This window comes from Arenibacter latericius DSM 15913 (assembly GCF_000424985.1).
Lineage (GTDB): Bacteria > Bacteroidota > Bacteroidia > Flavobacteriales > Flavobacteriaceae > Arenibacter > Arenibacter latericius.
In genome coordinates, this window is record NZ_AUKX01000004.1 from 57,672 (window position 1) to 115,342 (window position 57,671).

General features: G+C 36.0%; 51 protein-coding genes (1 of these 51 only partly in view). 27 read left to right on the plus strand and 24 right to left on the minus strand.

From position 1 onward, the window contains the following. A protein-coding gene (locus H344_RS0102645; RefSeq protein WP_026808865.1) for a dipeptidyl-peptidase 3 family protein crosses the window boundary here: on the plus strand, positions 1-1,536 show its 3' portion. 510 nt of this gene lie to the left of the window's left edge; the window shows 1,536 of its 2,046 coding nt (coding positions 511-2,046); its start codon lies beyond the left edge, outside the window; its stop codon occupies positions 1,534-1,536. A 115-nt stretch (positions 1,537-1,651) separates the two neighbouring features. Here the strand turns inward: H344_RS0102645 and H344_RS0102650 are convergent, their stop codons facing one another. The 6 genes from H344_RS0102650 to H344_RS0102675 form a co-directional block, all read right to left on the minus strand. Next, positions 1,652-3,457 carry an acyl-CoA dehydrogenase family protein gene (locus H344_RS0102650; RefSeq protein ID WP_026808866.1) on the minus strand — a complete coding sequence of 602 codons (1,806 nt, stop codon included), beginning with the start codon at positions 3,455-3,457 and terminating at the stop codon, positions 1,652-1,654. A gap of 134 nt (positions 3,458-3,591) precedes the next feature. Then, positions 3,592-4,782, minus strand: a complete 1,191-nt coding sequence (locus tag H344_RS0102655; RefSeq protein WP_026808867.1) for an acetyl-CoA C-acyltransferase — start codon at positions 4,780-4,782, stop codon at positions 3,592-3,594. A gap of 65 nt (positions 4,783-4,847) precedes the next feature. After that, complete coding sequence (locus H344_RS0102660; protein WP_026808868.1) at positions 4,848-5,195, minus strand: four helix bundle protein; 348 nt, start codon at positions 5,193-5,195, stop codon at positions 4,848-4,850. A gap of 43 nt (positions 5,196-5,238) precedes the next feature. Further along, positions 5,239-7,644 (minus strand): 3-hydroxyacyl-CoA dehydrogenase/enoyl-CoA hydratase family protein, encoded by a 2,406-nt coding sequence (locus H344_RS0102665; RefSeq protein WP_026808869.1) that lies wholly within the window; start codon positions 7,642-7,644, stop codon positions 5,239-5,241. A 12-nt stretch (positions 7,645-7,656) separates the two neighbouring features. After that, positions 7,657-8,109 (minus strand): MarR family winged helix-turn-helix transcriptional regulator, encoded by a 453-nt coding sequence (locus H344_RS0102670; RefSeq protein ID WP_026808870.1) that lies wholly within the window; start codon positions 8,107-8,109, stop codon positions 7,657-7,659. A 134-nt stretch (positions 8,110-8,243) separates the two neighbouring features. Beyond that, positions 8,244-10,016 carry an AMP-dependent synthetase/ligase gene (locus H344_RS0102675; RefSeq protein WP_026808871.1) on the minus strand — a complete coding sequence of 591 codons (1,773 nt, stop codon included), beginning with the start codon at positions 10,014-10,016 and terminating at the stop codon, positions 8,244-8,246. 325 nt (positions 10,017-10,341) lie between these two features. Between H344_RS0102675 and H344_RS0102680 the strand changes: the two genes are divergently transcribed. Next, positions 10,342-11,451, plus strand: a complete 1,110-nt coding sequence (locus tag H344_RS0102680; RefSeq protein ID WP_026808872.1) for a glycoside hydrolase family 10 protein — start codon at positions 10,342-10,344, stop codon at positions 11,449-11,451. A 137-nt stretch (positions 11,452-11,588) separates the two neighbouring features. Here H344_RS0102680 and H344_RS0102685 read toward each other — a convergent pair whose 3' ends face one another. From H344_RS0102685 to H344_RS19625, 4 genes are all read right to left on the minus strand, one after another. Then, positions 11,589-12,305, minus strand: a complete 717-nt coding sequence (locus H344_RS0102685; protein WP_026808873.1) for an AAA family ATPase — start codon at positions 12,303-12,305, stop codon at positions 11,589-11,591. Between the two features lie 160 nt (positions 12,306-12,465). After that, positions 12,466-13,266 (minus strand): class I SAM-dependent methyltransferase, encoded by an 801-nt coding sequence (locus H344_RS0102690; RefSeq protein WP_026808874.1) that lies wholly within the window; start codon positions 13,264-13,266, stop codon positions 12,466-12,468. Between the two features lie 249 nt (positions 13,267-13,515). Further along, positions 13,516-17,184, minus strand: coding sequence for a phosphoribosylformylglycinamidine synthase (purL, locus tag H344_RS0102695; RefSeq protein WP_026808875.1), 3,669 nt, complete (start codon positions 17,182-17,184; stop codon positions 13,516-13,518). A gap of 230 nt (positions 17,185-17,414) precedes the next feature. Next, the gene (locus H344_RS19625; RefSeq protein WP_051254069.1) at positions 17,415-18,326 is read right to left on the minus strand and encodes a cation diffusion facilitator family transporter; all 912 of its coding nucleotides are present in this window, start codon (positions 18,324-18,326) and stop codon (positions 17,415-17,417) included. A 479-nt stretch (positions 18,327-18,805) separates the two neighbouring features. Between H344_RS19625 and H344_RS0102705 the strand changes: the two genes are divergently transcribed. Further along, entirely contained in the window at positions 18,806-19,246 is a 441-nt protein-coding gene (locus H344_RS0102705) for a hypothetical protein (protein ID WP_026808876.1), read from the plus strand. Positions 19,247-19,318: 72 nt separating this feature from the next. Here the strand turns inward: H344_RS0102705 and H344_RS0102710 are convergent, their stop codons facing one another. Continuing rightward, on the minus strand, positions 19,319-20,536 hold the full coding sequence (locus tag H344_RS0102710) for an RsmB/NOP family class I SAM-dependent RNA methyltransferase (protein WP_026808877.1): 1,218 nt from the start codon (positions 20,534-20,536) through the stop codon (positions 19,319-19,321). A 72-nt stretch (positions 20,537-20,608) separates the two neighbouring features. On the opposite strand from H344_RS0102710, the gene H344_RS0102715 reads away from it, so the two are divergent. Then, positions 20,609-21,640 (plus strand): WD40/YVTN/BNR-like repeat-containing protein, encoded by a 1,032-nt coding sequence (locus tag H344_RS0102715; protein WP_026808878.1) that lies wholly within the window; start codon positions 20,609-20,611, stop codon positions 21,638-21,640. Positions 21,641-21,797: 157 nt separating this feature from the next. Here H344_RS0102715 and H344_RS0102720 read toward each other — a convergent pair whose 3' ends face one another. From H344_RS0102720 to H344_RS0102730, 3 genes are read right to left on the minus strand one after another with little or no spacing between them, the layout of a single operon-like run. Next, on the minus strand, positions 21,798-22,247 hold the full coding sequence (locus H344_RS0102720; RefSeq protein WP_051254051.1) for a hypothetical protein: 450 nt from the start codon (positions 22,245-22,247) through the stop codon (positions 21,798-21,800). After that, positions 22,240-22,752: a hypothetical protein gene (locus tag H344_RS0102725; RefSeq protein ID WP_026808880.1), complete on the minus strand. Its 513-nt coding sequence runs from the start codon at positions 22,750-22,752 to the stop codon at positions 22,240-22,242. The genes H344_RS0102720 and H344_RS0102725 overlap by 8 nt, the downstream gene beginning before the upstream one ends. Before the next feature lie 33 nt (positions 22,753-22,785). Then, positions 22,786-23,331, minus strand: coding sequence for an RNA polymerase sigma factor (locus H344_RS0102730; protein ID WP_034256066.1), 546 nt, complete (start codon positions 23,329-23,331; stop codon positions 22,786-22,788). Between the two features lie 231 nt (positions 23,332-23,562). Here H344_RS0102730 and H344_RS0102735 point away from each other — a divergent pair, with 231 nt between their 5' ends. Continuing rightward, complete coding sequence (locus H344_RS0102735) at positions 23,563-24,228, plus strand: uracil-DNA glycosylase (RefSeq protein ID WP_026808882.1); 666 nt, start codon at positions 23,563-23,565, stop codon at positions 24,226-24,228. Between the two features lie 110 nt (positions 24,229-24,338). Then, positions 24,339-24,761 (plus strand): response regulator, encoded by a 423-nt coding sequence (locus tag H344_RS0102740; protein WP_026808883.1) that lies wholly within the window; start codon positions 24,339-24,341, stop codon positions 24,759-24,761. Positions 24,762-24,790: 29 nt separating this feature from the next. Here H344_RS0102740 and H344_RS0102745 read toward each other — a convergent pair whose 3' ends face one another. The 5 genes from H344_RS0102745 to H344_RS0102765 form a co-directional block, all read right to left on the minus strand. Next, on the minus strand, positions 24,791-25,645 hold the full coding sequence (locus H344_RS0102745; RefSeq protein ID WP_026808884.1) for a substrate-binding domain-containing protein: 855 nt from the start codon (positions 25,643-25,645) through the stop codon (positions 24,791-24,793). 105 nt (positions 25,646-25,750) lie between these two features. Then, positions 25,751-26,623 carry a nucleoside phosphorylase gene (locus tag H344_RS0102750; RefSeq protein ID WP_026808885.1) on the minus strand — a complete coding sequence of 291 codons (873 nt, stop codon included), beginning with the start codon at positions 26,621-26,623 and terminating at the stop codon, positions 25,751-25,753. Between the two features lies 1 nt (position 26,624). Continuing rightward, a complete protein-coding gene (locus H344_RS0102755) occupies positions 26,625-27,557 on the minus strand; it encodes a hypothetical protein (protein WP_026808886.1) in 933 nt (310 codons plus the stop codon). 74 nt (positions 27,558-27,631) lie between these two features. Next, positions 27,632-27,961, minus strand: coding sequence for a translation initiation factor (locus H344_RS0102760; protein ID WP_026808887.1), 330 nt, complete (start codon positions 27,959-27,961; stop codon positions 27,632-27,634). Between the two features lie 100 nt (positions 27,962-28,061). After that, positions 28,062-29,012, minus strand: coding sequence for an isopenicillin N synthase family dioxygenase (locus H344_RS0102765; protein ID WP_026808888.1), 951 nt, complete (start codon positions 29,010-29,012; stop codon positions 28,062-28,064). 125 nt (positions 29,013-29,137) lie between these two features. Between H344_RS0102765 and H344_RS0102770 the strand changes: the two genes are divergently transcribed. The 13 genes from H344_RS0102770 (at position 29,138) to H344_RS0102830 (ending at position 42,496) form a co-directional block, all read left to right on the plus strand. Continuing rightward, positions 29,138-31,114 (plus strand): alpha-ketoacid dehydrogenase subunit alpha/beta, encoded by a 1,977-nt coding sequence (locus tag H344_RS0102770; protein WP_026808889.1) that lies wholly within the window; start codon positions 29,138-29,140, stop codon positions 31,112-31,114. Positions 31,115-31,128: 14 nt separating this feature from the next. Then, positions 31,129-32,232: a sensor histidine kinase gene (locus H344_RS0102775; RefSeq protein WP_051254055.1), complete on the plus strand. Its 1,104-nt coding sequence runs from the start codon at positions 31,129-31,131 to the stop codon at positions 32,230-32,232. A 7-nt stretch (positions 32,233-32,239) separates the two neighbouring features. Then, entirely contained in the window at positions 32,240-33,574 is a 1,335-nt protein-coding gene (locus tag H344_RS0102780; protein WP_026808891.1) for a sigma-54-dependent transcriptional regulator, read from the plus strand. Between the two features lie 369 nt (positions 33,575-33,943). Further along, entirely contained in the window at positions 33,944-35,227 is a 1,284-nt protein-coding gene (locus tag H344_RS0102785) for a Glu/Leu/Phe/Val family dehydrogenase (RefSeq protein ID WP_026808892.1), read from the plus strand. A 281-nt stretch (positions 35,228-35,508) separates the two neighbouring features. Continuing rightward, a complete protein-coding gene (locus H344_RS0102790) occupies positions 35,509-35,928 on the plus strand; it encodes a GreA/GreB family elongation factor (protein ID WP_026808893.1) in 420 nt (139 codons plus the stop codon). A gap of 373 nt (positions 35,929-36,301) precedes the next feature. Then, on the plus strand, positions 36,302-36,790 hold the full coding sequence (locus H344_RS0102795) for a lipocalin-like domain-containing protein (RefSeq protein WP_026808894.1): 489 nt from the start codon (positions 36,302-36,304) through the stop codon (positions 36,788-36,790). A 4-nt stretch (positions 36,791-36,794) separates the two neighbouring features. Then, complete coding sequence (locus H344_RS0102800) at positions 36,795-37,487, plus strand: OmpA family protein (RefSeq protein WP_026808895.1); 693 nt, start codon at positions 36,795-36,797, stop codon at positions 37,485-37,487. Between the two features lie 74 nt (positions 37,488-37,561). Further along, positions 37,562-38,686 (plus strand): NAD(P)/FAD-dependent oxidoreductase, encoded by a 1,125-nt coding sequence (locus H344_RS0102805; RefSeq protein ID WP_026808896.1) that lies wholly within the window; start codon positions 37,562-37,564, stop codon positions 38,684-38,686. After that, a complete protein-coding gene (locus H344_RS0102810; RefSeq protein ID WP_026808897.1) occupies positions 38,683-39,408 on the plus strand; it encodes a methyltransferase domain-containing protein in 726 nt (241 codons plus the stop codon). The genes H344_RS0102805 and H344_RS0102810 overlap by 4 nt, the downstream gene beginning before the upstream one ends. After that, positions 39,401-40,456 carry a type III polyketide synthase gene (locus H344_RS0102815; RefSeq protein ID WP_026808898.1) on the plus strand — a complete coding sequence of 352 codons (1,056 nt, stop codon included), beginning with the start codon at positions 39,401-39,403 and terminating at the stop codon, positions 40,454-40,456. Before H344_RS0102810 ends, H344_RS0102815 begins: the two co-directional genes overlap by 8 nt. Positions 40,457-40,521: 65 nt before the next feature. Then, complete coding sequence (locus H344_RS0102820; protein WP_026808899.1) at positions 40,522-40,968, plus strand: 3-hydroxyacyl-ACP dehydratase FabZ family protein; 447 nt, start codon at positions 40,522-40,524, stop codon at positions 40,966-40,968. Continuing rightward, the gene (locus H344_RS0102825; protein ID WP_026808900.1) at positions 40,965-42,242 is read left to right on the plus strand and encodes a beta-ketoacyl-[acyl-carrier-protein] synthase family protein; all 1,278 of its coding nucleotides are present in this window, start codon (positions 40,965-40,967) and stop codon (positions 42,240-42,242) included. Before H344_RS0102820 ends, H344_RS0102825 begins: the two co-directional genes overlap by 4 nt. A 2-nt stretch (positions 42,243-42,244) precedes the next feature. Then, positions 42,245-42,496, plus strand: coding sequence for a phosphopantetheine-binding protein (locus H344_RS0102830; RefSeq protein ID WP_026808901.1), 252 nt, complete (start codon positions 42,245-42,247; stop codon positions 42,494-42,496). A gap of 6 nt (positions 42,497-42,502) precedes the next feature. Here H344_RS0102830 and H344_RS0102835 read toward each other — a convergent pair whose 3' ends face one another. The 5 genes from H344_RS0102835 to H344_RS0102855 all read right to left on the minus strand — a co-directional run bounded on the left by H344_RS0102835 (position 42,503) and on the right by H344_RS0102855 (position 47,090). Then, positions 42,503-43,456 carry a TerC family protein gene (locus H344_RS0102835; protein WP_026808902.1) on the minus strand — a complete coding sequence of 318 codons (954 nt, stop codon included), beginning with the start codon at positions 43,454-43,456 and terminating at the stop codon, positions 42,503-42,505. Positions 43,457-43,683: 227 nt separating this feature from the next. Next, the gene (gene hpf / locus H344_RS0102840; protein WP_026808903.1) at positions 43,684-43,983 is read right to left on the minus strand and encodes a ribosome hibernation-promoting factor, HPF/YfiA family; all 300 of its coding nucleotides are present in this window, start codon (positions 43,981-43,983) and stop codon (positions 43,684-43,686) included. A 106-nt stretch (positions 43,984-44,089) separates the two neighbouring features. Continuing rightward, positions 44,090-45,640 (minus strand): M20/M25/M40 family metallo-hydrolase, encoded by a 1,551-nt coding sequence (locus H344_RS0102845; protein ID WP_026808904.1) that lies wholly within the window; start codon positions 45,638-45,640, stop codon positions 44,090-44,092. Between the two features lie 302 nt (positions 45,641-45,942). Beyond that, positions 45,943-46,077 (minus strand): hypothetical protein, encoded by a 135-nt coding sequence (locus H344_RS22260; RefSeq protein WP_262482269.1) that lies wholly within the window; start codon positions 46,075-46,077, stop codon positions 45,943-45,945. Next, positions 46,074-47,090 carry a M4 family metallopeptidase gene (locus H344_RS0102855; protein WP_026808905.1) on the minus strand — a complete coding sequence of 339 codons (1,017 nt, stop codon included), beginning with the start codon at positions 47,088-47,090 and terminating at the stop codon, positions 46,074-46,076. Before H344_RS0102855 ends, H344_RS22260 begins: the two co-directional genes overlap by 4 nt. Positions 47,091-47,404: 314 nt before the next feature. On the opposite strand from H344_RS0102855, the gene H344_RS0102870 reads away from it, so the two are divergent. The 8 genes from H344_RS0102870 to H344_RS0102905 all read left to right on the plus strand — a co-directional run bounded on the left by H344_RS0102870 (position 47,405) and on the right by H344_RS0102905 (position 57,464). After that, positions 47,405-48,763: a DEAD/DEAH box helicase gene (locus H344_RS0102870; RefSeq protein ID WP_026808907.1), complete on the plus strand. Its 1,359-nt coding sequence runs from the start codon at positions 47,405-47,407 to the stop codon at positions 48,761-48,763. 49 nt (positions 48,764-48,812) lie between these two features. Further along, positions 48,813-49,037 (plus strand): VF530 family protein, encoded by a 225-nt coding sequence (locus H344_RS0102875; protein ID WP_026808908.1) that lies wholly within the window; start codon positions 48,813-48,815, stop codon positions 49,035-49,037. 246 nt (positions 49,038-49,283) lie between these two features. Then, positions 49,284-50,276, plus strand: coding sequence for a UDP-3-O-(3-hydroxymyristoyl)glucosamine N-acyltransferase (gene lpxD / locus H344_RS0102880; protein ID WP_026808909.1), 993 nt, complete (start codon positions 49,284-49,286; stop codon positions 50,274-50,276). A 120-nt stretch (positions 50,277-50,396) separates the two neighbouring features. Continuing rightward, positions 50,397-51,956 (plus strand): DEAD/DEAH box helicase, encoded by a 1,560-nt coding sequence (locus tag H344_RS0102885; protein WP_026808910.1) that lies wholly within the window; start codon positions 50,397-50,399, stop codon positions 51,954-51,956. Positions 51,957-52,314: 358 nt separating this feature from the next. Beyond that, positions 52,315-53,763, plus strand: coding sequence for a membrane dipeptidase (locus H344_RS0102890; protein WP_034256070.1), 1,449 nt, complete (start codon positions 52,315-52,317; stop codon positions 53,761-53,763). Positions 53,764-54,217: 454 nt separating this feature from the next. Beyond that, complete coding sequence (locus tag H344_RS0102895; RefSeq protein WP_026808912.1) at positions 54,218-54,778, plus strand: LemA family protein; 561 nt, start codon at positions 54,218-54,220, stop codon at positions 54,776-54,778. Next, positions 54,778-56,466 (plus strand): DUF2207 domain-containing protein, encoded by a 1,689-nt coding sequence (locus tag H344_RS19630; protein WP_051254057.1) that lies wholly within the window; start codon positions 54,778-54,780, stop codon positions 56,464-56,466. The genes H344_RS0102895 and H344_RS19630 overlap by 1 nt, the downstream gene beginning before the upstream one ends. 71 nt (positions 56,467-56,537) lie before the next feature. Continuing rightward, the gene (locus tag H344_RS0102905) at positions 56,538-57,464 is read left to right on the plus strand and encodes an EamA family transporter (RefSeq protein WP_026808913.1); all 927 of its coding nucleotides are present in this window, start codon (positions 56,538-56,540) and stop codon (positions 57,462-57,464) included. Positions 57,465-57,671 lie beyond the last annotated feature (207 nt).

Sequence of the window (57,671 nt, forward strand, 5' to 3'; positions counted from 1 at the left end):
AGTAAAAAGGTGACAAAGAAGAAGGGGGTAGATATTGTAGCCTCTTCAGCGGTTAATTTCTATGATCCTTCAATTACCGATGCAGAAGTGGAAGCATTCTATAAAACTGCTTACAAAGGTCCTAAAGGGATGCCTATTGAAGCGGGGTTAAACTCTAAGCTCGTTAAAGAAAATGGAAAATTGGTTGAAAAGGTCTGGAAATCTGGCGGACTCTATGGAGAAGCAATAGATGAGGTTATTAAATGGTTGGAAAAAGCACAAGGTGTAGCTGAAAATGAAAAACAGGCTAATGCTTTGGGACTTTTAATTGAATACTACACAACTGGAAGTTTAGATACCTGGGATAAATATTGTATTGAGTGGGTTACCTCTACTTCTGGAAATATAGATTGGATCAATGGCTTTATTGAAGTTTATAACGATCCTAAAGGATATAGGGGATCCTATGAATCAATTGTACAGATTAAGGATTTTGAAATGTCTAGACAAATGGCAGTATTATCTGAAAATGCACAATGGTTTGAGGATAATGCTCCTTTACTTCCAGAGCATAAAAAAGACAAAGTAGTGGGTGTATCCTATAAAACGGTGAATGTTGCTGGGGAAGCAGGAGATGCCTCGCCAAGTACACCAATAGGAGTAAACCTACCCAATAATAACTGGATTAGACAACAACATGGAAGTAAATCGGTTTCTCTAGGGAATATTATCAATGCCTACAATCATGCTGGTGGTACAGGAAGATTGAAAGAATTTGCACATGATGCTGAGGAGATTGAGTTGGAGGTAAAATATGGAGAAATTGCAGATAAGTTGCATACTGCATTACACGAAGTTATTGGGCATGCCTCTGGTAAAATCAATCAAGGAATTGGTCAGCCAAAAGAAACGCTAAAAAACTATGCTTCTACTATAGAAGAGGGGAGAGCCGATTTAATTGGGCTTTACTATTTGATGGATCCTAAATTACAAGAACTAGGATTGGTAGATGATTGGGAAAAATTAGGAAAGGCAGCCTATGATGGGTATATCAGAAATGGATTAATGACCCAATTGATTCGTATTAATCTTGGGGATGATATTGAAGAAGATCATATGGTGAACCGCCAATGGGTTTCTGCTTGGGCTTTCGAAAAAGGAAAGGCAGATAATGTGATTGAAAAAATTACCAGAGAGGGTAAGACGTATTTCAATATTAACGACTATAAAAAATTACGTGAGTTATTCGGTCAATTACTACAAGAAACGCAAAGAATGAAATCTGAGGGCGATTTTAAAGCTGCTCAAGATTTAGTAGAAGGTTATGGAGTAAAGGTAGATCAGGAAGTGCACGCTGAGGTCCTTGAAAGAAACTCTCAATTTAAATCTGCTCCTTACAGCGGTTTTGTGAATCCTGTTTTAGTTACCGAGGTAAATGCCGATGGTGAAATTACCGATGTTAAAGTAACTCAGCCTGAGAATTTTGAATCTCAGATGTTAGAGTATGCTAAGAATTTTAGCTTTTTAACTACACGAAATGCTGAAGCAGTTAATTAAGTGATAAGCTTTATGTAACAGTAAATCAGTAATTTGTAATAGTATAAAAACTAAAAAGCCGTTCCTTTTGGGAACGGCTTTTTGCATTTGCTTCATTACGAAGCGACAACTTGAGTTAGTCAAAGGTATAACCATTATCAGCAGCTACTTTATCGGCAATTTGTATGCGTAAAGCTACTACGTTAGGTTGATTTGTATATTTTGTAAAACGTTTAAGTCCCATTAGCATCATACGTTGTTCATCGCCTTCAGCAAAAGATACAATGGCTTCTTTTCCTTTTTGGATGATGGTGTCTACGGCATTGTATAAATACAATTTAGACATCGCTATTTGAGTAGCTTGAGCTTCTTCTCCAAAACGCTTTGCATTTTTTTCCGTTCTTAGGATGGTAGATTCAGCCATATAAACCTCAATAAGGATATCTGCCGCAGCCAACATTAGCTGTTGGTGGTTTTCTAATTCTGGTCCATATTTTTTAACGGCGCTACCAGCAACCATTAAAAACACTTTTTTGAGACGAGCTATTAAATCTTTTTCTTCCGAAAATAATTCAGAGAAATCGGGAATGTCAAAAGAAGGAATTCCCATTAATTCTTCTCCTACCTGAGTAGCAGGGCCTAATAGATCTACATGACCTTTCATGGCCTTTTTAACCAACATACCTACAATCAACATTCTGTTGATCTCATTGGTTCCCTCATATATTCTAGCAATACGCGCATCTCTCCATGCAGATTCCATAGGAGTATCTGCAGAGAATCCCATTCCTCCAAAAATTTGGATTCCTTCATCAGTGGTATTCTGTACATCTTCGGATGCAGCCACTTTTAAGATGGAACACTCTATGGCATACTCTTCAACACCTTTTAATTCTGCTTCCTGATGCGAGTTACCTGAAGCTTGTCTCATAGCAATTCTATCTTCAATATTCTTAGCAGCTCTATAACTTGCAGATTCATCCGCATAGCAATTGGTAGCCATATTAGCAATCTTTGCTTTTATAGCGCCAAAATTTATGATAGGCGTCTTAAACTGTACTCTTTCATTTGCATATTTGGTGGCCTCCCCAATAACACGTCTTTGTGCTTCCAAACAGGCGGCAGCTAATTTTATACGCCCTATATTCAAAGCATTCATAGCAATCTTAAATCCGTTGCCACGTTCAGAAAGCATATTCTCTACCGGAACTTTAGTTTCGTTAAAAAATACCTGTCGGGTAGAGGAGGAGTGGATTCCCAATTTCTTTTCTTCTTCTCCCAAACTGATTCCATTGCTGGGATCGTTCTCTACAATAAAACCGGTAATATTTTTATCGTCTTCTATTCTAGCGAAAACAATAAACAAATTACAGAAACCTGCATTGGAGATCCACATTTTCTGTCCGGAAATACTATAATACTTGCCATCCTCGGAAAGAACTGCTTTTGTTTTCCCAGAATTAGCATCGGAGCCAGCCCCTGGTTCGGTTAAGCAATAAGCGCCAAACCATTCCCCTGAAGCTAATTTAGGGACGTATTTTTGCTTTTGCTCTTCAGTACCATAAAGGGTAATAGGCATAGTGCCAATTCCTGTATGTGCACCAAAAGCGGTACTAAAAGATCCGGTAGCTCCAGAAATATAGTCGCACACCAACATGGTAGATACAAATCCCATTCCCATTCCTCCGTAAGATTCTGGTACAGCAACGCTTAATAATCCCAATTCCCCTGCTTTACGCATGGTTTCTTCGGTATAAGCATAATCTTTTTGTTCAAAACGTTCCCAGTGAGCCCAAAGCTCTCTATCCACAAATTCTTTGGTGCTCTCCCGCATCATCTTTTGCTCTTCGGATAAATCCTCTAGCGTAAATACATCCTCACATTTTGTTTCTTTTACGAGGAACTGTCCTCCTCGTAAGATTTCTTTATTTGTAGTTTCCATAGGCTTTTTCCCGATCTGCTCCTTAATAAATATGCAGGTATAACGGGCGTTTTTAAAGTTTAACGTTATTTATTTTACTCACTAAGTGAGAGCGGTAATTGATTGATAATTTTATTTTTTTAAGTGTCTATCCGTTAGTTTAAGAACTCGTAAATCCCTGCAGCTCCTTGTCCGGTTCCTACACACATGGTTACCATGCCATATTTCCCTTTCATATCTCGCTTTCTCATTTCATCGAATAACTGAACGGAGAGTTTGGCTCCTGTACATCCTAATGGGTGACCCAGAGCAATGGCTCCTCCATTAACGTTTACAATATCAGGATTAAGGTTTAACTCCCTAATAACTGCTATAGATTGAGAGGCAAATGCTTCATTAAGTTCAATTAACTCCACATCTTCTTGCTTTAATCCTGCTTGCTTTAGGGCTTTAGGGATGGCTTTTACAGGCCCAATTCCCATTATACGAGGTTCTACACCCGCTGCTGCATAATTTACTAGTCTGGCAATAGGTTCTAAGTTTAATTCTTTTACCATTTCTTCGCTCATTACCATTACAAAGGCAGCACCATCACTCATCTGAGAAGAATTTCCAGCAGTTACGCTACCCCCAGCAGCAAATACAGGCCGAAGTTTGGCTAAAGCCTCTAAACTAGTGCCTTTACGCGGACCTTCATCTTTTGTTACGGTATAATTTTTGGTCGCTTTTTTTCCGTTCTCATCTATATAAATCTGCTCTACGTCTATTGGTACAATCTGACTTTGGAAGCGGTCTTCTGCCTGAGCTTTTAAGGCTTTCATATGGGAATGGTAGGCAAACTCGTCCTGATCCTCCCTAGACACCTTAAACTGCTTAGCAACGGCTTCTGCCGTATTCCCCATGCCCCAGTAATAATCTTCATGTCCAGATTTGGCCAAGTCGTAATTAAGTTCTGTTTTATAGCCAGTCATCGGTACCGCACTCATGCTTTCCGCACCCCCTGCAATAATACAGTCGGCCATACCAGCTTGAATCTTTGCAGTTGCTACTCCTATAGTTTCTATTCCAGAAGCACAAAATCGGTTTACGGTAACTCCAGGGACGTCAACGATGTCTAATCCCATTAATGAGATAAGTCGCGCCATATTAAGCCCCTGAGAACCTTCAGGCATAGCATTACCTACAATAACGTCATCTATGCGTTTTTTATCTAGTTGTGGCAACTCCTTCATCATATATTCTATGGTTTCTGCTGCCAATTCATCGGTACGTTTAAAGCGGAAGACGCCTTTTGGTGCTTTCCCTACCGCTGTTCTATATGCTTTTACTATATATGCTGTTTTCATGATTTTAGTATTGAGTATTTAGATATGAGTATTGAGATTTTAGTGTTGGAGATTTATAAGGTGATTTATAATGTTTTTTGAAATGAATAATTCATTTTCTGAATTTCAATGCATTGTTCAATAATGGGTTGTACTTTTTCTTTTGATATTATATTTAACTCCCACAATAGAATTAATTGTGTTTGTAGTTCATAGGTAGATCCATTTGCAATTGACAAAAAGTGTTTAAATTCTTTATTGGAGTTTCTTCCAGCACCTTCTGAAATATTTGAAGGTATAGAAATTGAACACCTTTTTATTTGAGATTTTAGTCCGTATTTTTCATCAGAAGGCAACTCAGTTACAAGTTGATAGATAGATTTCGTTAAATCCATAGCCTTTCTCCAAATTTTTAAACCTTCTACTTTATGCATTTCTGTCTAACTACTCAATACTAATATCTCAATACTAAAGCTATTAATTTCTCAACGGCTTACCTGTCTTTAACATATGCTGAATTCTTTCAAGGGTTTTTCTTTCTGTACAAAGAGATAAAAAGGCTTCCCTTTCTAAATCCAATAAATACTGTTCGGATACTAGTGTAGGTTCAGATAAATCACCTCCTGCCATAACATAGGCTAGCTTATTGGCAATTTTCTTATCGTGTTCACTTATATAATTACTGTCTTCCATAGCATCTGTACCTACTAAGAACATTCCCAATGCTTGTTTTCCAAGTACCTTAATATCCTTACGCTTAATTGGCTGAGTGTATCCTGCTTCTGCCATTAATTTAGCATGTGCTTTAGCAGTTGCTATTTGTCGGTCTTTATTAACTACAACAATATCCTTTCCGTGTTGTAATATTCCAAGGTCGTAAGCTTCATAAGCGGAAGTGGAAACTTTTGCCATTCCTATAGTTAGGAAGTACTCTTGTAAAACGTTTAGTTCTACGTCGTTTTTCTTAAAGGTATCCTGAGCACGTAGGGCAAATTCTTTAGAACCACCCCCACCAGGGATAACTCCTACACCAAATTCTACTAGTCCAATATAGGTTTCTGCTGCGGCAACCACTTTATCTGCATGAAGGGATAGCTCACAACCACCACCTAATGTCATCCCATGGGGTGCCGATATGGTAGGAATTGCAGAATATCTCATTCGCATCATCGTGTCTTGGAACATCTTGATAGCCATATTCAACTCATCATATTCCTGTTCTACCGCCATCATAAAAATCATCCCAATATTGGCTCCAACGGAGAAATTGGGGGCTTGGTTACCAACAACCAGGCCTTGGAAATCCTTTTCAGCGAGATCGATAGCCTTATTAAGTCCGGCTAGTACATCGCCGCCAATGGTATTCATTTTGGATTGGAATTCTACATTTAGAATACCGTCACCTAGATCTTCTACTACTACACCGCTGTTTTTAAATACTTCTTTAGATTTGCGAATATTATCTAGGATAATAAATGCATCCTGACCAGGTACTTTTTCTGATGTTTTAGTGGGGATATTATAGAAATAGGTAGCTCCATCTTTAACCTTATAAAACGACTTATTATCGGTTGCAAGCATTTCCGATACCCATGAAGCAGCCTCTAGCCCTTCATTTTTTATCATTTCTAATCCCTTTTCAACGCCTATAGCATCCCAAATCTGAAATGGTCCGTGTTCCCATCCAAAGCCAGCCTTCATAGCATCATCAATTTTATAGAGGTCATCTGCTATTTCAGGGATTCGGTTAGAGACATAAGCAAATAGGGCTGCAAAGCTTTTTCTATAGAACTCGCCAGCTTTATCTTTACCTCCAACTAATACCTTATAACGGTCTATTACCTTATCTATGGTTTTGGTAAGCTCTAAAGTGGCAAAACTTGCCCTTTTGTTAGCCCTATACTCCATAGTATTGAGGTCTAATGTTTTTATCTCACTAGAGCCATCAGCATTCTTTATCTTTTTGTAAAAACCTTGACCTGTTTTACTTCCTAACCATTTGTTTTCCATTATTGTATTGATGAAATCTGGTAATTTAAACAGCTCATGCCGCTCATCATTAGGACAGTTTTCATTAATACCATTGGCAACATGCACTAGGGTATCCAAGCCAACCACATCTACTGTACGAAAAGTGGCCGACTTAGGTCGACCGATAACGGGACCAGTTAATTTATCTACTTCTTCAACCGTAAGTCCCATTTCCTTAACCATATGGAAAAGGCTTTGTATTCCAAATATTCCTACTCGGTTTCCAATAAAAGCAGGGGTGTCTTTGGCTATAACCGAGGTTTTCCCTAAAAACTGTTCGCCGTATCCATTGAGGAATTCAATTACTTCAGGGGAAGTTTTTGGTCCTGGAATAATTTCGAATAATTTTAAATACCGAGCAGGGTTAAAAAAGTGGGTTCCACAGAAATGCTTCTGGAAATCCTCACTTCTACCTTCACTCATAAATTTTATAGGAATACCAGAAGTATTAGAAGTGATTAAAGTTCCGGGCTTTCTGTATTTTTCTAGGTTTTCGAATACCTGTTTTTTGATATCCAATCGTTCTACAACCACCTCAATAATCCAATCTACATCGCCAACTTTAGCAATATCATCTTCAAGATTACCAGTGGTTATTCGCTGGGCAAACTTTTGGTGATAAATAGGGGAGGGTTTAGACTTTAACGCTGTCATTAGGGATTCGTTTACCAATCTATTGCGTACAGCCTTGTCGTCTAAAGTAAGTCCGCTAGCTTTCTCTTTATCTGTAAGTTCTCGTGGTACAATATCTAGCAGTAAAACTTCTACTCCTATGTTGGCAAAGTGACAGGCGATACCACTTCCCATGATACCGGAGCCTATAACTGCTATCTTTTTAATATGCTTTTTCATTAAAATATATTATTAATTGGTTATGGACTTTTTATTGTAAATTTTCTTTTCGGTGACTAAGTGATTTATTAGCTCGGTTACCTCAAAAAAGGAATTTAGTTGCTCTTCGGAAACTTGAGATTTTATGGCCTCATTAAATCTAAGGACAACGGCTTTAGAATCGTTTCTTTTTTCACGCCCAAAATCAGTTAAGTGAATTAGTACACCTCTACCATCATTAGGATTGGGTTTGCGAACTATTAATCCCTTTTGTTCCATGCTCTTTAGAATTCTAGATAAACTAGTAGCTTCCATACCCATTTTAGGCCCTAAAGCTGTAGAAGGGGTTCCTGTTTTAGGGTCTATACTTAAAAGTGTAAATCCGACGGCCATGGTGCTTCCAAATTTTTTAGCCTCCTCGTTGTACATTTTTGTTACTGCTTGCCAAGTGGCTCGTAACGCATAATCTATTGTTGTGTCTTTCATTTATTTGATGCGAGAATTCCAAAGATAAGAAAATTTATTATGCATGCATAATAAATTTAGTAAAAAAAATAAAGGCAAAAAAAAGCTCCTTATTGTTGTAAGGAGCTGATTGTTATTGGATAATGAGGTTTGGTTTAATGTCCGTAAATATCGTTGTAGAGATTCTTATACTTTTCTCTAATTACTTTCCTTTTTAATTTTAAGGTTGGGGTAACGTGTCCTTCTTCTATAGTCCATGAATCTGGGGTTAGTCTAAACTGCTTTACTTTTTCCCATTTAGCAAAATTTTCATTAGCAAGGTCTACCTCTTCTTGGTAGCGAGCCAATACTTTTTCGTTTGTAACGAGGTCTTTATTATCTCCTAATTCAATATTGTGAATTTTAGCCCAATTACGGATAAAATCGAAGTCGGGCTGAATTAGTGCAGCAGGCATTTTTTCGCCTTCCCCAATCACCATAATCTGTTCTATAAATCGGGATTGTTTAAATCTGTTTTCCAATAACTGAGGAGCCACATACTTACCACCAGATGTCTTAAACATTTCCTTCTTTCTATCAGTAATCTTTAGAAACCCGTCCGAATCTATTTCTCCTATATCTCCAGTATGAAAAAAACCATCTTTTAAAGCCTCATCTGTTTTCTCCTTGTCTTTATAATATCCTAGCATCACTTGGGGACCTTTTACACATATTTCTCCATCTTCAGCTATTTTCACCTCTGTACGATCTATTAACTTACCTACAGTACCAATTCTAAATCCGCCATCACGCATATCATTAACGGCAATTACTGGGGAGGTTTCTGTAAGTCCATACCCTTCCATTACTCCTAATTCTGCAGCATTGAAGATTCTTGCTAACCTTGGCTGTAAAGCGGCGCTACCAGAAGCTATAAAGCTTAATTTCCCACCCAAACCTTCTTTCCATTTACTGAAAACTAGTTTACGTGCAAGTGATAACTTCTTTTCGTACCACCATCCATTCTGACCGTATGGTTCATATTTTAATCCGACTTCTACAGCCCAGAAGAAAATCATCTTCTTTAAACCTGTTAAGGCTGCTCCTTTTGCAATAATAGAGTCGTACACCTTTTCTAATACCCTAGGAACAGCAGTCATAACATAGGGAGAAACCTCCTTTATGTTGTCACTAATTTTATCTATTGATTCTGCATAATGAATACTTACTCCTCTATATTGATAGAGATAAATAATCATGCGTTCATAAATATGGCATAAGGGTAGAAAGCTAAGCGCATTGGTATCTCCCGCATCTAGAGAAAACTTTTTAGAGCTTTCAATAGCATTGCTTACAACATTGTCATGAGTTAACATAACTCCCTTTGGCTTTCCTGTGGTTCCAGAGGTGTATATTAAGGTAGCTAGATCGTGGGGCTTTACCGCATTCTTAAGTGCATCTACTTCGGATTGATTAGAGGTATCTTCTCCGATGGCTAAGATTTCACTCCAGTTCTTACAACAATCTAATTGATCAAAAGAAAAAACTTCTTTTAAATGAGGGGTGTTTTCTCTAACTGCAGCCACTTTGTTATAAACCTCCTCGCAAGAAACAAAGCAATAAGAAGCTTCCGAATGATTAAGTACGTACTCATAATCATCTTCAGATATAGTAGGGTAAATAGGTACATTTTGGGCTCCAAGTTGAAGTATCCCAATGTCCATTATATTCCACTCTGTTCTATTGCTCATGGAGATCACAGCAATCTTATCATTTGGTTTTACTCCTAAGCGTAATAAAGCGCGACTAATTTGATTGGCTTTATCGACATATTCCTGGGTAGAGATGGAAACCCATTTCCCATCATATTTGGTTACCAATGATTTTTTTAAGTTGTATTTCTCCAATTGATAATAGGGGAAATCAAAAAGGCGGGTAATTTCTTGCATATTTTTTGAGCTAATCGAATTGCCAAATTAAGAAAACGGAACGGTATAATAAAATGACTTTTATATATTTTGATAACAATAATTGTTGAAATTACATTATTAACCGCAAATTACCCAATATTCTTATTGATAAAGATAGCGAGATTGGTACGCTATAAGCTTCGTTTTCCATATGAAATCTATAAAAATAGAATAGAAATCGTTAAGTTTCCATACTTGAAGAAATAATTAAAATATAGAAGATTCCATTTCTGTTATAGCTATAATTTTGATTATTTTGACCTTTCGTAATAATGTTACTTTATTAACCCATTAAAAAACACAAATGAAAAAAATTATTGCCGCCATCGTCATTATTTTTAATCTGTACTCTTGCGCGGAAAAATCTAAAATTCCTGTCTTTGCATGGACCGGAGGACCAGGAGAAGCTACCGACCAGGAGTTGTTAGCTACATTTAAGGATTATAAAGAAAAGGGGATAGACGGATTAATGTATAACGGAGGTCAGGATCCTAAAACTTATGAAAGAGTAGGTAAATTAGTGAAAGAAGCCGGACTCGAATTCCATACCTGGGTACCTACCATGGTTCAAGGTGATAATCCTAAGTTGGCGCCAGAACTTTACGCTATTAACAGGAATGGGGAATCTGCATTTGATAAACCTGTTTATGTTCCTTATTACAAATTTCTTTGTCCAAATAAACCAGGTACGCATCAGTTTTTAGCCGAATTGTATGGTAATATCGCTTCTGTGGAAGAAGTAGATGGCATCCATTTAGACTATATACGTTTTCCTGATGTAATTTTAGCAGAGGGGCTTTGGGATAAATACGGATTGGTGATGGATGAGGAGTATGCTCCTGCAGACTATTGCTATTGCGACGATTGTGTGGCAGATTTTAAGGAAGTGTCTGGCATCGATATCAAGGAAGTAGAAGATCCATCTAAAGTAGCAGAATGGAAACAATTTAGATATAATTTAATTACAGATGTAGTAAACGGTATCGCAGATGTAGTTCACAAGAAAGGAAAGAAAATAAATGCAGCAGTTTTTCCTGGTCCTAGTATTTCCAAGAAATTGGTTAGACAAGAATGGGATAAATGGAATCTAGATGCTATTTACCCTATGAACTATAATGATTTTTACCTAAAAGGCCCAGAATGGGTAGGGGAGGTTACTAAAGAAGAAGTGGCAGCCGTAAATAATCAAAAGCCTATTTATAGCGGTTTGTTTATCTGTCCTAATCCAGAGAATAAAACTGAAGAAAACGATCCTGAGAATCACGGATTGTTGCCATCCGAAATAGAAACCGCTATTAGAGGATCTATTGAAAACGGAGCTACCGGAATTTGCTTGTTTACACCAGAAAGAATGACAGCAGAGCACTGGGTGGCCTTTGAGAAAGCAATTTATGCTAATTATTCTAAAAAATAAAAGGAGTACTATTATTGCCCTTTTTTAAAGGATATGAGAAATGTAAAAAAGTCCGTTGGACCTGGAAACAGGAGAACGGACTTTTTTGTGATACTGGAAATATAGTTATCCTCTTTGCGGGGATTTAACCTTCCAAATTAATTTTGTTCCTTCTGTTCTTCCCTTTCAATTATTAGTTTTTTTACTTCCGTATGGATAATATCCTGGGCTTCGGCATAGGAAATGTCATACTTCCTTGCAATATGTCGGAGTTGTTCTGGATACCTGTTTAGCAATTCATCGTAATAACTATCTAGCTCTTTTTTAGACGGAAGTTCAAATTTTAACCTTAACTGAAATCGCCTTAAAATGGCTTTGTCAATTATTTCAATATGGTTCGTTGCAGCAATAAGTAAGGTGTCATTTGAAAGGTAATCTATCAATTGGATGACCGTATTTACCAGGCGTTTCATTTCTCCGGAATCTTTATCGTCATAATCCCTTAGTTTCCCTAGAAAATCGAATTCATCAATAAATAAGACGGATTTATCTCTACTGGCTTTTTGGAAGATATTGGAGACATTTTTTGAGGTTTCTCCTAATCTAGAGGATACAATTCCTCCAAGATTAAGAATAATAATATCCTTGTTCAGTCTTTTAGCGATTGCTTTTGCCGTAGCTGTTTTTCCACAGCCTGTATGCCCGTGTAAGAGAATCTTATTGTCTATGGGTAAATCGTACTGTTTTAATGCTTCAAAATGCTTAAACTCGTTTAATAACTGATTTAGGATGTCTTTGTTTTCTTGGCTGAAATGTATTTGATCTAGGGGAAGCTCTATTTCCTTAGATTTTATCATTAAGTCATATATTCCCATAACGTCTTTTGAGTAATTTTTATGCAATGGATAGTATTCTTCAAAGATATTTAAAACCCTGTATTTTATGGGCCAACTTGATAGGTTTCATTAAAAAGAGTATTCAGTAATGATTTGGGGAAGAAATTATGTGTGACAATCTATATATTATAGCGAGGGGTTATTTTTTAGTTGCAACTAAGGCATAAACCATTGGAATCTTATTCTCCAAATGTTTTATCCTAAATTTCCCTGGTTCAATTTCTACAGTATGATTAAAACAGTTGTAGGGTGAATAATCAAATTCCTCGAAGGATTTTATTTCTAGTCCTGCTAAAATTAAATTATTAATCACTTCACTCAAACTATGGTTCCACATTACATACTCCTGTTCAATTTCTGCATCTTTGTCGGCGTAAGTTCCCTGTTCTGTTTCAATAATTGCTCCTGAGTTGAAGTAATTGTAAGCTATCTTCTTAAAATCATCATCAAACATCCATACTGTTGGATGAAATTCTACGAAGACAAACTCTCCCCCAGGTTTTAGAAATTGGGATACTATTTTTGACCATTCCATCAAATCAGGTAACCACCCAATTGTTCCATAGCTTGTAAAAACAATATCAAATTGTTGATTTAAATATTTTGGTAAATCATAAATGTCGCAACATATAAAAGTGGCATTGGAGTTTGTATCAGTGGCAATTTTCTTGGCAGCCTCAATTGCTTTGTCAGACAAATCTACACCTGTGGTTATTGCCCCTAAACGACTTAGGGAAATAGTATCCTGTCCAAAGTGACACTGTAGATGAAGAATGCTTTTCCCTTTCACATCGGGTAAAAGGTCTAGTTCTATTTTATTTAAAGATGATTTTCCATTTAGAAAACCATCAAGGTCATAGAAAGCCGAGTTTAAATGTGCTTCTACTCGGTTATTCCAAGATGCTCTATTTATAGCCTTATAGTTATTTGCTTTTTTCAATTTGCAAGCTGTTAGATTTTATAGATAATAACATTGCATGTATAGGGTCTTTTAACTTCCTTAAATCCTAGAAGTGACAAGTTGAAATTTATTAAAAGTAATCATTTTTCGAGCAGCAATAATTTAGGACACCATTTTTTTAATAGGTAAATCTACCTTAATGGAATAAACTTAACTAAGCTCTAAAAACAAATTACCCCGAAGGCAAAATCCAACGGGGTAATTTAGTTTAATATTGACAAAATGCCATTATTTACTGTTTTTCTCTATCCATTTTCTGGCGTTTACAAATGCTTCTAACCAAGGAGATACTTCATCTTTTCTATCCTTAGGGTAGTGCGGCCAGTTCCATTGGAATATGGACCGCTCTATATGAGGCATAGTTACCAAATGGCGTCCTGTCTTATCACACATCATGGCCGTGTTATAATCACTTCCATTGGGGTTGGCAGGATATCCTTCATAACCATAATTGGCTACAATTTGATAATTGTCTTGGGATAGAGGTAATCTAAACTTCCCTTCTCCGTGAGAAATCCATACTCCAAGGTTGGCGCCTTCCAAAGAGGATAGCATTACCGAGTTGTTTTTCTGGATTTTTACAGAAGTAAACCCACTTTCGTGTTTTTTAGAATTGTTATAGGTGAGTTTCCCATGCTCCGAATGCTCTGGATTTATAAGCTCCAACTCCATAAACAATTGACACCCATTACAAATTCCCACAGAAAGTGTATCAGGTCTAGAAAAGAAATTCTTTAATGCTTTATTGGCCTTTTCGTTGTACTTAAATGCTCCTGCCCATCCTTTAGCACTTCCTAATACATCGGAGTTAGAGAATCCGCCTACAGCGCCAATAAATTGAATATCCTCTAAGGTTTCTCTACCGGATATTAAATCGGTCATATGTACGTCCTTAACATCAAAACCAGCTAAAAACATGGCATTTGCCATTTCACGCTCAGAGTTACTTCCTTTTTCCCTTAGAATAGCCGCTTTTGGTCTATTCTCAGCAGCAGGCTTTTCTGGCATTTTACCATTAAAATTCGCTGGGAAAGTATAGTTTAAAGGCTGATTCTTATAATTTTCATATCGGTCTTTAGCAAGATTATTAGCGGTTTGCTGCTGATCTAAAAGATAAGATGTCTTAAACCAAGTATCTCTTAAGGACTCTATATTTAGACCCATTTCCACCTCATTGTTTTTGAGGGTAAGGGTAGCTTCCTCAGAAACGGAACCAATATTGTAAAAGGTAACTCCGGCTTCTTTAAGGATTGCTTCTACAGATGCATCCTTAGCTTGAAAAACGATTCCAGAGTTTTCAGCAAACAACAATTTAATGGTGTCTGACTCTTTTATAGGGGATAAATCTAATTTAGCACCTAGATTTTGATCAGCAAAACAAAGCTCTAAAAGAGTTGTGATTAATCCACCAGAAGCAACATCATGTCCTGCAAGAATTTTGTCTTCTTCGATTAATTTCTGAATCGTATTGAATGTGTTCTTAAAGTTTTTAGCATTGAGTACTGAAGGGGCTTCGTTTCCAATAGTATTGAAAACTTGAGCAAAAGAAGATCCTCCTAATTTATGACTGTCTTCTGATAAGTTGATATAATAAATATCTCCTCCATTTTTTTGTAAAACGGGCTCAACTACCTTATTAATATCGTTACAGTTGGCAGCAGCGGAGATAATTACCGTTCCTGGGGCGATTACCTCGTCGTTTTTATAACGTTGCTTCATGGAAAGTGAATCTTTCCCAGTAGGAACGTTGATTCCCAATTCTATAGAAAAATCAGAAACCGCTGAAACAGCTTCATATAATCTGGCATCCTCCCCTTCATTATTACAAGGCCACATCCAGTTGGCAGAAAGCGATACCGAAGAAAGTCCATCTTTTAATGGGGCCCATACGATATTGGTCAACGCCTCAGCGATACTATTTTTACTCCCTGCTGAAGGGTCAATAAGTCCAGAAATAGGAGAGTGGCCAATAGAAGTGGCAATTCCTTCCTTCCCTTTATAATCCAACGCCATTACTCCACAGTTGTTTAAAGGCAATTGTAGTGAACCTACGCACTGTTGTTTAGCTACTTTCCCTCCAACACATCGGTCTACCTTATTGGTAAGCCAATCTTTAGATGCTACAGCTTCTAATTGAAGTACGTTTTCTAAATATTCATGAAAGTGCTCCAAAGAATAAGCAGGGGCGCTGTATTCTCTTTTTACCGTAGTATCTGTCATGATGGTTTTTGGAGAGCTCCCGAACATATCAGATAGGTCTAAATCCATTGGTTTTTCTCCTGTAGTGGCCGACTCAAAGGTGAAACGCTTGTCTCCAGTTACATCACCTACTTTATACATTGGCGATCTTTCCCTATCTGCAATTCTTTGTAGCGTTTCTATATCTTGTTTGCCTATTACTAAGCCCATACGTTCCTGGGATTCGTTCCCTATAGTTTCCTTAGCCGATAAGGTAGGGTCACCAACAGGAAGCTTGTCCAAATCGATTTTCCCACCAGTATCTTCTACTAGTTCGGAAAGACAATTTAAATGTCCGCCAGCCCCATGATCGTGAATAGATACTATTGAGTTGTGTTCTGCTTCTACCATCCCTCTGATAGCATTGGCAGCTCTTTTTTGCATTTCTGGATTGGAACGTTGTATGGCATTCAGTTCTATAGCAGATCCAAATGCACCAGTATCTGCACTAGAAACAGCAGCTCCACCCATCCCAATACGATAATTATCGCCACCTAGGATTACAATCTTATCTCCAGCTTTGGGCTCTTCTTTTATTGCCTGACTGGCTTTGCCATACCCAATTCCTCCGGCTTGCATAATCACTTTGTCATACCCTAACTTGCGGTCATTTTCATCGTGTTCAAAGGTAAGTACTGAACCAGCTATTAAAGGCTGACCAAATTTGTTTCCAAAGTCTGATGCTCCATTAGATGCTTTAATTAAGATATCCATTGGGGTTTGGTATAGCCAATCTCTTTCCTTCATAGCCTTTTCCCATGGTCTATTCTCCTCTAAACGAGAATAGGCAGTCATATAAACTGCAGTTCCTGCCAATGGTAAAGAGCCTTTCCCTCCTGCCAGACGGTCGCGAATTTCACCTCCTGCACCGGTAGCAGCACCACTAAAAGGTTCTACAGTAGTAGGGAAGTTGTGAGTTTCTGCTTTTAGTGAAATAACAGAGTCAAAATCCTTTTCTTGATAAAAATCGGGCTTATCTGCTGTTTTAGGAGCAAACTGAACCGCTTTTGGACCCTTAATAAAGGCAACGTTATCTTTATAAGCAGATACTATATCTCCTGGATTTTCTTTTGAAGTCTTTTTAATCAGCTGGAAAAGAGAAGCAGGTTTTTCCTCCCCATCAATGATAAAGGTGCCATTAAATATCTTATGTCTACAGTGTTCTGAATTTACTTGACTAAATCCAAAAACTTCGGAATCGGTTAATTTACGTCCTATCTTTTTAGACACTTCTTTTAGGTAGTCCACTTCCTCTTCATTAAGGGCAAGGCCTTCCTGTTCATTATATGCAGCAATATCTTCAATCTCTTGGATGGGAGCAGGCGCTACATCTACCTTAAAAATATCCTGATGGAGTGAGCTATATTTTTGTGACAACATAGGGTCGTAGTCTTTAAACTCCTTGGTTGAAGCAACAAACTCCTCAATTCTAATTATCCCAGAAATACCCATATTTTGGGTGATTTCCGTGGCATTAGTACTCCATGGTGTAATCATTGCAGCCCTAGGCCCAACAAAAAAGGCGTCTAAAGACGCCGCAATTATCTTAGGTTGATTGCCAAATAACCAACTAAGCTTTAAAACATCTTCCTGTAACAGATCTTGCTTGGTTTGTACCGCAAATACTTTGGTGTCGAGGTCTCCGAAGAAATGAATCATCTAGTTTATAAATTGTATGATTAAGAAAGCCACAAATTTACGGTTTTAAACTGTAATTTTTAAGGAGAATAGTGAACAGTTTTTAGTTGTATTTGTTAATTGCTTTTGAGCAGTTGTATTTTGAGGTGGTTTAAAGCGTCTTTAAATGGTTTATTATTATCATTTTATGTAGAGATGTAATTAAATACGTCTTTGAAATTATATTAAACCTTTAGTTTACATTAAGATGATTAATAGGTTTTATTAGAGTTGGTTCTGCTTATATTTGAGGTGTGTGATTTGGGTTCTATGTGAATTAAAACATGCTCTAAGTTGGGGATTTTCCTTATCAGGGTATCTTTTAATTTATGTGATATAGCATGACCTTCATAGACCGTAATATCGCCGTTTACTAGAGCATGAAGATCTACATGATACTTGGTCCCAGCCTTTCTTACAAAGCACTTTTCGGTTCCTAAAACTCCGTCTACATGAATAGATACCTGTCTTATTTCTTCAATAAGATCATCGTAAAGGTGTTCGTCCATGACTTCCCCAAGTGCCGGACGGAATATTAAATAGCTATTATAAACAATAAATCCTGCTGCAAATAATGCAGCCCAATCATCAGCAGTTTCATAGCCATCTCCTAGTAACAAGGAAATAGTAATGCCAACAAAAGCCATTACTGAGGTTATAGCATCGCTTCTATGGTGCCAAGCATCTGCTTTTAAGGAGGAGCTATTGGTCTCTATACTTTTCTTTAATACGAGACGAAAAGAAGTTTCTTTCCATATTATTATTCCTCCAAGTATTAATAAAGTCCACGGTTTAGGAGGTAGGTGTGGGGTTTGTATGTTTTGGATGCTATTATATGCGATTAAAGTAGCAGATAACAATAAAAAACCAACTACTAAAAAGGTAATTAAAGGTTCTATTTTTCCATGTCCATAGGGGTGGTTTTCATCGGCAGGTCTTTTAGCATATTTTAACCCGAAAAGAACTAGAAGGGAAGAAAAAATATCCGTAGTAGACTCTATAGCATCGGCTATAAGAGCATAGGAGTTTCCGAAAAAGCCAGCCAACCCCTTAATAATCGCTAAAAAGGTGCTTGCAGCTATACTGAAGTATATGGTTTGTATGGCTGTATTTTCGTTCTTCAAATCTGAGGCTTTTTTGAAACCATAAAGATAATGGACTAAAATCAAAGTCTCCATTTAATTAGTAACATTCCGAGGTTCCACAAGTTTATGTCAATTTATTGTATAGATCTCTTTAAGCCTAGATGGATAGTCTAACAGTAATGGACTCTAGATTTTAAGTGGATATGATTTCTGAACTGATTATTTCTTACAGTAATTCTATCGCTATAACGTTACAAAATGAACTAAACAAGGGTAAGGTTAGCTTATCCGACCACTACAAAACAATATTAAGCTTTGCTTTATGTGCGCTCATGTAAACTTCTATTAATCAAATTTATAAATTAATAATTTTTTTTTGCTAATGTAAATGTCTACTAAGAAGTATTTTTTTAATCAAATAAAAAAACAGTGATTTAAAGTAGGGTAAATCATCTTATGATTGTTTTATTCTTGAACCATAGCTTCGGACTAAAATGTTCGAATAAAACATTAAAACTATGAAGAGAATAAAATACCTACCGTTATTTGGCTTGTTGATTGTATCTGTGTGTTTGTTTGCCCAAAAAGAAAAAACTACTAAAAACAAAGACCTTTCTTATTACGAACAACGCGCTATTGAAGATGCAAAATATGAGCAAACTCAAAACTTAGATGAAGATGAGGAGGAGGAATTTTGGGAAGATCAGAAAGAATATGAGCGAAATTTAAAAAAGAGAGACAGAAGGGCCTACAGGGCTTATCTAAAAGGGAAAAGGGATGCTTATGCCGAGCATAGGCAACATTGTGATTCTCATTGCCACCACAGTAGACATTATCACAGTCACGCTTCTTTTTATTACTACAATAATGCTCATTATAGTGATCGTAGACCATATAATAGAACAACAATTAGTACCGGAGTCGGAATAAGAATGCCTAGTATTAGGGTTGGACTCTAAAACTATAAATAGACCTCAAAAAACTATCCCCGATGTTGAGCATCGGGGATAGTTTGTTAGTATTAATAATGTTTAAGCAGGATTCTTTTCTAGCTGGGCCATATAGAAGCCATCAAAACCTGTTTTTGAGGAATAGATTTTAGATTCTTTTACGAGATTAAAATCCTTTCCGGCTTCAGAACTTAAAAATTTCTTTACCTGTAAAATATTTTCTTGAGGTAAGATAGAGCAGGTTGCATAAACTAACTTCCCGCCAGATTTAACAATGCGACTATAGCTCTGTAATATTTCTTGTTGGGTAACCATAATTTTATCAAGAAACTCTGGTTGCAACTTCCATTTGGCATCCGGATTTCTTTTTAATACTCCTAGTCCTGTACAAGGAGCATCTATAAGCACACGGTCTGCTGTATCGTATAATTTCTTAATTACCTTAGTGGTTTCAATTTGTCTAGTTTCCACATTGTGGGCTCCAGCTCTTTTTGCCCTTCTTTTAAGCTCCTTAAGCTTATTGCCATAAATGTCCAAGGCTATTAACTGCCCTTTGTTTTCCATTAAGGCTGCTAAATGTAAGGTTTTACCTCCTGCACCTGCACAAGTATCTACCACTCGCTGTCCGGGCTTTATATCTAAAAATGGAGCTACTAGTTGAGAAGAGGCATCTTGCACCTCAAACCATCCCATTTTAAAAGGCTCAGTAATAAATACGTTGCTTCGTTCAACTAATTTTAAAGCTTCTGGATATCCACGTACGGCTTCGGTTTCAATTCCTGCTTCTTGGAGTGCGTCTTTTAAAGCGTTTTTGGTGGTCTTTAAGGTATTTACCCTTAAGATTACATCTGCTTGTTGGTTTAATGCAGCAATTTCCTTAGTCCAAAGATCTTCGCCCAACGCTTTAGCTCCCAACTCATCCATCCAATCTGGAACCGATTCTCTGTATTTTCTTATTTTAGAAAGTTCATCAAACCTACCTTTAATCCTTCTTTCTGGAGTTGGCTCTAATTGTTTCCAATCTGGAAGTTTAATGCCTTTTAGTACCGCCCAAACAGCAAACATTCTAAACAAGTTAGGCCTACTATAGGGCGCTTTTACATCGGCAATCTCTGCATATAATCTTTTCCACCTAACCATGTCATAGGTGGTTTCGGCAATAAAGCCTCTATCTCGCGCACCCCAGCGCTTATCGTATTTTAATACTTTTTCTACTACTTTGTCTGCATATTCGCCTTCGTTAAATATGTAATTTAAGGCATCAACAACTGCAAACACTAGATTTCTATGTAATCGCATTTTTAAAAAATTAAGATTGCAAAGGTATTGTATTAGAAGCTATTCCTATTATTTTTGGTGAAAATTATGAGCATGACTAGATTAATCCCCGCTTTTATACTATTTCTACTCGTTTCTTGTGCTAATACGGAAGGTTCAAAGGTCTTTTCTTCGGTAGAAGTAGAAACTATTTTAGCCGATTCTTTAAGTATAAGGGCAATAGAACTTATGGATGCAGGTAGCTTAGCTTTTGCTGCTAATAAGGGTGCTTTTGGATTAATTGATTTACGTACCGGTAAATCTAAAGTGAACACACAACAATATGATACCTTGACCCCTGAATTTAGGTCTATTGCGAATACTTCTACCGACTTCTTTATGCTCTCAGTAGCGAACCCAGCCTTATTGTATAAGACAGGGGATTCTGGATCTATGGAGGTGGTTTATAAGGAGGAAGATGAAAAGGTGTTCTATGATTCTATGACCTTTTGGAACAATAGGGAAGGAATTGCTATTGGCGATAGTATGGACGGCTGTTTGTCTATAATTATTACGCGAGATGGTGGCAACAGTTGGAACAAAGTACCATGTTCATCCCTGCCTAAAGCTGAGGAAGGCGAGGGGGCATTTGCGGCTAGTAATACCAATATAAAGGTTGTTGGGGATAAGGCTTGGATAGCAACTACTAAGGGTAATATTTATTATACGGAAAACAAAGGGATCTCATGGGAGGTAATTGCAACCCCAATTCTCAGTGAAAAATCTACTCAAGGAATATATTCGGTGGACTTCTACGATGAAAAAATCGGATTCGTAATTGGTGGGGACTATACCGATCCTGATAGTAATTTTAATAATAAGGCAGTAACCGTAGATGGAGGAAAAACATGGCAATTGGTTGCTAGTGGGCAATTGCCAGATTATAGAAGCTGTGTGCAGTTTGTGCCTAATTCAGATGGACAAGGACTTATTGCTATAGGATTTAATGGTATTGCTTATTCTCATGATAGAGGAGAAAACTGGAATCAGCTTTCCGATGAGTCCTTCTATACCATACGTTTTTTAAATGATTCCGTTGCTTATGCTGCCGGGAAAAATAGAGTAGCTAAACTAACGTTTAAGTAGGGATTAATACTTGTATTTGGGCAATTGATTTATATTATAAGCTCTTATTATGAGTGATTTAATTGATTCAATTACCCCTAGTGAAAAAGGTTGGTATCAACCCAAACTTGTAAGTAATCTTTGTATAATGCGAGTTATAAACCGTAAATTACTATTACTATTCTTTTCCTCTTTTATGTCGATATTGTTTAATTAACTGTCGTTTAAACTCTTCTTCGGACCGTAGTAAAATGATAGTTTTTGTAGCTGAAATGGTATTAGAGACCTTTTCTACATATGCCTTTCTCGCTTTATATTTTTCATCTTCTAGCTTTTCCATCTGTTTTAATAGGTCGCTAGCCTCCTTTGAAGATAGGGTTTCAAGATTCTTAATTTTCTTTTTAATCTCACTATGCTCCTGTCTATGAATTGCTATTTTTTGAGCTTCATATTCATTGTATATAGGCCAAAATTCCTGTGCTTCCTTTGGGCTCAAGTTAAGGCGTTCCGTAATAAAAGCAATTTTATAGGATTTTATTTTATCCCAATCTTGTTTGCTTTGAGCGTTGGTAACCACGGTGGCCATCAACCAAAAAACTGGTAGGATTATGTATAATTTTCTAATCATCGTTAGTTAAATTTAATTCTTCTATATCTGTTATGTTGTCATTTAAATAATCAATAACACTCTCATTATCTAATTGAGGATCTAACAAACCAGTTAAATCCATCTCATTTTCAGGAAACATGTCTGCTATATCATAGGAAGATACTCCCCACCCATTTAATTCAAAATAGTCCTCTATGTCAGAGTTGGCTATGATGTAGGTATTGCTAGTAGATTGGTTCTTCCACTGTAATACGATCACTAAAAGAAGTACTGCCGCAATGGATGCCGCTATATAATAATATTTCTTTAACGAGAATACCGGAACGTTTTGCTTCTCCTCTTTTTCTAGTTTATTGAGAACCTTATCCGTGAGCGTATCAAAGTATCCATCTGGTACTCTAAAATCGTTCCCCTTAGTATAATCGATTTTTTCCGAGTCCATTTTTGCAAATAATTGGTCTGAAAAATCTTTGAAATACCCATCAGGAACACCAAAACCATTATTTTTAACTGCTTTTTTCATTCTAGTTCTTTGACCTTAATAGAGAGAAAAGGTTTAATTCTCTTTTAAATATGCTTCAATCTTTTTTGTTGCCAAATGGTAAGACGCTTTAAGTCCACCAACTGAGGTTTCTAAAATCATGGAAATTTCTTCGTATTTCAATTCTTCGAAATACTTCATATTGAAAACCAATTTTTGTTTTTCTGGCAGCGTAGCAATTGCCTCTTGTAATTTTAATTGAATTTCATCCCCATCGAAATAAACGTCGGCTCTTAAATTTTCTATTTTATCTTCAATTAACTGTTCACTGCTAAATTTTAATTTTTTAGCTTCTACTTTTAAAAAGCTCAAGGCTTCGTTAGTCGCAATTCGATACATCCAGGTATAGAGTTTACTATCGCCTTTAAATCCATCAATATTTCTAAATATCTTAATAAAAGTATTTTGTAGCACGTCGTCTGTATCGTCATGATCAAGTACTATTCTCCTGATATGCCAATACAAGCGTTCTTTATAAGTATCTACAAGGATTTCAAAAGCCTTCGCTTGTGTGCTCTTGTGTCTTAATTGCATTACCAAAACATCTTCTGCAATCACCATGATCTAGGTTGAGTTCTATTATAGGACTTCAAAATAGGGAAAAGGTTTATTCCATTTTCAATATTATTTCATCTTACCCTATTTAACAAGATAAGCAAGTTTTCTGAACTAAATGTATAAAGCAATTTTCTATTGTTACTTTTTTGTTAGTTTTGCCCCTTCCAATTTTTTTATTGGATCTAGGGTCATTGTTAGTATTCCCTATGTTACCTAAAAAAACTTGTACTGCTTATGCAAGACAATCTACATTCTAGTTGGCTCCAGTTATTGGATAGCGAGTTTAAGGCTCCGTATTTTGAGAGGCTACAAGCATTTGTAGAAGAAGAATACACTGAGCACCAGTGTTTCCCTCCAAAACATCAGATTTTTGCTGCTTTTAACCATTGTCTAGTAAAAGATGTTAAGGTTGTGTTGATTGGGCAAGATCCGTACCATGGTCCTGGGCAGGCAAACGGACTTAGCTTTTCTGTAAATGACGGAATTGCACCCCCTCCATCCTTAAAAAATATTTTTAAGGAATTAGAAACAGATCTGCAAAAACCTATTCCAACAAGTGGAAATTTAGAGAATTGGGCCAAGCAAGGTGTTTTGTTGCTTAATGCTACACTTACTGTAAGAGCACATAGTGCAGGAAGCCATCAAGGAAAAGGCTGGGAAACCTTTACCGATGCGGTAATATCCAAGCTTTCGCAAGAGAAAGAAGGTTTGGTATTTCTATTATGGGGAGGAAAGGCTCAGAAAAAAGTGAAGTTAATAGGACCTAAAAAACATCATATTTTAACAGCAGGTCATCCTTCTCCTTTGAGTGCAAATAGAGGGTATTGGTTTGGAAATAAGCATTTTGGAAAAACTAATGAAATCTTAGAGTGCAAGGGGTTAACCCCAATAGACTGGTAGTAAATAGTCTTATTTATAAGAGGATAACTACCAATCATTTATGATTAAACGAAACTAAAATTACAAGCGATATAATTTTTATCAAGAACAACTCTATCGAGCGCATAATTATGAACAATACCAGATTAAAATCAGTCTTATTGGTAGACGATGACCCTACTACCAATGTGTTGAATAAGCATTTTCTAAAAAAGCTGATACCGAGTTTGGAAGTAGATGCAGTTGTAAATGGTCATAGAGCGCTAGATTATATTGAAGCACATATTGATGAAATAGAAACAGGTGCCTTTCTATTGATTTTAGATATTGAAATGCCAATAATGGATGGTTGGCAATTTTTACAAGCCTTCGATATTCTTTTTAGAGAAGAGGAAAAAGAAAAAATTATCATTGCCGTACTTACTGCTAACGGTACAGAAGAAGTGGTATATAGAGCGTTGTCTCACCCTCAAGTAAAGGAGTGCCTCCACAAACCACTTTCTGATATTAATTTCAGAAAAGTAATAGAAAATTTATTTTTAAGTAATATATAATTACCTCCTAGCTGCTGCTTCCTAAGCAGCTATTCTTGAATATGTAAAATTTTATCTGGAGCAATAACCTTATCTATAAGCTTTAACTCTAAAAGGGTGTTTTGTACCGCTTTTAATGTAGATACACTTAGGTTTTTTTGACTCCACTTGGTGAGCGACAACCAATGTTGTATATCAATTAGCTGTTGGTTATAGGTGTTGGAAATCGTTTTATCTATACTAGGGATATTTTTAAAATCCTCGGTGTAGACATTTATAATATCTAAAATATGCGCTAAAGTACCGGGATTCTCGGCAATAAATTTATCCGTGGCCGCTACTACAAAACATGGCCATGGAGTAGGGCAGTCTGTTATTCTTCTGAAAACCTTCTGATCTACGAGTGGTTTTGTCATAAAACGTTCCCACATAAAGTAATCTGCTGTGCCTTCACTTAAAGCATCTACGGCTCCATCTATGTTGTCTACAACTTTAAATTTTAACTCTTCGGTATTCCAGTCATTGTTTTGGGCGTTTACGTAAGCCATTAAATGACTTCCGCTTCCATACCTACTAATTGCTGCGGTTTTACCTTTTAGGTCTTCTAGGCTTTTAAATTCACTTCCGTGCGCTACGTGTATACCCCATAATAAGGGGCTGGCGATAAACTCCTGAATAATTTTAACGGAATTGCCCTCAGAAATGCTTTTCACAATTCCTTCCGTAAGAATAATGGCTAAATCTGTCTCTTTATCTTTTAATAGTTGAGCCATTTTACCGGTACCTTCTGGAATGTCTGTCCACTCTAGATTTATTCCTCTAGATTTAAAAGCTCCTTCCTCAATAGCTAATTGCCATGGGAAATTAAAATGTTCCGGAACACCAATTATTTGTACTTTTTTCAAAATCAATAATGTATTTGGGAGTTTATACCTTTACTATAACTTGACAAATATAGGAATGCTTTGATTTAAATAAAATCCATCTGAAAATATTATAATTGCTATCTATTAGATTTGAACTATGCGTTCTAAGGCATAAGAAATAAGGCCTTGAGTTGCTTTTTCTGGTTCAGTTGAAAACACTCCAGTACTTCTATTTGCTAATATGCAATTTAAAGACACTGCGCGGTGACCCAGCAGTTTGGCAAGGCCATAAATTCCAGCAGTTTCCATTTCTAAATTGGTAATTTGCATTCCTTGATAATTAAAGCTAGCTAATTTATCGTTCATAAAAGAATCTTGCAACGGTAGTCGCAATTTTCTACCCTGTGGTCCATAAAAGCCAACATTAGTAGCGGTAAAACCAGGTATCATCTCTTCAGAGGAGAACTTCTCGGCTAAGTTATTATCACACCTTACCACATAGGGAGTCGATTTATCTTTTAACCAATCCATGTGGGATAAAAATGCTTGCTGAATATCGGAATGTTGAACATGCTGACTATCATAAAAATGTAGGAGGCTATCGAGGCCAATAGCATATTCGCTTATTAAATAAGAATGTATGGGGATATGGGGCTGAATAGATCCTGAGGTTCCTATTCTTATTATATTTAATTTTGTGGTATGCTCTTTTATTTCCCTAGTGTCAAAATCGATATTTACTAATGCGTCTAATTCGTTCAGGACAATATCAATATTATCAGTCCCTATCCCTGTAGAGAGTACCGTAATTCTTTTTTTACCAATTCGCCCTGTGTGGGTATGAAATTCCCGTTTGCTTTTCTTTACCTCAATACTGTCGAAATATTGGGAAACTAGGGGCACCCTATCGGGATCACCTACCGTGATAACGGTTTGGGCAAGTTCTTCTGGAAGTAAATTAAGGTGATATATGCTTTTGTCCTTATTTAAGACTAGTTCTGAGGCGTTTAGCTTCATGTTATAATTTTAGAATTCTGTCTGTATCCGTATTGTATAGGAAATTATATTTTAAAGCACCGCCCAAGTAAACATTGTTGTCTTGTAGGCAAGAATAATAGCTAGTTTTACCCATTAAAATATCATTTCCAGTAGTAGAGAGAATTACCGGTTTAAAGGATTTAAATAATGGTTTTAATTTAACAAAAAGTCTTTTATACTGCGTATCCCCAAAACCATAATGCCCTTGATTTTTTAGGACGGTGGACATTAATTCTGATTTAGATTTTGGTTTAGCACTCTTTGCCAACCTCAGAATATTATTCTCCACTTCATTTAATCCATTTTTAATAGTAGGGAAACGCATTAGGTGGGCTCTTATAGCTGATTCTAGGTAGATGAACTGAAAACTACCAAAATCCTTTAGATTTTCTAATCGGATAGGGTTGTCACTACAATATAGTTGCCAAACATAGTCTGCATATTCCACATCATCCTGAGTTAAAAAGGTACGATTCTCATAAAGATTCATGAGTTGCTCATCACTCAAATCGTTAAGATTATATAGGGTGTCCGGATTGTTTTCATCTCCACAACAAACCATTGAAATTTCTGAAAATGGTCTATTTGCTTTTAGCCATGAAATAACGGCCAACATATTTATTTGACAAAACAAATCGTATTCAAACCACAATACAATATGGTCTTGGTACTTATGGTTACATAAAGAACGATATTCCTTAAGGGTTTTTTCTATAAACCACGATTTAGTAACTTGGTAGTTTTTGCTTAAAAAGTCGAATCTAGTTTTCCAAAAGGATTCACTTCCGACATTGGTTTCAGTCTTACCTTCACATAACATTTCGCGCCAGGTAATAATCTCTCCTCCTAACTTTAAATTAATTAGTTTTTGGGTGAAATTATCACCATTTGTGATGTGTAATTGAGAACTCATTTTTATTGGTAGTTTAGGTTGTAATAAATAAATGTAATATTAATTCCTAAATTCAAGAAATAATTAACAAAATTCTAACCTCCCACCCGTTTAACCTTAAACCCCTTATTTTTAAGTATTTCCATTATCTTGTCACGGTAGTCTCCCTGGATTATTATGGTCTCGTCCTTAATGGTGCCACCAACGCTCAACTTGGTCTTTAACTCTTTCGCAAGCTTTTTAAAATCGCTATCTGCGCCAGTATACCCCTCAAGAATAGTAATGGGCTTTCCTTTCCTTTTTTCGTATTTGCAGATAATAGGATTATCCTGTAACCAAATGCCGTCTTCTTCTTTGGTTTCCTTTTCATTTTCCTCGATCTGATGGTCGGGGAATAAATTTTTAAGTTGGTCTTTTAAGTCCATCTTTTAATTAGTCAATATTATTTATTACTTGCTCCTAAATGCAAACCAAAAAAAATATAGTTACAATAAGGAGCAGTTTAATTTTTATCTGTTTAGTACTCTAAGATTTAATTAGCCCTAATTCTATTAAGCGTTCGTGTAAAAATTCGCCCGCTGTAATATCGTCAAATTGCTTTGGGTTGGAATCATCAATACAATTTTCCAGGCAGTTTAATGGCATTTCACTTTTTGGATGCATAAAGAAAGGTACAGAGTATCTAGAGGTTCCCCATAATTCCTTGGGCGGATTTACCACTTGATGGATAGTAGATTTTAGCTTGTTATTGCTAAGTCGGGAAAGCATATCTCCCACATTAATCATTAACTGGTCTGGTCTTGCAATAGCGTCTACCCATTCACCTTCATGGTTTTTAACCTGAAGTCCTTTCCCATGAGCGCCCATTAATAGGGTTATTAGATTGATATCCCCATGAGCTGCTGCTCTTACGGCATTTTTAGGCTCCTCTGTAATAGGAGGGTAGTGGATTGGTCTTAGGATAGAATTACCATTCTTAATATATTCGTCAAAATAAGTTTCTTCCAAATTTAGATGTAGCGCTAAAGCCCTTAGCACGTATTTGGCTGTTTTTTCTAGCATTTTATAGGTTTCCTTACCCACTTCATTAAACCTATCTAGTTCTTCTACCATTACATTGCTAGGGTACTCCTTTTCTAATTTTGGATCATCTTCTACATATTGTCCAAAATGCCAAAATTCTTTAAGGTCTCCTTCTTTTCTACCTTTAGCATGTTCCTTTCCAAAAGAAGTATAGCCACGTTGTCCTCCGATGCCTTCAATTTCATATTTATCTTTAACCTCTTGTGGTAAGTTGAAGAAATCTTTAATTTCACTATATAGGTCTTCCACCAATTTCTCCGATAAAAAATGTCCGCTTAAAGCTACGAAACCTATATCCTCAAAGGCGTCGCCAATTTCTTTTATAAATTTTTCTTTTCGGGCTGGATCTCCAGAAATAAAATCTTCTAAGTTTACACTTGGTATTGCACTCATATCATTTGTTTTGATATATCAAAGTTAATGAATATTAAGCCAATCTTCCTCAATTATTATTGGTCATTGTTTTTTGGTTTAGTTACATTTATAATTTAATAGGGTAAATAGAAGAAAAATATAACATGCATTATAAAGGGAATAGTGTTGATAGGGGTATGCAATTAAAACTGTATCAACGAATGTTAAAGCCGCGTTTAATAGAAGAAAGAATGTTGCTTCTATTGCGTCAAGGTAAAATCTCCAAATGGTTTAGTGGAATAGGGCAAGAAGCTATAAGTATAGGTGTAACAAGTGCATTATCTAATGAAGAATATATACTTCCTATGCATCGAAACTTAGGTGTTTTTACTACTAGGGAAATTCCTCTGTATAGACTTTTCTCCCAATGGCAAGGAAAGGAAAGCGGATTCACAAAAGGGAGAGATAGAAGCTTTCATTTTGGGACCCAAGAGTATAAAATAATTGGAATGATTTCGCATTTAGGACCCCAGATGGGCGTTGCCAACGGTATAGCATTAGCGGATGTAATCCGGGGAGTAAAGAATGTAACAGCAGTATTTACCGGAGAAGGAGGAACTAGTGAAGGGGATTTCCATGAAGCCTTAAATTTGGCTTCAGTATGGCAGCTTCCTGTTTTATTTTGTATAGAAAATAATGGTTATGCACTTTCTACTCCTACAAATGAGCAATATAAATGTGAGAATCTTGCTGATAGGGCTGTTGGATACGGAATGGAATCCTATATTTTGGATGGGAATAATGTTATGGAGGTATTTGCCAAAGTAGATGAAATATGCAAGAGTATTAGGAAAAAACCTAGACCTGTTTTAATAGAATTTAAGACCTTTAGGGTGCGAGGGCATGAGGAAGCTAGTGGCACTAAATATGTGCCTAAAGAATTGCTAGATACTTGGGAGAAGAAAGATCCTCTTATAAATTATGAAAATTACCTTTTAGGGAATAAAATATTAACTCCAGATTTAATCGATTCCTTAAAAAACGATATTTATGCTGAAATAGATCAACATTTAAAAAAGGCATTTGACGAGATGCCTATTGAATCTGATGCGGATAAGGAATTGAACGATTTATATGAAAAGTTTAATTATCAGGAGATAGTACCTAACTCGGAAAAAGCAAATATAAGATTGGTTGATGCTGTTTCGGAAGGCCTTAAGCAATCTATGGAGAAGCATGAAGATTTGGTGTTGATGGGGCAAGATATAGCAGATTACGGAGGTGTTTTTAAGGTTACTGAAGGATTTTTAGAGCAATTTGGAGGAGACCGAGTAAGAAATACACCCATATGTGAATCTATAATTGTTTCTATGGGGATGGGACTTTCTATAAAAGGAATGAAATCTGTTGTAGAAATGCAATTTGCAGATTTTGTCAGTACTGGTTTTAATCCAATTGTAAACTATTTGGCTAAAAATCATTATCGGTGGGGTCAAAATGCAGATGTTGTTATTAGAATGCCTTGTGGGGCAGGAGTAGGAGCAGGACCTTTTCATTCGCAAACTAATGAGGCTTGGTTTACCAAAACTCCAGGACTAAAAGTGGTGTATCCTGCTTTTCCTTATGATGCTAAAGGACTTTTAGCTACCGCTATAAACGACCCCAATCCAGTGATGTTTTTTGAACATAAGGCCCTTTATAGGAGCAAGTATCAAGAAGTTCCAACAGCTTATTATACCCTTCCATTTGGCGAGGCGGCTCTGCTAAGGCAAGGAGAAGATATTACCATAGTTACCTACGGGATGGGGGTGCATTGGGCGCTAGAAACCTTGGATGCTAACCCCGAAGTTAAGGCAGATTTGATAGACCTACGTACTTTACAGCCATTGGATACAGAAACTATCTATAGCTCCGTAAGAAAAACGGGAAAACTGATTGTGTTGCAAGAAGACAGCCTCTTTGGTGGGGTGGCTAGCGATATAGCTGCTTTGGTTATGGAAAATTGTTTTGAATATTTGGATGCACCAGTTAAGAGGGTGGCGAGTATAGAAACACCTATACCTTTTGCTAAAAGCCTGGAAAATACCTACCTACCAAAAGGACGGTTTGCAACAGAACTACTAACTTTACTGAAATATTAAAAACTAAGGCAATCATGTCTAGCATGACTATAAAACCCGCAGAAGAAAGGCTAAAGGAGCGGATTAAAGAGCTTACTTGTATGTATGAGGTTACTTCTATCATAGTAAACTGCGATTATGATCAAATGGAGAATGCCTTAAAGGGGATAATGCGGTGTTTGCAAAAAGCTTGGAAACATAATAAAGATGCTCACGTTGAATTGATTACCGATCAATACTCATTTAAAACTAATGGTTTTCCCGATCAGGCTGTTTCCCTTAAAGCTAACATAGAGGTATTTAATAAAAAGACAGGTTCCATACAAGTGGTGTATCCGTCGCCAGAGTATGCAACAACCGATTTCTTACCGGAAGAGAAAAAGCTGTTAAAAAATATTTGCTTAGAAGTGGGTAACCTCTTGGAACGAAAACAGATAAAAGATAATGAGGAGCTCATAAAGCGGAAAATGGAGCATGCAGACCGACTTAGTATTCTGGGTGAGATTACTGCGGGAATGGCGCATGAGTTAAATACACCCCTTGCTAATATTCTAGGTTTTTCGGAATTGCTTAAAACTAGGATAAAAAACGACCAACAGGCCACTAGAGATTTGGAAAAGATTATCAATAGCGCCATATTCTCTAGAGAAGTTGTAAAGAAGCTGATGTTCTTTGCCTGTGAAATGCCTCAGCAAATGGAAGTGGCAGATATTGTACCAATAATATCTGATGCGTTTAACCTAATGCAACCTAGTTTAAAGGGGAAGAAAATTGAAGGAAAACTTACTTTTAGTAAGGAGGCTATTCTTCTCAAAGTAGATGCTATTCAATTAACGCAGGTAATCTTTAACTTAATGCTTAACGCCATCTACTTTGCTCCATTAAAAAGTACTATTAGTATTAAGATAACGGACAAGGAAAAGAGTGTAGAAATTAAGGTAAAAGACCAAGGTCCGGGAATAGATTCTAAAATTAGTAATAAGATTTTTCAACCTTTCTTTAGTACCAAACCAACTGGGGAGGGAGCAGGACTTGGTCTTAGTGTTGTGCATGGAATCATTAAAAGCCATAAAGGGTTCATAAAGTATCTTCCCAACAAACCCAAAGGGGCTATATTTGTTATCCAATTTCCAAAATAAAAAGTTGATGGGCCTTAAAAATGAAAATGTACTGATTGTTGATGATGATATAAATATCTTAGAGCTTATACATAGACATCTACAATCATTTAACTACCATGCTTACAAGGCTGTTTCTGTAAAGGAAGCGTTAGCTATTTTAAAGGATTCCAATATAGATTTGTTAATAACAGATCTAAGAATGCCTAATGTAGATGGAATGCAACTAATAAACTACGTATCCGAACATTACCCAAAATTACCCAAATTAGTAGTCACCGGATATCCATCTGTAGACGATGCTCTTAACGTATTAAAATCTGGAGCTATAGACTATTTAGTGAAGCCATTTACTAAAGAAGAGTTAAGACAGGCAATAGTGAAATCCTTTGCTGCAAATAAACAACATTCAGAAGAGAATATTGCTCAGACCAAAGTAAATAAGGAAGGTAATCAACAATATGGGGAGCTTATTGGGCGATCTAAGGCTATAAAAAAGGTAACAGCTATAATAGATAGAGTGAAAGACAATAAGGCAACTGTTCTTATTAATGGGGAAAGTGGAACAGGGAAAGAGTTGGTGGCACGTTCTGTACATTATATGGGGAAGTTTTCTAGAGCACCTTTTATCGCAGTAAATTGTGGGGCCATTCCAGAAAGCCTATTGGAGGCTGAACTGTTTGGCTATGCTAAGGGGGCATTTACTGGTGCGCAAGAGCAAAGGAGTGGTTTATTTCAAGCTGCAAATAAAGGAACCCTTTTTTTAGATGAAGTGGGGAACGCCTCTCCAGCTGTACAAGCTAAATTGTTAAGAGCGCTCCAAGAAAAAGAAGTGATAAAGGTGGGGTCACAAAAATCAGAAAAGATAGATCTTAGAGTCATTGCCGCTACTAATAGTGATCTTCTTACTATGGTGCAAAAGGGGTTGTTTAGAGAGGATTTATATTATAGGTTAACAGTAGTGGAGATAAATGTTCCACCGCTCCGCGACCGCAAGGAGGATATTATTCCCTTAGTAGATAAATTTCTTACTAAATACGGTTTAGAGTATAAGGATCGAGTCGTTAAGATAACTTCTGATGCATTAGAAGTCCTTATGCGATATAATTGGCCTGGTAATATTAGGGAATTAGAAAACGCTATTCAACGTTCGGTAATCATGTGCGAAAAGCAAATAGGATTAGAGGACTTGCCGGATAACCTGAAGGTTAAGATTAGTTTTTCAGATGATGAGCTAATGCCATTACGAGAAATGGAGAGGCGATATATATTGAAAGTTTTGGAGGCAACAGGAAACAATAAAACCAGAGCAGCATATATTTTAAAGATAGATAGAAAAACATTACGGCAGAAAATTCAATAATTACCAACTTTAAATATGGGGAGTTTTTACCCAGTGATGATGTTTTCCTCATTTGAGGTGTTGTAAAATATCAATTCTAAATAATCTTAAGAAACTATAAATCAATACGTTAAAATAATTAACGTATGTTTGTTTTATAAATGGCATTAAAATTGCCTATTCTATATAATTGTGAATAAATGGAAATATGGGAATAGGTAAGGGCTTGTTTTTTTAAAGTTAAGGTCTTCCAAAATTAAGTGTTAGCTTAAAAATAACCATATTAGGAATTGCAATAGATTTGAATTTTTCTATTTAGAAATTTAGATATCTTGCCAATTAACCCCCGCTTCATTTTATAAAAGAAGTAAGAACATTTTAATAATATTTATGATAACTAAAGTAAAGGAACAGCCTATGCACGGAATGTTGGAAAATGTAATGCGTCAATTTAACCATGCAGCGGATATTATTAATTTAAATAGTAATATAAGAAAGATTCTTAGCGTTACCAATAATGAGCTGATAATTCATTTTCCAGTGAAAATGGACAACGGTGAAATTGAGGTTTTTACAGGGTATAGGGTTCAACATAACAATGCATTGGGGCCGTATAAAGGCGGACTTAGATATCATCCGACTGTGGATATAGAAACTGCTAAGGCACTTGCTATGTGGATGACATGGAAAACAGCTTTGGTTGGACTTCCTTATGGGGGTGCTAAAGGAGGACTACAGATAGATCCTTCAAAATATTCAATCTCAGAATTAGAAAGAATAACAAGAAGGTTTACTTATGCTTTAGGAGATAATATAGGTCCAGAACATGATATTCCTGCTCCCGATGTAAATACCAATGCACAGACTATGGCATGGATACTAGATACTTACATGACGACTAAATCGCCAGCGGAAAGATCTAAGTATAAACATGTAGTGACTGGAAAACCATTGGGATCTGGAGGATCGGAAGGAAGAGATAGAGCTACTGGTTATGGTGTGTTCTTGAATATTAAGTATTGGGCCGAAAGAAAAAACATTCCTCTTAAAGATAAAAGGTTTATTGTTCAAGGTTTTGGGAATGTTGGATATTGGGCAGCTCATTTCTTAGAAAAGGAAGGTGCCAAATTGGTAGGGGTACAGGATGCTTATGGTAGTATCGCTAATGAGAATGGCATATGTGTAGAGAATCTGTTTAATTATATGCAGCAAAACAATAATAGTATCTTAAATTATCAGGAAGCTGCATCATTAGATAAAGATGACTTTTTTCAATTGGACTGCGATATTTGTATTCCAGCCGCTTTAGGAAATCAGATAACTGCAGAAAATGCAGGAAAAATTAAAGCTTTCCTTATAGCAGAAGGTGCTAATGGACCAACAGATGTAGAAGGTGAAGAAATTCTACTAAGCAGAGGTATTGATGTAATACCAGATATATTGTGTAATTCTGGTGGAGTACTGGCCAGTTACTATGAGTGGTTGCAAAATAGAAATGGGGAGTATTGGCAGATGGACGAGGTAATGGCCAAGTTAGATAAGAAGATGAAGGAGGTTTTTGATAAGGTTTATGACAAGGCTCAAGAAAGAGAAGGCGATATGCGAACCGCAGCTTTTATGATTGCAATTGAAAGAATAGAAAAAGCTTATCTACAAAGGGGAGTATTCCCATAAATAATAATTTTTTTAAAAGACTATCCCTGTGGAACGCTACAGGGATATACTTAGTTAGATTGTGTGTGGTACGGGTTTCGGCGGATATTTTGTAGCCTCTTGGCTATCTACCGTCTAAAACTGTCGGAATATATTATTTCTATCCGTGACCGCTGGTTATTGGGAAAAATTGTAATTCCGACATTATCCATTAGTAAATAAATTTTCTCGTAGAGAAGTAAATTAGGGAGCTCCGAGGCTATGCTGTCGGGGAATTGTTTAGCTAAAAAAATGTAAGTATCATGAAGTACGGAAATCTAGTTTTAGAAAAAAAGGAGTTTGTTTTATTGAAGCGTTTGTTAAATGTATCAGGATTTTATACTGATAACACGTACAAAACTTCAATACAAAAATTAACCGAAGAATTAAAATCGGCTATTGTTTACAACGAAGAAGAAATGCCAGAGGATGTAATTCGTTTAAATTCTTTAATTACCATTGAAGGTAAGAATGGATTTACTAATAAGTTCCAATTGGTAATTCCTTCCGAAGGGGATTTTAAGAAGAGTAAAATTTCTGTCCTTACCCCTATGGGAGCTGCAGTTATGGGATATGCAAAGGGAGATGACATTGTATGGGAATTTAGGAATGGGATGCAGACACTAAAGGTTGCAGAGGTAAAACAACAGCCTAACGAAATTAATTCAGATATCCTGCTATAATTGAGGCTGTAGTACTAATACTTTACCCTAATACTGAAGAACTAAACATTGGCACTACTGCCAATTATTTGTAGACTTACAGATAATAGATATAACTTAAGGGGAAGCCATGGCTTCCCCTTATTTTTTGATAACCGTTTTATAAAAAATTGAGTATAAAATGGAGTGCTTTTTGCTCTTCTAGCGTTAATAATAATTGTAATGCAGCATGTCACTTTATCCCTTAAATACTAATTTTACAAAGTTAATTTTATAATAGATTCTAACTGAATAGGTTAATATTTATTCCGTGTAAAATTAAAATTTTAGGCATGCTTTTTGTCTAATTACCGATTATGTATAACGCATTAAAAAAATTAAAACACTAAAAACTATGCATGTGAAAAAATCATTGTTTGTATTATTATTGGCCGTGGGAATGTTGTCTTCCTGTTCGATATCTAAATCCGCTATGAAGGATAGAAAAACTATTGATGGGTATTGGATTTTGAACAGTGTATCTTACACTGGAGCCCAAGGCACGTTTAAATCACAATTATTCAATGATGCTTCTTCAGATTGTTTTGAGGGAAGTAGTTGGTATTTTAGAAACAATAATAGTACAGGAAGCTATGTGTTGTCTAATAGTCCTAATTGTGGTCCAGAAGAGCGTTTTATCCGATGGTCTATTTTAGAGCGAGATGGTTTTAACTCGCAAATCCAGTTTAAATTTGTTGATGATAAATACAAAGATATTTCTGGTGGACAAGGGTATAGGTTAGACATTGCTTCTTTAAGTGAGACCCATATGAGATTGGAGTCCAAAGTTTCTGTAGAAGGTACTCCAGTAACTGTAGTTTATGAATTTATAAAAAACGATTAATATAATGAGAAAGTTATTTGTAAGTAGTTTATCCATGTTAATGATAATGGCAACCATTACTAGTTGTACTGCCATTAAGAATACCAATCACAAACAAAGAGGGGCTGCTGGAGGAGCTGCTGGTGGAGCAGTTATTGGTGGTGTTATTGGTAATAATGTTGGTAAGGGTAATAACACTGCTTTAGGAGCCATTATAGGTGCTGTTGTTGGTGGAGTTGCAGGAGGCTACATTGGCGATAGAATGGACCGACAAGCAGAACGTATAGAGGAGGAGATTCCAGGTGCAGAAGTAACACGTGTAGGAGAAGGTATCAACGTTACCTTTAATGAAGATGCAGGTGTGTATTTCGAAACTGATAAATCTGCAGTAATTGGTGCCTCTGCAACCACATTAAATAAAATGGCAGCGGTATTACTAGAATATCCAAAGACTAATATTTTGGTAGAAGGACATACAGATAGTGTTGGTGCTGCTGAATATAATATGGGGCTGTCTAAAAGACGTGCAGAGTCCGTTACCAATTACTTGATATCTAAAGGGGTTTCAAGAGATCGGTTAACCACAAAATGGTATGGGCTAACCCAACCTAAAGCGGACAATTCAACCGTAGAAGGAAGAGCTAAAAACCGAAGAGTAGAGTTGGCTATCATAGCTAATGAGGAACTAAAGGAAGAAGCTCGTAGAAATACTAATTAATAATAATTAGGTTTATAATAAAGAACCCGACGATTTTCGTCGGGTTCTTTTGTTTTATTTAGTATCTTTTTAAAATGTATGATTATGATGTTATTATCATCGGTGGTGGACTTGCAGGATTAACTGCGGCTCTTCATTTGAGAAAATATCATTATAATATAGCTGTTTTTGAAAGTCTGGAATATCCTCATCATAAGGTCTGTGGAGAATATGTTTCCATGGAAATAATACCCTATTTAGAAAGTCTAAACGTATCTCTTCCTAAAAACATCTACATAAACGAAATGCTCATGAGTACGGAGAAGGGTACATCCATTAGTGCTCAATTACCTTTAGGCGGACTTGGGATTAGTAGATATACTTTGGATTATACTCTTTATAAGAAGGCCATTTTACAAGGAGTTACCATTCTTCAAAAACATATATCCTCTATTAAGTTTGGAGACCCCACTTTTACAGTTGCAGATACAAGGGGTGGCCACTACACCTCTAAATTTGTTATTGGGGCCTACGGAAAACGAGAGGCATTAGACAAAAACTTAAATCGCGATTTTATCCAAGGAAAATCGCCCTGGCTTGGAGTAAAAGCCCATTATAAATTAGATTCTTTTCCAGAAAATTTAGTAGCACTTCACAATTTTAGAGGTGGTTATGGAGGTTTATCAAAAACGGAATCGGGAGCCGTTAATTTCTGTTATTTAGTCTCTTATGATAGTTTTAAAAGTGAGAAAAATATGGAAAGCTTCCAGCAGAACATACTAGCAAAAAACCCTTATCTAAATAAGTTTATAATGGAGTCCGAAATGCTTTTCTCTAAGCCATTAACCATTGCACAGATTTCATTTGGCAAAAAGAGTACTATTGAAAACCATATTTTGATGTGTGGTGATACTGCCGGACTCATACATCCATTTTGTGGGAACGGGATGGCAATGGCAGTGCATAGTGCAAAAATGGCAGCGGAATTAATCCACCTCTATTTTACTAAATCAGATTACGATCGTCATCAATTGGAGAAAGAATATAATAGGCAATGGCATAAAATATTTGGGAAAAGAATATGGGTTGGAAGACAATTGCAAAGGGTTTTACTAAACGAAACTATTTCCCCGAGGGCAATGCAGTTAATTAACTATTCTCCTTATCTTGTTAGTAAGTTGATTAAGGCAACTCATGGAAAAACAATCGATACGGTATGAATTTCACCCAGCGTTGCACGGATAAGGAGATGATGGACGACCAAAATTTGGATGCAGACTCTTTAAAAAATGTTCTCCAAGACATCAATAAGGTCAACAAGATTTTAAACGGGTACTCCATTACACTTAATGCAATTGGAAAATTAATTAAGCAGACCCCTAAAAAAAGCTATACAATTCTAGATGTTGGATGTGGGGATGGATATATGTTACGGAAAGTAGCCCATTATTTTAAGTCAATTGGAATAGCAGTAAATTTAGTGGGTATAGATCTCAATGAAAAGACTTTAAAAATTGCTAGAGCAAATTCTGTAAACTACCCCAATATCAGCTATTTACATAGGGATGTTTTGTTAATGGATTTAAAGGAAATCCAATGTGATATTATGTTGTGTACCCTTACTATGCATCATTTTAAAAATGATGACATTCCAGAATTCTTACGAAAATCTACCTCTTTTGCACAGCTAGGTGTTATTATCAATGATTTACAAAGAAGTAAAAGTGCCTATTACCTTTTTAAAATTTATAGCGCTATTTTTATGAAGACAAGGATAGCTAAACACGATGGTTTGTTATCTATTAAAAGTGCCTTTACGAAATCTGAGCTTCAAGAATTCTCCAAATTGTACCCTGAGGCGCAGCATGAGTTAAGTTGGAAATGGGCCTTCCGGTATCTTTGGATAATAGAATTAAAACAAGAACAACCAATATATGACTAATACCAGAATAGTAAGTGTTACCAAAGTTTTACCTAGGTATAGTAGAGAAACCAAGGACATATTGCCCCTGGTTGAAGGGTGGTTGCATGAGCAAGAGGATCGATTTAAACGGAAAATCGTAAAAATTTTTGAGGGAGCAGCAGTAGATAGACGGTATAGTATAATGAGTCCGGAAGAGGTATTTACAGCAACCTCTTTTGAAGATAAGAACAATATATACGTTCGTGAGGTTAAAAAAATGGGAAGCCAGGCGCTACAAAAAGCCCTGACAGAAAGTAATTGGGATGCTAGTAGTATAGATTTTATTATAACGGTGAGTTGCACGGGTATAATGATTCCCTCACTGGATGCCTATCTTATAAATTCGCTTTCCCTTAGAAAAGATGTAGTTAGGTTACCAGTTACTGAAATGGGGTGTGCCGCCGGAATTTCGGGTTTAATCTATGCTCATAATTTCTTGAAATCTAATCCCGGAAAAAGAGCTGCTATTGTAGCTGTGGAAAGTCCAACCGCCACATTCCAGCTTACCGACTTTTCTATGGCTAATATGGTAAGTGCTGCAATTTTTGGTGACGGAGCAGCCTGTGTATTATTATCTTCAGAGGAATATGCAGTGGGGCCTCGTATTGTAGGTGAGGGGATGTATCATTTTAATAATTCTACTCAATTAATGGGTTTTAACCTTACTAATTCTGGGTTAAAAATGATTTTAGATCCTGCGGTACCAGAAACTATTGCAGCTCATTTTCCAGATATTATTCATCCATTTCTAAATGAGCTGGGGAGTAATATTGAAAGGGTAGAGCATTTAATTTTTCATCCAGGAGGAAGAAAGATTGTGGAGACTGTAGAGCAGTTGTTCGGAAAAATGGGAAAGAATATTGACGATACCAGAGAAACCCTCCGTCGATATGGAAATATGAGTAGCGCCACAGTTTTGTACGTTTTAGAGCGCTTTATGGAAAAGAATATTCCCGCGGGGGAGCAAGGGCTAATGTTAAGTTTTGGCCCAGGTTTTTCAGCTCAGCGGGTGCTTTTAGAATGGTAGGTTTATTTCATTACAGAAACATTAAAATAGACGTTGTTGGTAGTTAAATGATTTAAAATTAGAATATGAGTTTACAGCATATCTTAGCGAAACTTCCTTACTCGAAGCCATTTTTATATGTAGACTCGCTAATAGAGATTAATGAAAATTATGCGGAAGGTTCTTATTCCTTTAAGGAAGATGAATTTTTTTACCAAGGTCATTTTACAGGGCATCCGGTAACGCCTGGTGTAATTTTAACAGAGTGTTGCGCTCAGATTGGCCTAGTAGCTCTTGGAATCTTTTTATTAGAAAAAGAGGGCGCAAGTTTAAAAAATGTAAAAATTGCTATGAGTAGTAGTCAAATGGAATTTTACTTACCTGTATATCCATTAGAATTAGTAACTGTAAAATCCGAAAAGGTTTACTTCCGATTCCAAAAATTAAAATGTGAGGTAAAAATGTATAATTCCCTAGGAAAATTAGTCTGTAAAGGTAGCCTGTCTGGAATGCTTAAAAAAGAAACACCATGAAAGGTAGAGTCGTTATTACGGGTTTAGGGGTCTGTGCTCCAAATGGAGTGGGACTTTCCAACTTCTCTCACAGCCTAAGCTTTGGTATAAGTGGTATTCGTTTTCATCAACAATTAGCAGACTTAGGTTTTGGATGCCAAATTGCAGGAAAACCTGAAATAACTGATCTTCAGATGGACACTTATTTTTCGCCTTTAGAGCGTAAAGGATTAAATAGCAGTGGTTTGGTATATGGCGTTATGGCTGGGACGGATGCTTGGGGAGATGCCGGATTTAAACCAATGGGGAAGGATCATCCAGACTGGGATAGTGGGATTATTTTTGGAACCGGTATTCTAGGGACCGATAAATTTAGAGAGTCAATTTATCTTATAGATAATAAAAAAACACGCCGATTAGGAAGTACGTCAGTAATGCAAACCATGGCTAGTGGGATAAGTGCTTATTTAGGTGGAAAATTAGGGTTAGGTAACCAAATTACAACTAACTCATCGGCCTGTGCAACTGGTACAGAAGCTATTATTCTTGGAATGGAGCGTATTAGATCTGGAAAGGCTAAGGTAATGTTAGTAGGGAGTTGTAGTGACAGTGGGCCTTATATATGGGGCGGATTTGATGCCATGCGTATTCTACCCACACAATATAATAATGATCCCATGAGAGCGAGTAGGCCAATGAGTGCTACTGCTGCAGGATTTGTTCCTGGAAGTGGAGCAGGGGCTTTGGTGTTAGAATCTTTAGAGCATGCTATGGCGAGAGGAGCTACCATTTATGCTGAAGTATTAGGTGGGGCTGTTAATAGTGGCGGACAAAGAGGTAATGGTAGTATGACTGCCCCTAATAGTGAGGCGGTACAACGGTGTATTAAAGAGGCTCTTTCCGATGCTAAAGTAATATATAAAGAGGTAGATGTAATTAACGGGCATCTTACAGCAACTTCTAAAGATGCCGAGGAAATTAAGAACTGGAGTGAAGCACTAGGACGATCGGGTAAGGACTTTCCCTATATCAACGCTACTAAGGCGCTAATTGGTCATTGCTTGGCAGCTTCGGGTAGTGTAGAGGCCGTTGCTAGTATTCTACAATTTAAAGAGGGAAAGGTTTTTGGAAATAATAATTGCAGTGATTTACACCCAGAAATATTAAAAATAGTGGATGAATCCAAAATTCCATTAAAAACTATATCATATAACTCAAATATTATAGCTAAAGCTAGTTTTGGTTTTGGCGACGTTAATGCTTGCGTTATATTTAAGGCTTATAAACCTAATTAATTATGACCAACCAATCTCATTACGAAATTTTAAAAGAGATCGTTAAAATATATTTACCCGAAGATGTATCCGTTTCGGATATTACAGAAGAGAGTAATTTTACATCAGAGCTTAATATTAACTCCGCTAATTTGGTCGATATTATTTTGGACGTAGAAGATGCGTTTGGGATAACCTTGGAAAACCAGGATATGGATCAGATGAAAACAGTTAAAGATGCTTTAAGAATTGTAGAACAAAAGTTAGTCGAATAAAGATTATTACACCTTTTCATGTTCTTGGTTACTTGGAATTAATAAAGACGCCACCATGCCTCCAATCAATGATACCGATATAACCGTAAGGGAAACCCATTCAGGAATATCAATATGATGAGAAAATAACATCTTTAATCCAACAAAGGCCAATATTACTACAAGGCTATAATTAATAAATCTAAATTTTTCTAGCATCCTAGAAATAAGAAAATACATAGATCGAAGGCCTAAAATGGCAAAAATATTAGAACTAAATACAATAAATGGGTCGGCCGTAATTGCCAAAATAGCAGGTATACTATCTAGTGCAAAAAGTATATCTGTTAATTCTATAATTACAAGAGCGACAAATAGAGGAGTGGCCGCTTTTATTCCCATACGTTTTATAAAAAACTTGTGCCCGTCAATTTTGGAAGTAATGGGATAGAGCTTTTTAAGCTGTTTAAATATTAAGGAAGATTTAGGATCGAACTTACTTTCGTCTGAGCGTAGCATTTTGAACGCCGTATATAAAAGAAAAACACCAAATACATAAATGATCCATTCAAATTTGTTGATTAAGGCTACACCAAAGACTATCATTAGCGCCCTAAAAACAATGGCACCTAATATGCCCCAAAATAGAACCCGATGCTGATATAATGCCGGAATTTTAAAGGAAGAAAATATTACTGCAATCACAAAAACATTGTCTATACTTAAAGATAGCTCAATGAGATAGCCAGTAATATATTTAAGAACGGCTGCACTGGGGGTTAGTCCAGTGGGATTCGCAATAGTCCCGGTATTAAATAGCCAATAGATTATCCCGCTAAAACTAAAAGCTACCAGTACCCATATAGCGGTCCATATCCCAGCTTCCTTGGATTTTATTACATGGTCGTTTTTATGAAAAACTCCTAAATCTAGAGCTAGGAAAATAATAATAAGCCCAATAAAAGCACCCCAAACCAACATGTGATTATATGTTTAACTTACACAAATGTAGCTATCTTTTTAATTCAAAATACAACTAAATATATGTAGGTTAATATTGACGTATAATTCGTTTTAAGCGGATTTATATTTAGAGATTTTTTTCGAAAGAAGTGGTTAAATTTATCTAAATGAGTGAAGAAAAAAATACCCCGAAAACGACTAGTTGCGCTTTCGGGGTATTTATCTTTATAAATGTTTAATGATATTTAATGAGTTCTAAGTTTGCCTTTTCTTTTTTCCAATTGTCTTTCCAAATCTTCAATGGAATCCGCTATGGACATTTCAAATTTGGTGCTATTGGTTTCAGAGAATAATAATGGTCCTGGGGCGCTTAATTTAATACTGCATATAAACCCCTTATTTGATGCGTTATTTTCCTTTTTTAGAAAAACATCAGCACGCACAATAAAATCGTATTTATCCTCTAATTTCTCTAGTTTTTTAGTAGCCAACTCCTCTAATCGAGCGCTAGCTTTTACATCAACATACTCAAAATTGATATTCATATATCTCTAGTTTAATAATTAGTCACTCTATATTTTAATCTCTAATTCTTAAAAATTAAGATAGTCTTTATTTTTGTGAAACCAAAGAAAAAATATTTGTAAGATTTTACAACCCTCCCTTTCTAGTAGGAGAACGTTGCTCTGGCCAGGTTCTCTGAATTCCAGTTTTAAAATCAGTTGGTAGGACTATTTTTTCTCTAGAAGTGGTGTTAGGGTCCTCACTAGCCATATAAGCTAAGATTGCAGTAAGGATTACGTTGTTTCTAACATCATCAAAAACAATCTTATCATAGGTGTCTAAATTGGTATGCCAAGTATAGTTCCAATACGCCCAGTTTAAAGCTGTAAGATTAAAAGCAGGAGCACCAGCAGCAATAAAAGAAGCATTATCAGATCCACCTGTAGCAGGGGAACCTGGGAAGTTAGTCTCTATATGATCCGTAACATCTTTAGGTACAGCAGACAACCATCTAGTAAGATAATCGTAAGAGTTTAAGAATCCGGCGCCATTCATATTTACTACTCTACCTGTTCCATTATCTTGGTTAAAAACAGCTTGAATATTATTTACTATTTCTGGGTGGTCTTCTACAAATGCTCTAGAACCGTTAAGTCCTTGCTCTTCACTTCCCCAAAGGCCTACTATGATAGTTCTTTTTGGATTAGGGTATAATTTCTTAAGAATTCTCGCAGCTTCCATCATCACTAAAGTTCCAGTACCATTATCTGTTGCGCCAGTACCTCCATCCCAAGAATCGAAATGTGCTGATAAAATTACGTACTCCTCAGGTTTTTCGGTTCCTTTTATAGTAGCTATAGTATTAAATGCAGGAACAGCTCCCAAATCTTTAGATTGGGCAACGATTTTAATTTCTGGTTTGCTACCGTATTCTACTAAGCGGTATAGCATGGTATAGTCCTCTAAAGACAAGTCTACAGTTGGTATTTTTTTGGTGCTAGCACTAAATATTTTGTTGGCACCAAAACCTCTAGACCAATAAGAAGTTACAATCCCTAGAGCACCTGCTTTTTCTAAGGCTTCTGGAAGAGTACGTCTGTTGTATCCAATTCTACTCATATTTTCTCTCCACTCTTGCTCTTGAAGCCTACGGTCTTCCTTCATTTTTTCGAAAGAAGCTTCGGTAGCAAACTCCTCCCAATTGTAATCGGGACGCCCAGTGGGTTGTTTCATATTAATCATCACTAATTTCCCTTTCACAGAAGGAAGCCATTCCTCAAATTGAGCGGCATTCTCTACGGTTGGTAATACTACCAACTCCCCGGTAACCCCTTTTTTTCCAGTGCTTGGGCTCCAAGCTAGTTGGGTGCCTTTTAAACTTTGTATTCTAGGATGTACCATATCGATATGGGTGATTCCTCTATCCCATCCGCGCCATTCTCCCCATTGTTCATTTTCGGCAGGGATTCCCCATTCTTTATATTTGGCAATAGCCCAATCCCCAGCTTGCTGCATTTGTGGGGTTCCAACCAATCTAGGTCCAATAACATCTAACATTTCATGAGCTAGGGATTCTAGTTGGGAGTTTTCATTGGCCTCCTTCACCATACTTTCAATCAGTTGTTTGTCTACTTGCGCAATGGCAAATTGGCCTATTGCTAGACCAACAATGGTAAGAAACGATGTAATTCTCTTCATTTTCAAGGTTTTAATTGTTTTTGAGTTAATTAATATATTAATGCCCGATGATTAGTATTAACCACCGGGCATTAAGTAATTCATTTTATCAAAGAATAAGCAATCTAATTTTATAACTCTCCTATAAGCAGTCTTTTATAATTGGTGCTTAATAAAGAGTATAACACGGGTTGTTTATTTTTTAATAATCGATTCGATAAACATACGAACTTCTTTAGGAATATCGAACTCTTCAAACTCATATTTATAGATATTTTCGTGGTCTATAAGTTTCAATTTGTAGTTAAAAGTGTCTCTTGCATTTATGTTTTTATCGGAATTCGTTTTTTGAAGACTTTGTAACAATTGGTTTTTTCCTCCTTATGTAGGTGGCGTTCTCCTTTATAGGTTTTGGGAATCCCAACAAAACCCCCTTCTATGGTAAGCTCATATTTCATACGTCACGTTTATTTATACCCACTATGGAAAAGCTATCTAAAATAGCGTTTTCAGCATTGGAACATACCTTTCCTTCTACCATCAATTCTTTAGTGACTTTTATTATAATGGTCAACATATCATTAAAATTTGCAGTGCGCCACAGTTGGTTAAGGGTACCAAACCATATTAGAGCACAATCGTTAATACCAATAGCCATACAGCTTAAATAAAATGCTCTATTGGGGATGCCTGAATTAATATGTACCCCATAATTATCAGAGGATCCAATATAATAATTATCCATATGGTCTGGCTGACTGTCAAATTCATTGGCAGTCCCTGGTGCACTCATAGACCTAATAGCTTTTCCAGGAAAACCATCTGCTACAACAGTATCGCCAATAAGCCAATCTGCTTCCGAAATATCCTGTGCCAAGTAAAGTTGTTTTATAACAGTAGCAAATACATCAGAAAAATGTTCGTTTAGCGCCCCTGACTGTCCCTTATATTCTAAATTTCCCAAAAATTGTGTGATACCATGGGTGAGTTCATGAGCAACAACATCTATTCCTGCAGCAAAATTAGAAAACTGCACATCGTCGCCGTCCCCATAAGTAATTTCGTCACCATCCCAAAAGGCATTGTTATACGCTTTACCATAATGCACATTGGAGATAATTGGCATCCCTTTACCATCTAAAGAATTTAAACCAAAAGTTTCTTTAAAATATTTTCTTACAAAACCAGAAAGTTCATAGGCATGGTTAGTGGTAGAATCTGCAACCTTAGCATCGCCTTCGCTTCTGGCCACTCTAACCTTTTGTCTGTATTCATTTAAACAATCGTAAACTATACGTTTTCCATTGCTCTCTTCATCTGTACGCTGTAGAAGATTGTTTATAGCCATATTTCTACTCTGCGCTATGCGTTGCGTTTCTAGAAGAGTACGTTTACAACTATTGTTGCCCAGTTTGGCCAACTGTTCTAAAATATAGGGTGGAACAATTGAACATAGATGTTTATGGCACATATCTCATGGGTTTCAGATTAGTACTACAATTTAACTATCATTTTATAATGAACCCAAATTTCTCTTACTATTTTAATGATTCATATAATTTTATTATTGGTTTTTTTGAAGAAAAACGCAATGACTCTGAATATTTAGAAAATGGAATTTGATTAAAAATTTTTACATTTTTTCGTTATTATGGTCAATTTTTAGGGAAGAGAAGTATAATTATGTTCCGTTTTTGCCTATTAAACCTAGTATTATAGCGGATTATTGGTGTTTGAGGAAAAATGTAGGTAAATTTAGCTTTACCTTTGGCGAAAATAATACGAATGAAGACTTTTGAGGATTTAAATCTATCAAATCAATTAATATACGGAATTCAAGACCTAGGTTTTAACTCTCCAACTCCAATTCAGGAACAATCTTTTTCAGTAATTATGTCCGGAAAAGATATGGTTGGGATTGCACAGACTGGAACGGGAAAGACCTTAGCCTATACCTTACCCATATTACAACAACTTAAATTTTCTAAACAAGTAAATCCACGTATACTTATATTGGTGCCCACTAGGGAATTAGTAGTTCAGGTAGTAGAAAATATAGAAGCCTTTGCTAAATATACTAGTACTAGGGTTTGTGGCATTTATGGTGGAGCAAATATAAATACCCAACGGCAGGCTGTTGCACAGGGTTGTGATATCCTAGTAGCTACGCCAGGAAGGTTATATGATCTTTGTTTAGACCATACCGTAAAGCTAAGAGATGTAAAGAAACTAGTTATAGACGAGGTAGATGTAATGCTTGACTTAGGTTTCCGATTTCAAATTACCAATATCTTAGAGCTTGTTCCGCGCAAAAGACAAAATATTATGTTCTCTGCCACTATGACGGAGGATGTAGCTAAATTAATTGAAGATTTCTTTATAAGTCCAATTAAGGTTGCTATTGCAGTAAGTGGTGCCCCCTTAGCTAATATTGAACAAACCGCTTATAAGGTAGAAAACTTTTATACCAAAGTAAATTTATTGCTCTTTTTGGTAAAAGAAAAAACGATTTATAATAAGGTATTAATTTTTGTCTCTAATAAAAGAAGTGCAGACCGTTTATTTGTGGCGATGCAGGAAGTTTTTGGTTCAGAAATAGGTGTTATACACTCTAATAAGACTCAAAACTATAGATTGCGATCTATTGAACAGTTTGATGAAGGAAAGAATAGAATTCTAATTTCTACCGATATCATGGCAAGAGGTATTGACCTAGATATGGTGAGTCACGTTATTAACTTTGATACACCCACTTATCCGGAAAATTACATCCACAGAATTGGTAGAACGGGTAGGGCAGAACGCAAAGGGAAATCTATTTTACTATTTACAGAGCGGGAAGAAGAATTTAAAATTGCTATTGAAGAATTGATGGACTATAAGATTCCTTTAAAAGCATTTCCAAAAGAAGTAAAAATATCTGAGGAATTAGTACCAGAAGAAAGACCTATAAGTGTGGAACCCAATTTCTCCCGTAGAACATCTGAGCAAGATGATGGAGGTGGTGCTTTTCATGAGAAATTAGAAAAAAATAAAAAAGTGAATCTTGGAGGTTCTTATAAAAGGACTATAGCTAAGAAGTATAAAAAACCATTAACGAGAGGGGATAAGAATATGACTAAAAGGTTTAAAAAAAGAAAGTAATTACTTTTTAACCTTAGCATAATCTATCCTGAATAAAATTATATTGCTAATGAATGGTGGGAACGATCCCTTACACGGAAAAACCTTGGCCGTAATTCTAGAATCCTTAGTAGAGCACTATGGATGGGAAGAGTTGGGTACCAAAATAAATATTAGGTGTTTTAATAATGACCCCTCTATTAAGTCTAGTTTAACCTTTTTAAGAAGGACTCCATGGGCAAGGGAAAAAGTAGAGCAACTCTACATAAAATCTATTAAAAAATTCAATTCGTAACACCTTGCCGCTAAAAAGATAGATTGGAATTGGGATATAGAGGTAATAACTATAACCCAATATACGTTTTTAGCAAGTACTTAATTCATTCTGCACGGCTAGCACCTTATAATCATAAGAATAGGGTTGTAAGAGCATGAAGACATGTTATTATTAGCAATCTTAACTTATAGAAAATGGAATTTAATATTATATTTAAATTTTCAGTATTAAAATCAAACAATCAAAAACAACCAAACTTAAATAATGAAATCATTTAGTGTAGAAGAAATCTGTGAACTTTTAGATGGTGAGCTCCAAGGGAGCTATAACAAAGAAATTACTGGTGCAGAGCAAATAGATCGCGCCAAAAGTCAACAAATAACCTTTATTAGCTCTGCTAAATACGCAAGGCAATGGGAAGCCTCAGAAGCTAGTGCAGCTATAGTAAAAAAGAACATATCTATATTTCCAGGTATTAATCGTGCTTTTATAAAAGTAGAGAACCCAGACCTAGCCATGGCAAAGCTATTGGAGGCTTTTGCGCCTGAAGGGCCTGTAATGGAAGAAGAAATACATCCTATGGCAACTGTACACCCTACTGCCACTTTAGGGAAGGGCTGTAAAATAGGAGCAGGGTGTTATATAGGTAAAAATGTTGTGTTAGGGGATGGGGTAATCCTATACCCGAATGTTTCTATTTTTGATGAGACTACTATTGGAAACCATACCGTGGTGTGGTCTGGGACTGTTATTAGAGAACGAAGCGTTATTGGTGCACATTGTATTTTTCATATTAATGTGAGTATTGGCGCTGATGGTTTTGGATATAGACCTAGTGATGATGGTAGGGGATTAGTAAAAATACCCCAGATAGGAAATGTTATTATTGGGGATTATGTAGAAATTGGCGCCAATTCTTGTGTAGATAGGGGTAAGATTAGCTCTACCATAGTAGGTGACGGATGTAAAATAGACAATTTGGTGCAAATTGCTCATAATTGTGTAATGGGAAGATCTTGTATTATGGCCGGACATAGTGGTCTAGCCGGATCGGTTACTTTAGGAGATGGTGTGATTATAGGAGGAAGTGCTTCTATAAAAGACCATACTACCATAAACTCCGGTGCAATTGTAGGTGCCGGATCTGGTGTTATGAATGATGTATCGCCTGGTAAAACCGTTTTAGGGTATCCTGCGACCGACTCAAGGGAGATGTTAAAACAATGGGCTACACTAAGAAAATTAGCCAGAAACTAAAAAAGCGAAACAATTTAGATAAGTTTTAAGACAATCGGCTCTGTTTTTTTTAGAAAATATTCGTGAAACACTCCACAAAGTGCGTAATTTTGCAGCTCTATTAAAAAAGATAAGGAAATTATGTCGGAGATTTCGATTGCAGATGCTATTGTAGAAAAGAAAACAGATAAAGAATTATATGACTATCAAAAAGGAGCGATAGATAAGATTTTTGATAAGTTTGAAAGTGCTCCCGACGATTACCATCTTTTATATCAATTACCCACCGGAGGTGGAAAAACAGTTATATTCTCTGAAATAGTTAGACAATACCTAAAACATCATCAGAAGAAGGTATTAATAATGACGCATAGATTAGAGCTATGTAAGCAGACTTCCAATATGCTGAGCAGTTTTGGCGTTACCAATAAGGTTGTTGATAGTAAGGCTAATTTAGACGATCAAGATCAATATAGCTGTTTTGTGGCTATGGTAGAAACCCTGAACAACAGGTTGCAGGATGATAAATTGGACATCTCCGATGTTGGATTGGTTATTATTGATGAAGCGCATTACAATTCCTTTACAAAACTTTTTAAGTTTTTTGAGAGCTCCTTTATCTTAGGGGTAACGGCAACGCCATTGAGTTCTAATAAGGACTTGCCGATGAAGGATAATTATGACGAGTTAATTGTTGGGGAAACTATTGCGTCTCTTATTGAAAATGAGTTTTTGGCCAAAGCAGAATTCATTTCCTATAATATGGGACTAACCGCCTTAGAAGTAGGATCTAATGGGGATTATACTGTAAAATCTTCCGAAGATCTGTATAACAACAGTCAAATGTTAAGTAAGCTCTTAGAAGCTTATGAAAAAAATTCCAAAGGAAAGAAAACCTTAATTTTTAATAACGGTATTAATACCTCGCTTCATGTATATGAAACATTTAGAGCGGCTGGGTATCCAATAGCACATTTGGATAATACCGCTACTAAAAAACAACGTAAAGCTATTCTGAAGTGGTTTAATACAACTCCTGACGCCATATTAACCTCGGTAAGTATACTTACTACAGGTTTTGACGAACCTTCAATAGAAACCATTATTTTGAATCGTGCTACAAAATCCCTTACCCTGTATTACCAGATGATTGGGCGTGGTTCTAGGATATTGAACAATAAATCTACCTTCACAGTAATCGATTTAGGGAATAATTACCATCGTTTTGGACCTTGGGGAGCTGATTTAGATTGGCAAGCTATCTTTAAATCTCCTAATTTCTATGCAGATAGGATTATTAGTGACGAGGAGTTAGAGAGCACATTTAAATGGGAGATGCCTGAAGACTTACGAGCAGAATTCGCCAAGTCCGAAGATGTATATTTTGATATTAAAGAAACCTATGTAGACTCTGTAAGAAATGGAGAATCATCTAAGGTGGTTCTGGAACGGTCTATTATGCAACATGCAAGAATATGTGTAGAAAATAGTGAGGATGTTTATGATGCACTTGCGCTTGCAAAAATGTTAGGGCCAGATATAGAAGATAGGATACAACGCTATGCCAAGTGTATCAGTAAGAGTACCTTTAACTTTTTAAAATGGCTAAAAGAAGATTATCGCAAAAAATTACATACGTATATACGTAAGAATTTCGATACTATTTATGAGGATATTCATGGATACCCTCCAGAAGACTAATTAAATAGAATAAAACAATATTATTAGGTGCTCAGCATCACTACAAAAATAAACCCTTACCACAATCGGTAAGGGTTTTCTATTTGCTTAAACCTAGAGAGTTAAAAAGATATTGTACGTTAGTTTTTTTTCTATGCCACATTTCTACTATCTTTAAAACACTTCCCGCTAATAGCATTAACTGATTAATTTAGTTGGTATATACTGTTTCATAATAGTTAGGGAAAGTGGTAATACCTCCTCCCCGTTAATTTTCTCAGGGTTAATTCATGAGAATTATATCCTGAACTCCCAATATTATTTTTAAGGGAGAGTGCAAAGTATTAGATCTCCATAGCAGTTATAAATACCACTAGATATGCAAAATAATTATTTAGATTTTCATTGTCATCCAGCCATTAAGCCATTTGGTAAAAGTTTTAATAGAAAACCCACGGGGGAGAATTCTGCCAATAGGAACAGAGTAAGAAGTATTTGGAGGTATAATCCACCTACTTTGATGGATAAATTATTGAATTATTTAATAGGGGTAACTAAATTCTCCCAAGCTAATTTTTCTAGTTTGTCCTACGGAGGTGTTAGTGTTGTATGTGTATCTCTATCTCCAATTGAAAAATATTTTTTTCGAAATAAGATGACAAACGAATTTATTCTGGACATCGCTGCCAATTTTGCAACTGGGGTAGGGAAGAAACGTGTAGACCATATTCAGGGGATTAAAGACTACTTTAAAGATCTTGAGAAAGAACTTAAATATTACCAAGAATTAGATGGAACTATAATTCGTTTGCCTGAAGGTAAATTTAGATATAAGTTGGTGAACTCCTTTAAAGAGATAGAAGCTATAAGACTAGTAGAGGAAGAACTAGATTCAGCTATACAAACCATCTGTGTGGTTTTAAGTATAGAGGGGATGCATGTGTTATTATCTAATGTGGATAAAACCCCAACAGAAGAAGAATTGCTAAAAAACCTTATGAAAATCAAGGCATGGAAAAATCCTCCATTTTTTGTTGGAATAGCACATCATTTTTGGAATCATTTATGTGGGCATGCAGAGAGCCTTACGGGAATCATTAAAAAGCATACCGATCAAGGAGAAGGTCTTAATATGGGAATCACCCAACTGGGGAAATCAATTATAAAAAACTTGCTAGATACCCGTAATGGGAAACGGATCCTAATTGATATTAAACATATGAGCCCTGCTTCTAGAAATGAATATTACCATATGTTAGACACTAATCCCGAGTATAAGGATATTCCAATAATTGTAAGTCATGGTGCCACAAACGGACTTATCTCATCAACCAACAGAACTCAAGGCAGACCAAGAACGGCAAGTAAATTGAATCCCGTAGATATTAATTTTTTTGATGAAGAAATTATTAGGATCGCCAAAACCAAAGGTATTTTTGGTTTGCAACTAGATGAGAGGAGAGTGGCTAGTAAAAAGACCCTAAGGAATATAAAAAAATCTGTTCATCGGAATAAAATAATGCATTATCGTTCAGAATTGATATGGAACCAGGTACAACATATTGCAGAGCTCCTAGATGCCGAAGGTATTTTTGCATGGGACTGCCTTGTAATAGGTTCGGATTTTGACGGTATAGTAAATCCACTTAACGGATTTTGGACTTCAGAAGAGTTGCCTTATCTAGCAGATTTCTTGGAAAGGCACGCTTTTAATTATGTTCAAAATAACCCTTTTAGGTTAGCTGAAAATAATTTAAATGCCGATGAAATTATTGCTAGAATAATGGGACTTAATGGGAATAGATTTTTAAAAGATAATTTTAAATAAAACTTATAGAATAGGTTTTGTATAGTCTTTCACCGTAGATATTAATGATTGATAGACGGTTAATCATTATACTTTTTCGTTCCTATTTTAAGTTTTTATATTATTATTGATAAGTGGAACATCAAATAAAATCGTATGTAAAAATAGCTGATTTATTATTTCATTGTATGGATTGATGTCCATCAATTGTAATCATATTTAACAGTAACATATACAGCTTTTTATGCATTTTTACTTAAAGTTGTGTTTGCATTACCTAAGAAATTATATAATAGCTCTTGTTATTAATAAATTGCAACTTTAAAAATATATAATTTATACCTGGCTCACGGTAATGATCCGATAGTAAACTAGGGAAGTCGTTTCTATTTTTAACAATTTCACATTTTTTTAGAAGAGTTAAAATCTGTCCAAAAAATTAGGTAACTTAGCTTCATACACTAAATAACAAACCATGACAACCTTTATTATTTTTTTAATTTTTATAGCGCTACTTGCGTTTTTTCTAATACATGTTTACAATAATTTTGTACGCCTAAGAAATTTAGTGAAAGACGCTTGGAGCAATATTGATGTCGCTTTAAAACGTAGATATGATCTAATCCCTAATTTGGTAGAGACAGTAAAAGGTTATGCCACTCACGAAAAATCTACTTTGGAAGCTGTTATTAATGCGAGAAATGCTGCATTGGCAGTTCCTTCTGGAGATATTAATTCTCAAATTAAGGCAGAACAAACTTTACAACGAAGTTTAGGAGGGATTTTTGCATTAGGAGAAGCTTACCCTGAACTAAAGGCAAATGTAAATTATTTGGATCTTCAGGAAAAACTAAATGATATTGAAGAAAATTTGGAGCGAGCTCGTAGATATTACAATGGAACTGTACGAGAGAATAATACTTATGGTGAAAGTATGCCTGGTGTATTGGTCGCTAGTTTGTTTAAATATCAGAAATTCGACTATTATGAGGTAGACGAGGCAAGTAGGGCTAATGTAAAAGTAGATTTTAAATAATGATAAAAACTATTTCACTCCTTCTGTTTCTCCTGTGCTTTTCTATTGGAAATACTCAGGATATTGTTGTAAATAATTATTCTGTTAACATTACTATTCATAAAGAGGGTTATTTTGATGTTGTAGAAAATTATGATGTAAACTTTGGTATTCCATCAAAGGGTATTTTTAGAAACATTCAAACTAAGTATGAGCTTGCGGATTCCACTGGCACTACTACAAGAAAAATTAGGATAGATAATATAGATGTTCCAAACTATAAATTTGATAAGCCATTTGATTTTGTTCAGAAATTTCAAGACAACTTAGAAATAAAGATAGGGGACAAGGACGTAACTGTAATTGGGCCTCAGCATTATGAGATCCGATATAGGGTGTATAATGCTTTTATCTTTACAGATGCAGATATTCAGTTTTATTGGAATATTAAACCAGATGGATGGGATGCAAATTTTAATCAGATTAATTTTACAGTCCATGTTCCCGATGATGTTTATTTAAGTAAGGAGAATAGTTTTGTATATTCTGGTGATAGAGGAACTACAGGGCGCAGTAAGGAATTTGAGACCTACTATTCTAACAGCGAATTTTCTGGAGCTAGCAAATCGGGCTTTGTTTCCTATCCCGATCAAAGTGTTACTGTTTTAATTAATATGCCCGTGGGAGCCATAGAGGAGTACAAGCCTTTTTGGCCATTTTGGACAAATTATGGATATGTATTTTTGATTGGTATTTTATTAAGTGCTTTTACCTGGGTATGGTGGATTTTTGGAAAGGATGAAAGGGTAATTGCAACCACAACTTATTATCCTCCAGAAAATATAAATCCTGCAATGGCTGGTTTTCTAATAAACGATAGAGAAGATAACTCAGATTTAATTTCTCTTTTTCCTTATTGGGGTGAAAAGGGGCTGATTAGATTGGAAGAAATTCCCAAAAAAGGATGGTTTGGGTCCAAAGACACTAAAATTATTAAGCTTAAATCCTTACCAATTGATGCTACAGATTATGAAAGAGTAATATTCTCAGGATTATTTAGTGACACGGGAACAGAATCTGAGGAGGTATTAATTAGTAGTCTAAAAGATACGTTTTATACTAAAATGAGTAAGGCAAGGGAATTGCTTAAAGATAGTGCACAACCTTATTATGAAGGCGAGTCTAAAAAGGTACAGGGCATCTTATATGTTGTTTTAATCTTGTTAGATATTGTTCTTACCATTATAGCATTATTTTTATGGGGCCCAATTGGAGCGGGTGCTTTGCTTATCACCTGTGTGGTACTCATCTACGTAAATAAATTTATGGTAAAAAAGAATGAGAAGGGGAACCGACTTTTTTCAGAATTGAAGGGGTTTAAACGTTTTATTAAAGTTGCAGAAGAAAATAAACTAAAAATGCTTCTCCAAGACGATCCCCATTATTTTGAAAATACTATGGGATATGCCTTGGCCTTTGGAATGTTTACTAAATGGGCGAAAAAATTTGATTCTTTAGATATCCCACCTCCAAATTGGTATACAGGACATAGTACCACAGGAATGAGAGGTTTTTCAAAATCTTTTTCTAGTTCCATGGGGAGTGCGAAATCTAATATGGTTAGTTCCCCATCTAGTTCTGGAGGAAGTTCTTCCGGTGGAGGATCTTCTGGTGGAGGATTTGGCGGAGGAGGCGGAGGTAGATGGTAGCTAGGAATAAAGGGATTTCTACTTACTTATTCTTACCTTTGTTTATTTGTTAATTCATTTCCGTTCCGTTAATGTCAAAATCCAAGAACACCCCAATGATTATAATGGCATTCTTTGCTATTTATGTTATCTGGGGTTCAACTTTTTTATTCAATAAAATTGCAGTCCAGGAACTACCTCCTTTTATGTTGGCTTCCATCCGTTTTTCTGTTGCTGGAATATTAATATTTATTCTATGCAAGTTTTTAAGAATTCCCCTGACCATAACTAAGCAACAGTTAAAAAACTGTATTATAGCCGGATTCCTATTCTTATCGGTAGGAAATGGATTTGTAGTTTGGGCATTGCAATATGTGGATAGCGGATTAGCTGCGTTAGAAATAGCAGCCCAACCTTTGGTAATCCTCATTTTGATGCGGGTTTTAGAAGGAAAGAAAATTCAGCCCATGTCTTTTGTAGGTGTGGCTATAGGAATACTAGGTATCTTTTTATTGGTAAGTCAAAACCAAATTATAGGTGATGAGAATACCTTGTTGGGAATGGCGATAATTTTTATGTGTATGCTTAGTTGGGCCTTTGCCAGTTTATTTGTGGCTAAAGCAGATTTACCCTCTAATTATTTTGTGAATACAGGCTTTCAAATGTTTACAGCTGGTATAATTTTATTAATTGGTAGCCTTGTTATTGGTGAAGAATGGAGCCTACCAACTCAATGGGATAGTGCAGTTCAATATTCCTTACTATTTTTAATTTTGTTTGGGAGTATATTAGCTTTTACTGCTTTTAACTATCTACTTAAATTGGTTTCCCCGGAAAAGGTAGCCACCTCTACTTATGTGAATCCTGTAATTGCCCTTATTTTAGGTTGGTTGTATTTAGATGAGCAAATTACTACTCAGTCGGTTATAGCAGCAATGATATTATTAACAGGTGTTTATTTTATAAATACTAAGAAGAAATTAGTGTTGTTTAGTAGGTTTTCCTCAAAAAAATCATAAATCATTTGCCTTAGGCCGATTCCATAAAAATATTGATTTAAATTTTACATAAGCCAAGGGCTATTCTAAATTTAGTTGATATAAAAGTACTGGGAGATTTCCGATATAAAGTTTGAAAGCTTATATATTTTTAGAGTTAAATACTTTTTGATTTTTCAAATAAACCAGGTTGATTTTCAATCTAATAGGTAGTATTCGTGTAGTTAA

Coding starts and splice junctions, on each gene's coding strand:
- H344_RS0102650 (WP_026808866.1), bottom strand. CDS start 3,457: ATGGAAACTACAAATAAAGAAATCTTACGAGGAGGACAGTTCCTCGTA.
- H344_RS0102660 (WP_026808868.1), bottom strand. CDS start 5,195: ATGCATAAAGTAGAAGGTTTAAAAATTTGGAGAAAGGCTATGGATTTA.
- H344_RS0102685 (WP_026808873.1), bottom strand. CDS start 12,305: ATGGGAATATATGACTTAATGATAAAATCTAAGGAAATAGAGCTTCCC.
- H344_RS0102795 (WP_026808894.1), top strand. CDS start 36,302: ATGCATGTGAAAAAATCATTGTTTGTATTATTATTGGCCGTGGGAATG.
- H344_RS0102830 (WP_026808901.1), top strand. CDS start 42,245: ATGACCAACCAATCTCATTACGAAATTTTAAAAGAGATCGTTAAAATA.
- H344_RS0102755 (WP_026808886.1), bottom strand. CDS start 27,557: ATGAGTTCTCAATTACACATCACAAATGGTGATAATTTCACCCAAAAA.
- H344_RS0102790 (WP_026808893.1), top strand. CDS start 35,509: ATGAAGTACGGAAATCTAGTTTTAGAAAAAAAGGAGTTTGTTTTATTG.
- H344_RS0102730 (WP_034256066.1), bottom strand. CDS start 23,331: ATGGTGATTGCAGAAGATGTTTTGGTAATGCAATTAAGACACAAGAGC.
- H344_RS0102765 (WP_026808888.1), bottom strand. CDS start 29,012: ATGAGTGCAATACCAAGTGTAAACTTAGAAGATTTTATTTCTGGAGAT.
- H344_RS0102895 (WP_026808912.1), top strand. CDS start 54,218: ATGACAACCTTTATTATTTTTTTAATTTTTATAGCGCTACTTGCGTTT.
- H344_RS0102800 (WP_026808895.1), top strand. CDS start 36,795: ATGAGAAAGTTATTTGTAAGTAGTTTATCCATGTTAATGATAATGGCA.
- H344_RS0102810 (WP_026808897.1), top strand. CDS start 38,683: ATGAATTTCACCCAGCGTTGCACGGATAAGGAGATGATGGACGACCAA.
- H344_RS0102870 (WP_026808907.1), top strand. CDS start 47,405: ATGAAGACTTTTGAGGATTTAAATCTATCAAATCAATTAATATACGGA.
- H344_RS0102725 (WP_026808880.1), bottom strand. CDS start 22,752: ATGAAAAAAGCAGTTAAAAATAATGGTTTTGGTGTTCCTGATGGGTAT.
- H344_RS0102655 (WP_026808867.1), bottom strand. CDS start 4,782: ATGAAAACAGCATATATAGTAAAAGCATATAGAACAGCGGTAGGGAAA.
- H344_RS0102665 (WP_026808869.1), bottom strand. CDS start 7,644: ATGAAAAAGCATATTAAAAAGATAGCAGTTATAGGCTCCGGTATCATG.
- H344_RS0102675 (WP_026808871.1), bottom strand. CDS start 10,016: ATGCAAGAAATTACCCGCCTTTTTGATTTCCCCTATTATCAATTGGAG.
- H344_RS0102770 (WP_026808889.1), top strand. CDS start 29,138: ATGCATTATAAAGGGAATAGTGTTGATAGGGGTATGCAATTAAAACTG.
- H344_RS0102705 (WP_026808876.1), top strand. CDS start 18,806: ATGAAGAGAATAAAATACCTACCGTTATTTGGCTTGTTGATTGTATCT.
- H344_RS0102845 (WP_026808904.1), bottom strand. CDS start 45,640: ATGAAGAGAATTACATCGTTTCTTACCATTGTTGGTCTAGCAATAGGC.
- H344_RS0102890 (WP_034256070.1), top strand. CDS start 52,315: ATGCAAAATAATTATTTAGATTTTCATTGTCATCCAGCCATTAAGCCA.
- H344_RS0102825 (WP_026808900.1), top strand. CDS start 40,965: ATGAAAGGTAGAGTCGTTATTACGGGTTTAGGGGTCTGTGCTCCAAAT.
- H344_RS0102735 (WP_026808882.1), top strand. CDS start 23,563: ATGCAAGACAATCTACATTCTAGTTGGCTCCAGTTATTGGATAGCGAG.
- H344_RS0102905 (WP_026808913.1), top strand. CDS start 56,538: ATGTCAAAATCCAAGAACACCCCAATGATTATAATGGCATTCTTTGCT.
- H344_RS0102785 (WP_026808892.1), top strand. CDS start 33,944: ATGATAACTAAAGTAAAGGAACAGCCTATGCACGGAATGTTGGAAAAT.
- lpxD (WP_026808909.1), top strand. CDS start 49,284: ATGAAATCATTTAGTGTAGAAGAAATCTGTGAACTTTTAGATGGTGAG.
- H344_RS22260 (WP_262482269.1), bottom strand. CDS start 46,077: ATGAAATATGAGCTTACCATAGAAGGGGGTTTTGTTGGGATTCCCAAA.
- H344_RS0102805 (WP_026808896.1), top strand. CDS start 37,562: ATGTATGATTATGATGTTATTATCATCGGTGGTGGACTTGCAGGATTA.
- H344_RS0102780 (WP_026808891.1), top strand. CDS start 32,240: ATGGGCCTTAAAAATGAAAATGTACTGATTGTTGATGATGATATAAAT.
- H344_RS0102835 (WP_026808902.1), bottom strand. CDS start 43,456: ATGTTGGTTTGGGGTGCTTTTATTGGGCTTATTATTATTTTCCTAGCT.
- H344_RS0102820 (WP_026808899.1), top strand. CDS start 40,522: ATGAGTTTACAGCATATCTTAGCGAAACTTCCTTACTCGAAGCCATTT.
- H344_RS0102875 (WP_026808908.1), top strand. CDS start 48,813: ATGAATGGTGGGAACGATCCCTTACACGGAAAAACCTTGGCCGTAATT.
- H344_RS0102715 (WP_026808878.1), top strand. CDS start 20,609: ATGACTAGATTAATCCCCGCTTTTATACTATTTCTACTCGTTTCTTGT.
- H344_RS0102710 (WP_026808877.1), bottom strand. CDS start 20,536: ATGCGATTACATAGAAATCTAGTGTTTGCAGTTGTTGATGCCTTAAAT.
- H344_RS0102760 (WP_026808887.1), bottom strand. CDS start 27,961: ATGGACTTAAAAGACCAACTTAAAAATTTATTCCCCGACCATCAGATC.
- hpf (WP_026808903.1), bottom strand. CDS start 43,983: ATGAATATCAATTTTGAGTATGTTGATGTAAAAGCTAGCGCTCGATTA.
- H344_RS0102680 (WP_026808872.1), top strand. CDS start 10,342: ATGAAAAAAATTATTGCCGCCATCGTCATTATTTTTAATCTGTACTCT.
- H344_RS0102815 (WP_026808898.1), top strand. CDS start 39,401: ATGACTAATACCAGAATAGTAAGTGTTACCAAAGTTTTACCTAGGTAT.
- H344_RS0102670 (WP_026808870.1), bottom strand. CDS start 8,109: ATGAAAGACACAACAATAGATTATGCGTTACGAGCCACTTGGCAAGCA.
- H344_RS0102775 (WP_051254055.1), top strand. CDS start 31,129: ATGTCTAGCATGACTATAAAACCCGCAGAAGAAAGGCTAAAGGAGCGG.
- H344_RS0102720 (WP_051254051.1), bottom strand. CDS start 22,247: ATGATTAGAAAATTATACATAATCCTACCAGTTTTTTGGTTGATGGCC.
- H344_RS0102750 (WP_026808885.1), bottom strand. CDS start 26,623: ATGAAGCTAAACGCCTCAGAACTAGTCTTAAATAAGGACAAAAGCATA.
- purL (WP_026808875.1), bottom strand. CDS start 17,184: ATGATTCATTTCTTCGGAGACCTCGACACCAAAGTATTTGCGGTACAA.
- H344_RS19630 (WP_051254057.1), top strand. CDS start 54,778: ATGATAAAAACTATTTCACTCCTTCTGTTTCTCCTGTGCTTTTCTATT.
- H344_RS0102885 (WP_026808910.1), top strand. CDS start 50,397: ATGTCGGAGATTTCGATTGCAGATGCTATTGTAGAAAAGAAAACAGAT.
- H344_RS0102855 (WP_026808905.1), bottom strand. CDS start 47,090: ATGTGCCATAAACATCTATGTTCAATTGTTCCACCCTATATTTTAGAA.
- H344_RS0102740 (WP_026808883.1), top strand. CDS start 24,339: ATGAACAATACCAGATTAAAATCAGTCTTATTGGTAGACGATGACCCT.